This window comes from Streptomonospora mangrovi, assembly GCF_027604915.1.
GTDB classification, from domain to species: domain Bacteria; phylum Actinomycetota; class Actinomycetes; order Streptosporangiales; family Streptosporangiaceae; genus Streptomonospora; species Streptomonospora mangrovi.
The window spans coordinates 1-56,227 of record NZ_JAJAQC010000048.1 but is presented as its reverse complement, the minus strand read 5'-3'; the positions used below and the strand labels follow the sequence as shown (position 1 = coordinate 56,227).

General features: G+C 75.0%; 52 protein-coding genes (1 of these 52 cut by a window edge). 15 read left to right on the top strand and 37 right to left on the bottom strand.

Going from position 1 to position 56,227, the window contains the following annotated elements; all coding sequences use genetic code 11:
* The 8 genes from LG943_RS22470 to hisD form a co-directional block, all read right to left on the bottom strand.
* On the bottom strand, positions 1–1,749 hold the 5' portion of the coding sequence (locus LG943_RS22470; RefSeq protein ID WP_270074333.1) for an ABC transporter ATP-binding protein. Its footprint begins 276 nt before the window's first position; the window shows 1,749 of its 2,025 coding nt (coding positions 1–1,749); its start codon is at positions 1,747–1,749; its stop codon lies off the left edge, out of view.
* Positions 1,750–2,051: 302 nt separating this feature from the next.
* Positions 2,052–2,819, bottom strand: a complete 768-nt coding sequence (hisF, locus tag LG943_RS22465) for an imidazole glycerol phosphate synthase subunit HisF (protein WP_270074332.1) — start codon at positions 2,817–2,819, stop codon at positions 2,052–2,054.
* On the bottom strand, positions 2,816–3,547 hold the full coding sequence (gene priA, locus LG943_RS22460) for a bifunctional 1-(5-phosphoribosyl)-5-((5-phosphoribosylamino)methylideneamino)imidazole-4-carboxamide isomerase/phosphoribosylanthranilate isomerase PriA (RefSeq protein ID WP_270074331.1): 732 nt from the start codon (positions 3,545–3,547) through the stop codon (positions 2,816–2,818). The genes hisF and priA overlap by 4 nt, the downstream gene beginning before the upstream one ends.
* Positions 3,548–3,655: 108 nt before the next feature.
* Positions 3,656–4,303, bottom strand: a complete 648-nt coding sequence (gene hisH / locus LG943_RS22455; protein WP_270074330.1) for an imidazole glycerol phosphate synthase subunit HisH — start codon at positions 4,301–4,303, stop codon at positions 3,656–3,658.
* A 100-nt stretch (positions 4,304–4,403) separates the two neighbouring features.
* A complete protein-coding gene (locus LG943_RS22450) occupies positions 4,404–4,565 on the bottom strand; it encodes a hypothetical protein (protein WP_270074329.1) in 162 nt (53 codons plus the stop codon).
* Positions 4,565–5,158 (bottom strand): imidazoleglycerol-phosphate dehydratase HisB, encoded by a 594-nt coding sequence (hisB, locus tag LG943_RS22445; RefSeq protein WP_270074328.1) that lies wholly within the window; start codon positions 5,156–5,158, stop codon positions 4,565–4,567. Before hisB ends, LG943_RS22450 begins: the two co-directional genes overlap by 1 nt.
* Before the next feature lie 49 nt (positions 5,159–5,207).
* Entirely contained in the window at positions 5,208–6,314 is a 1,107-nt protein-coding gene (locus LG943_RS22440) for a histidinol-phosphate transaminase (RefSeq protein WP_270074327.1), read from the bottom strand.
* Positions 6,315–6,364: 50 nt separating this feature from the next.
* Positions 6,365–7,687: a histidinol dehydrogenase gene (gene hisD / locus LG943_RS22435; RefSeq protein WP_270074326.1), complete on the bottom strand. Its 1,323-nt coding sequence runs from the start codon at positions 7,685–7,687 to the stop codon at positions 6,365–6,367.
* Between the two features lie 267 nt (positions 7,688–7,954).
* Between hisD and LG943_RS22430 the strand changes: the two genes are divergently transcribed.
* From LG943_RS22430 to LG943_RS22415, 4 genes are all read left to right on the top strand, one after another.
* Positions 7,955–8,527, top strand: a complete 573-nt coding sequence (locus LG943_RS22430) for a ferritin (RefSeq protein WP_270074325.1) — start codon at positions 7,955–7,957, stop codon at positions 8,525–8,527.
* Positions 8,528–8,619: 92 nt separating this feature from the next.
* Positions 8,620–9,297, top strand: a complete 678-nt coding sequence (locus LG943_RS22425; RefSeq protein ID WP_270074324.1) for an LON peptidase substrate-binding domain-containing protein — start codon at positions 8,620–8,622, stop codon at positions 9,295–9,297.
* A 65-nt stretch (positions 9,298–9,362) separates the two neighbouring features.
* Positions 9,363–9,848: a Cys-tRNA(Pro) deacylase gene (ybaK, locus tag LG943_RS22420; protein ID WP_270074323.1), complete on the top strand. Its 486-nt coding sequence runs from the start codon at positions 9,363–9,365 to the stop codon at positions 9,846–9,848.
* Between the two features lie 117 nt (positions 9,849–9,965).
* Positions 9,966–11,081 (top strand): TIGR04222 domain-containing membrane protein, encoded by a 1,116-nt coding sequence (locus tag LG943_RS22415; protein WP_270074322.1) that lies wholly within the window; start codon positions 9,966–9,968, stop codon positions 11,079–11,081.
* Positions 11,082–11,106: 25 nt separating this feature from the next.
* Here LG943_RS22415 and LG943_RS22410 read toward each other — a convergent pair whose 3' ends face one another.
* On the bottom strand, positions 11,107–11,868 hold the full coding sequence (locus LG943_RS22410) for a hypothetical protein (RefSeq protein ID WP_270074321.1): 762 nt from the start codon (positions 11,866–11,868) through the stop codon (positions 11,107–11,109).
* A gap of 134 nt (positions 11,869–12,002) precedes the next feature.
* Here LG943_RS22410 and LG943_RS22405 point away from each other — a divergent pair, with 134 nt between their 5' ends.
* Complete coding sequence (locus LG943_RS22405) at positions 12,003–12,548, top strand: DinB family protein (protein WP_270074320.1); 546 nt, start codon at positions 12,003–12,005, stop codon at positions 12,546–12,548.
* Positions 12,549–12,711: 163 nt separating this feature from the next.
* Here LG943_RS22405 and LG943_RS22400 read toward each other — a convergent pair whose 3' ends face one another.
* Complete coding sequence (locus LG943_RS22400) at positions 12,712–13,653, bottom strand: PadR family transcriptional regulator (protein ID WP_270074319.1); 942 nt, start codon at positions 13,651–13,653, stop codon at positions 12,712–12,714.
* A 261-nt stretch (positions 13,654–13,914) separates the two neighbouring features.
* Between LG943_RS22400 and LG943_RS22395 the strand changes: the two genes are divergently transcribed.
* The 3 genes from LG943_RS22395 to ligD all read left to right on the top strand — a co-directional run bounded on the left by LG943_RS22395 (position 13,915) and on the right by ligD (position 17,000).
* Positions 13,915–15,144 carry an endonuclease/exonuclease/phosphatase family protein gene (locus LG943_RS22395; protein WP_270074318.1) on the top strand — a complete coding sequence of 410 codons (1,230 nt, stop codon included), beginning with the start codon at positions 13,915–13,917 and terminating at the stop codon, positions 15,142–15,144.
* Positions 15,145–15,381: 237 nt separating this feature from the next.
* Positions 15,382–16,050, top strand: coding sequence for a DNA polymerase ligase N-terminal domain-containing protein (locus tag LG943_RS22390; protein ID WP_270074317.1), 669 nt, complete (start codon positions 15,382–15,384; stop codon positions 16,048–16,050).
* The gene (ligD, locus tag LG943_RS22385) at positions 16,047–17,000 is read left to right on the top strand and encodes a non-homologous end-joining DNA ligase (RefSeq protein ID WP_270074316.1); all 954 of its coding nucleotides are present in this window, start codon (positions 16,047–16,049) and stop codon (positions 16,998–17,000) included. The genes LG943_RS22390 and ligD overlap by 4 nt, the downstream gene beginning before the upstream one ends.
* Positions 17,001–17,067: 67 nt before the next feature.
* Here the strand turns inward: ligD and LG943_RS22380 are convergent, their stop codons facing one another.
* The 7 genes from LG943_RS22380 to LG943_RS22350 all read right to left on the bottom strand — a co-directional run bounded on the left by LG943_RS22380 (position 17,068) and on the right by LG943_RS22350 (position 24,275).
* Complete coding sequence (locus LG943_RS22380) at positions 17,068–17,424, bottom strand: chorismate mutase (RefSeq protein WP_270074315.1); 357 nt, start codon at positions 17,422–17,424, stop codon at positions 17,068–17,070.
* Between the two features lie 240 nt (positions 17,425–17,664).
* Positions 17,665–19,461 carry an AMP-dependent synthetase/ligase gene (locus LG943_RS22375; RefSeq protein ID WP_270074314.1) on the bottom strand — a complete coding sequence of 599 codons (1,797 nt, stop codon included), beginning with the start codon at positions 19,459–19,461 and terminating at the stop codon, positions 17,665–17,667.
* Between the two features lie 137 nt (positions 19,462–19,598).
* Complete coding sequence (locus LG943_RS22370) at positions 19,599–20,378, bottom strand: SDR family NAD(P)-dependent oxidoreductase (RefSeq protein ID WP_270074313.1); 780 nt, start codon at positions 20,376–20,378, stop codon at positions 19,599–19,601.
* A gap of 706 nt (positions 20,379–21,084) precedes the next feature.
* A complete protein-coding gene (locus LG943_RS22365; RefSeq protein ID WP_270074312.1) occupies positions 21,085–21,825 on the bottom strand; it encodes a carbonic anhydrase family protein in 741 nt (246 codons plus the stop codon).
* 136 nt (positions 21,826–21,961) lie between these two features.
* Complete coding sequence (locus tag LG943_RS22360) at positions 21,962–22,888, bottom strand: hypothetical protein (RefSeq protein ID WP_270074311.1); 927 nt, start codon at positions 22,886–22,888, stop codon at positions 21,962–21,964.
* Between the two features lie 95 nt (positions 22,889–22,983).
* On the bottom strand, positions 22,984–23,658 hold the full coding sequence (locus tag LG943_RS22355) for a PaaI family thioesterase (RefSeq protein WP_270074310.1): 675 nt from the start codon (positions 23,656–23,658) through the stop codon (positions 22,984–22,986).
* A gap of 191 nt (positions 23,659–23,849) precedes the next feature.
* Positions 23,850–24,275 carry a GNAT family N-acetyltransferase gene (locus LG943_RS22350; RefSeq protein WP_270074309.1) on the bottom strand — a complete coding sequence of 142 codons (426 nt, stop codon included), beginning with the start codon at positions 24,273–24,275 and terminating at the stop codon, positions 23,850–23,852.
* 270 nt (positions 24,276–24,545) lie between these two features.
* Here LG943_RS22350 and LG943_RS22345 point away from each other — a divergent pair, with 270 nt between their 5' ends.
* From LG943_RS22345 to LG943_RS22330, 4 genes are all read left to right on the top strand, one after another.
* Positions 24,546–25,385 (top strand): AraC family transcriptional regulator, encoded by an 840-nt coding sequence (locus LG943_RS22345; RefSeq protein ID WP_270074308.1) that lies wholly within the window; start codon positions 24,546–24,548, stop codon positions 25,383–25,385.
* A 150-nt stretch (positions 25,386–25,535) separates the two neighbouring features.
* A complete protein-coding gene (locus LG943_RS22340; protein ID WP_270074340.1) occupies positions 25,536–26,219 on the top strand; it encodes an AzlC family ABC transporter permease in 684 nt (227 codons plus the stop codon).
* On the top strand, positions 26,216–26,530 hold the full coding sequence (locus LG943_RS22335) for an AzlD domain-containing protein (RefSeq protein WP_270074307.1): 315 nt from the start codon (positions 26,216–26,218) through the stop codon (positions 26,528–26,530). The genes LG943_RS22340 and LG943_RS22335 overlap by 4 nt, the downstream gene beginning before the upstream one ends.
* Before the next feature lie 91 nt (positions 26,531–26,621).
* Entirely contained in the window at positions 26,622–28,355 is a 1,734-nt protein-coding gene (locus tag LG943_RS22330) for a thiamine pyrophosphate-dependent enzyme (protein WP_270074306.1), read from the top strand.
* A gap of 36 nt (positions 28,356–28,391) precedes the next feature.
* On the opposite strand, the gene LG943_RS22325 is transcribed toward LG943_RS22330, so the two are convergent.
* The 4 genes from LG943_RS22325 to LG943_RS22310 form a co-directional block, all read right to left on the bottom strand.
* Positions 28,392–29,300 carry an RluA family pseudouridine synthase gene (locus LG943_RS22325; protein ID WP_270074339.1) on the bottom strand — a complete coding sequence of 303 codons (909 nt, stop codon included), beginning with the start codon at positions 29,298–29,300 and terminating at the stop codon, positions 28,392–28,394.
* 32 nt (positions 29,301–29,332) lie between these two features.
* Complete coding sequence (lspA, locus tag LG943_RS22320; RefSeq protein ID WP_270074305.1) at positions 29,333–30,052, bottom strand: signal peptidase II; 720 nt, start codon at positions 30,050–30,052, stop codon at positions 29,333–29,335.
* On the bottom strand, positions 30,025–30,411 hold the full coding sequence (locus tag LG943_RS22315) for a TraR/DksA family transcriptional regulator (RefSeq protein WP_408648633.1): 387 nt from the start codon (positions 30,409–30,411) through the stop codon (positions 30,025–30,027). The genes lspA and LG943_RS22315 overlap by 28 nt, the downstream gene beginning before the upstream one ends.
* Before the next feature lie 376 nt (positions 30,412–30,787).
* The gene (locus tag LG943_RS22310) at positions 30,788–31,075 is read right to left on the bottom strand and encodes a hypothetical protein (RefSeq protein WP_270074303.1); all 288 of its coding nucleotides are present in this window, start codon (positions 31,073–31,075) and stop codon (positions 30,788–30,790) included.
* Positions 31,076–31,498: 423 nt separating this feature from the next.
* On the opposite strand from LG943_RS22310, the gene ileS reads away from it, so the two are divergent.
* The 3 genes from ileS (at position 31,499) to LG943_RS22295 (ending at position 36,237) form a co-directional block, all read left to right on the top strand.
* A complete protein-coding gene (gene ileS / locus LG943_RS22305) occupies positions 31,499–34,690 on the top strand; it encodes an isoleucine--tRNA ligase (RefSeq protein ID WP_270074302.1) in 3,192 nt (1,063 codons plus the stop codon).
* Positions 34,691–35,048: 358 nt separating this feature from the next.
* A complete protein-coding gene (locus LG943_RS22300; protein WP_270074301.1) occupies positions 35,049–35,894 on the top strand; it encodes a hypothetical protein in 846 nt (281 codons plus the stop codon).
* A gap of 151 nt (positions 35,895–36,045) precedes the next feature.
* Positions 36,046–36,237, top strand: a complete 192-nt coding sequence (locus LG943_RS22295; RefSeq protein ID WP_270074300.1) for a hypothetical protein — start codon at positions 36,046–36,048, stop codon at positions 36,235–36,237.
* A 16-nt stretch (positions 36,238–36,253) separates the two neighbouring features.
* Here LG943_RS22295 and LG943_RS22290 read toward each other — a convergent pair whose 3' ends face one another.
* The 16 genes from LG943_RS22290 to LG943_RS22215 all read right to left on the bottom strand — a co-directional run.
* The gene (locus tag LG943_RS22290; protein WP_270074299.1) at positions 36,254–37,804 is read right to left on the bottom strand and encodes a hypothetical protein; all 1,551 of its coding nucleotides are present in this window, start codon (positions 37,802–37,804) and stop codon (positions 36,254–36,256) included.
* 149 nt (positions 37,805–37,953) lie between these two features.
* A complete protein-coding gene (locus LG943_RS22285; protein ID WP_270074298.1) occupies positions 37,954–38,829 on the bottom strand; it encodes a DivIVA domain-containing protein in 876 nt (291 codons plus the stop codon).
* A 129-nt stretch (positions 38,830–38,958) separates the two neighbouring features.
* Positions 38,959–39,252 carry a YggT family protein gene (locus tag LG943_RS22280; protein ID WP_270074297.1) on the bottom strand — a complete coding sequence of 98 codons (294 nt, stop codon included), beginning with the start codon at positions 39,250–39,252 and terminating at the stop codon, positions 38,959–38,961.
* A 39-nt stretch (positions 39,253–39,291) separates the two neighbouring features.
* Complete coding sequence (locus LG943_RS22275) at positions 39,292–39,816, bottom strand: cell division protein SepF (protein WP_179766469.1); 525 nt, start codon at positions 39,814–39,816, stop codon at positions 39,292–39,294.
* Positions 39,817–39,941: 125 nt separating this feature from the next.
* Complete coding sequence (locus tag LG943_RS22270) at positions 39,942–40,709, bottom strand: YggS family pyridoxal phosphate-dependent enzyme (protein WP_270074338.1); 768 nt, start codon at positions 40,707–40,709, stop codon at positions 39,942–39,944.
* Positions 40,696–41,433: a peptidoglycan editing factor PgeF gene (pgeF, locus tag LG943_RS22265; RefSeq protein WP_270074337.1), complete on the bottom strand. Its 738-nt coding sequence runs from the start codon at positions 41,431–41,433 to the stop codon at positions 40,696–40,698. Before pgeF ends, LG943_RS22270 begins: the two co-directional genes overlap by 14 nt.
* Before the next feature lie 126 nt (positions 41,434–41,559).
* On the bottom strand, positions 41,560–42,945 hold the full coding sequence (gene ftsZ, locus LG943_RS22260; RefSeq protein WP_270074296.1) for a cell division protein FtsZ: 1,386 nt from the start codon (positions 42,943–42,945) through the stop codon (positions 41,560–41,562).
* A gap of 453 nt (positions 42,946–43,398) precedes the next feature.
* Entirely contained in the window at positions 43,399–44,148 is a 750-nt protein-coding gene (locus LG943_RS22255; protein WP_270074295.1) for a cell division protein FtsQ/DivIB, read from the bottom strand.
* Positions 44,149–44,254: 106 nt separating this feature from the next.
* A complete protein-coding gene (gene murC, locus LG943_RS22250) occupies positions 44,255–45,697 on the bottom strand; it encodes a UDP-N-acetylmuramate--L-alanine ligase (RefSeq protein ID WP_270074294.1) in 1,443 nt (480 codons plus the stop codon).
* Positions 45,694–46,854, bottom strand: a complete 1,161-nt coding sequence (gene murG / locus LG943_RS22245) for an undecaprenyldiphospho-muramoylpentapeptide beta-N-acetylglucosaminyltransferase (RefSeq protein ID WP_270074293.1) — start codon at positions 46,852–46,854, stop codon at positions 45,694–45,696. The genes murC and murG overlap by 4 nt, the downstream gene beginning before the upstream one ends.
* Entirely contained in the window at positions 46,851–48,224 is a 1,374-nt protein-coding gene (gene ftsW, locus LG943_RS22240; protein ID WP_270074292.1) for a putative lipid II flippase FtsW, read from the bottom strand. Before ftsW ends, murG begins: the two co-directional genes overlap by 4 nt.
* Before the next feature lie 198 nt (positions 48,225–48,422).
* Positions 48,423–49,829 (bottom strand): UDP-N-acetylmuramoyl-L-alanine--D-glutamate ligase, encoded by a 1,407-nt coding sequence (gene murD / locus LG943_RS22235; RefSeq protein ID WP_270074291.1) that lies wholly within the window; start codon positions 49,827–49,829, stop codon positions 48,423–48,425.
* Complete coding sequence (gene mraY, locus LG943_RS22230) at positions 49,826–50,881, bottom strand: phospho-N-acetylmuramoyl-pentapeptide-transferase (protein WP_270074290.1); 1,056 nt, start codon at positions 50,879–50,881, stop codon at positions 49,826–49,828. Before mraY ends, murD begins: the two co-directional genes overlap by 4 nt.
* Complete coding sequence (locus LG943_RS22225) at positions 50,878–52,293, bottom strand: UDP-N-acetylmuramoyl-tripeptide--D-alanyl-D-alanine ligase (RefSeq protein WP_270074289.1); 1,416 nt, start codon at positions 52,291–52,293, stop codon at positions 50,878–50,880. Before LG943_RS22225 ends, mraY begins: the two co-directional genes overlap by 4 nt.
* A 376-nt stretch (positions 52,294–52,669) precedes the next feature.
* Positions 52,670–54,265, bottom strand: coding sequence for a UDP-N-acetylmuramoyl-L-alanyl-D-glutamate--2,6-diaminopimelate ligase (locus tag LG943_RS22220; RefSeq protein WP_270074288.1), 1,596 nt, complete (start codon positions 54,263–54,265; stop codon positions 52,670–52,672).
* A 104-nt stretch (positions 54,266–54,369) separates the two neighbouring features.
* Positions 54,370–56,227, bottom strand: a 1,858-nt coding sequence (locus LG943_RS22215; protein ID WP_408648632.1) for a peptidoglycan D,D-transpeptidase FtsI family protein, incomplete at its 5' end; no start/stop codon positions are given.

Sequence of the window (56,227 nt, the reverse complement as noted above, 5' to 3'; positions counted from 1 at the left end):
TTCGAGGTAGACGACCTCGTCGGCGAGTTCGATGGTGGCGCGGCGGTAGGCCACCACGACCACGGTGGCGGCGAGGTCGGCGTCGCGCAGCCCGGCCAGGATCTGCGCCTCGACCTGGGGGTCCACCGCGGAGGTGGCGTCGTCCAGGATGAGCAGCCGGGGCCGGCGCACCACGGCGCGGGCCAGGGCCAGGCGCTGGCGCTGGCCGCCCGAGAGCGTGGTGCCGCGCTCGCCCAGGCGGGTGTCCAGGCCCTCGGGCAGGGCGGCGACGAAGGAGTCGGCGCGGGCCAGGCGCAGCGCCGCCCACACCTCGGCGTCGTCGATGTCGGCGCCCAAGGTGACGTTGCCGCGCACGGTGTCCTCGAAGATGAACGTCGCCTGCGGCACGAGGGCGGCGGTGGCGGCGATCTCGCCCCGGGCGAGGTCGCGGACGTCCACCCCGTCGAGTTCGACGGTGCCGGCGTCGGGGTCGACCAGGCGCATCAGCAGCGTGGTCAGGGTGGACTTGCCCGACCCGGTGGGGCCGACCAGGGCGACGGTGCGGCCGGGGGCGATCTCGAAGTCGACGCCGCGCAGGACGGTGCTGCGCCGCCCCGGCGCGGTGTCGGCGTCGGCGAGGTCGCGCGCGCCGGTGTCGTAGGAGTCCTCGTAGGAGAAGCCCACCCCGCGCGCGGCCAGCGACACCCCGCCGGTGCCCGGGGCCACCCGGCGGTCGCCGAAGGGCATCTCGCCCTGGGCGGTGAGCACCGCCTGGACGCGGTTCCAGCCCACCACCGAGCGCGGGAGGTCGCCCAGGATCCAGCCCAGGGAGCGGATGGGCAGGGCCAGGAGGGTGAACAGGTAGGCGGTCTGCACGAGGTCGCCGGGGCCGATGGCCCCGGTGGACAGCCGCCACATGCCGATGAGCAGGACCGCCAGGATGCCGAAGTTGGGCAGGTGCTCCATGACCGGGTCGAACACCGCGCGCATGCGGCCCACCTGGATCTGGGCGTCGCGCAGCCGGTGCGCGGCGGCGGTGAACCGCTCGGTCTCGTGGTCCTCGCGGCCCAGGCTCTTGACCACCAGCGCGCCGTCGAAGGACTCGTGGGCGACCTCGCTGACCTGGGCGCGCAGCGCCTGGGCGCGGGTGGCCACCGGCGCCACGCGGCGCTGGAAGACGACGTTGGCCACGGCCAGCACCGGGAAGACGACGAAGGCGACCAGGGCGAGCACGGGGTCGGTCACGACCATCGCGACGGCGGCGGTGACCAGCATGAACAGGCTGCCGATCACCATGGGCAGCGGCGCGAGGGGCTGCCAGGTGGCCTCGACGTCGGCGTTGGCGTTGGAGAGCAGTTGCCCGGTGGCGTGGCGGTGGTGCCAGGACAGCGGCAGCCGCAGGTAGGTGCGCGACACCGCGCGGCGGTAGCGCGCCTGCATGCGGAACTGCATCAGCCCGGCGTAGAGCCTGCGGGCGGCCAGGCCCAGCGCCTTGGCCACGCCCACGCCCAGCAGCGCGGCGGCGGCCAGCGCCAGGGCGGCGGTGGTGGTGCGGTCCTCGGCGAAAGCGGGCAGGATGACGCGGTCGGTGATGCCCCCCATGACCGAAGCCGAGCCCACGCTCACGGCGGCGTGCAGCCCGGCGCCGAGCACGGCGACGGCGAACACCACGGGTTCGGTGCGCATGGCCACCCACAGCACGTACATGCCGCGTCGGAAGACCGCCGACCGCCCCTCCTCCCGGCTGGTCGTGCTCTGGTCTCCGGGCATGCGTCCCCCTGCACTCGTACGCGGCGTGTCGCGGCCATGACGAGGGCGTCCCATGACAGGACGCCCGCTCACCAACCTACTCCGGCCCACCGGATCGGCGTAGCCGATTAGTTCAGCGGTGGGCGGGTGCGCCCTATTCCGCCCCTGGTGAGGTGAGGAATAGGGGGTTGGCGCGCGCGGGTGGGAGTGGTAGAGGGCGGGGCGGTGGAGGGGGCGGCGGGGGGGGGGGGGGGGGGGGGCGCCCCGGGCCCCCCCCCCGCCGCCCCCCCCGCCCCGGTCGCCGCCGACCGCGAGGCCCGGTGCTAGCGGACCGGGTGGCCGTGCGCCCGGAGTTCGGCCTTGACGTCGGCCACCGTGAACTCGCCGAAGTGGAACACGCTGGCGGCCAGCACCGCGTCGGCACCGGCGTCGATGGCCGGGGGGAAGTGCTCGACCTTCCCGGCGCCGCCGCTGGCGATCAGCGGGATGTCGACCACCGCGCGCACCGCGGAGATCAGCTCCAGGTCGAACCCGGCGCGGGTGCCGTCGGCGTCCATCGAGTTGAGCAGCAGCTCCCCCGCCCCCAGCTCCGCGGCGCGCGCGCACCACTCCACCGCGTCGATGCCGGTGCCGGTGCGCCCGCCGTGCGTGGTGACCTCGAACCCGCTGGGGGTGGCGCCCTCGGCGGTGCGGCGGACGTCGGCCGACAGCACCAGCACCTGGCTGCCGAAGCGGTGCGCGATGTCGCGGATCAGCTCGGGGCGGGCGATGGCGGCGGTGTTCACGCCGACCTTGTCGGCGCCCGCGCGCAGCAGCCGGTCGACGTCTTCGGGCGTGCGCACCCCGCCGCCAACCGTGAGCGGGATGAACACCTGCCCGGCGGTGCGGTGCACCACGTCGTAGGTGGTGGCGCGGTCGCCGCTGGAGGCGGTGACGTCGAGGAAGGTCAGCTCGTCGGCGCCCGCGGAGTCGTAGCGGGCGGCCAGCTCCACCGGGTCTCCGGCGTCGCGCAGGTTCTGGAAGTTGACGCCCTTGACGACCCGCCCGGCGTCCACGTCCAGGCAGGGGATGACGCGGATGGCCAGACTCATGCCGCGCGCACCGCCTTCAGGGCGTCCTCCAGGGTGAAGGCGCCCTCGTAGAGCGCGGTGCCCATGATGGCGCCCTCCACGCCCTCGCCGGTCAGCTCGGCGATGGCCTTGAGGTCGTCCAGGGAGGAGATCCCCCCGCTGGCCACCACGGGCTTGTCGGTGTAGCGGGCCACGGTGCGCAGCAGCTCCAGGTTGGGGCCCTGGAGGGTGCCGTCCTTGGTGACGTCGGTGACGACGTAGCGGGGGCAGCCGTCGGCCTCCAGCCGCTCCAGCGTGGTCATCAGGTCGCCGCCGTCGCGGGTCCAGCCGCGCGCGGCCAGTGTCTGGCCGCGCACGTCAAGGCCGATGGCGATCCGCTCGCCGTGCTCGGCGATGATGCGGGAGCACCACTTTGGGTTCTCCAGGGCGGCGGTGCCGATGTTGACCCGGGTGCAGCCGGTGGCCAGGGCCGCCGCCAGGGACTCGTCGTCGCGGATGCCGCCCGACAGCTCCACCCGGACGTCCAGCCGGCCGATGATCTCGGCGAGCAGGTCGCGGTTGTGGCCGCGCCCGAAGGCGGCGTCGAGGTCGACCAGGTGGATCCACTCGGCTCCGGCGCGCTGCCAGCCCAGGGCCGCCTGGAGGGGGTCGCCGTAGCGGCCGCCGGAGCCGGCCTTGCCCTGGACGAGCTGGACGGCCTGGCCGTCGGCGACGTCGACGGCCGGCAGGAGTTCAAGGGTGGAGGACATGGCAGCCTTCTGGTCGGATGCGGATCGGTTTGCGGTGAGGTGTGCGTGCGGTGCGGTTCCGCCGCGCCGAGACGCGCGTCCCGGCTCGCCTCGGCGCGGCGGGCGCCGCTACAGCCCGCCCACCCAGTTGGCCAGCAGGCGGGCGCCGGCGTCGCCGGACTTCTCGGGGTGGAACTGGACGGCGCTGAGCGGGCCGTTCTCCACGGCGGCGACGAACGGCTCGCCGTGGGTGCTCCAGGTGACCAGCGGCGGCGCGATGTGCTTGGCGGCCGGGGTCAGCGTCCAGTCGAGCACGCCGTAGGAGTGCACGAAGTAGAACCGGGCGTCGGCGGGGAGCCCGGCGAACAGCCGGCTGCCCTCGGGCGCCTCGACGGTGTTCCAGCCCATGTGCGGCACGATGTCGGCGCGCAGCCGCTCCACGGTGCCGGGCCACTCGCCGCAGCCCTCACTGGTGACCCCGTGCTCGACGCCGCGCTCGAACAGCACCTGCATGCCCACGCAGATGCCCAGCACCGGGCGGCCGCCGGCCAGCCGCTTGCCGATGACCCGGTCTCCGCCGGCGGCGCGCAGGCCCTCGGCGCAGGCCGCGAAGGCACCGACGCCCGGCACGATCAGGCCGTCGGCCTCCAGCGCGGCATGGGGGTCGGCGGAGACGGCGACCTCGGCGCCGGTGCGCTCGACGGCGCGCTGGGCCGAGCGGAGGTTGCCCGAGCCGTAGTCGAGGATGACCACGCGCGGTGGCGTGCGTTGCGGCATGTGCGGATCCCGCCTTTCGCTGGGACGGTGGGACGCGGGTCGGACGGTGAGGGGGTCGGTGGGGCGGCCGCCGGGACGCCCTGCGGGGCGGCCGGCGCCCTCAGCCGAAGTAGCCCAGGCGCAGCGCGCCGGCGACGACCGCCAGCAGCGCGCACGCCCCCAGGGCGGCGGCGAGCACCTTGTTGACGCGCCACAGCGCGGCGGTGCCGCCCGCGAGCAGCCCGCCCAGGGCCACGAGCAGGACGCCCCACAGCGCGCTCACTACAGCGCGCCCTTGGTGGAGGGCACGCCGGTGACGCGGGGGTCGCGCTCGCAGGCGAAGCGCAGCGCCCGGGCGAACGCCTTGAACTGGCACTCCACGATGTGGTGGGCGTTGCGCCCGTAGGGCACGTGGACGTGCAGGGCCACCCGCGCCTGGGCCACGAAGGACTCGAAGATGTGCCGGGTCATGGTGGTGTCGTAGTCGCGGCCGATGACCGGGGCCATGCCCTCGGGCTCGCTGTGCACGAGGTAGGGCCGGCCCGACACGTCCACGGTGACCTCGGCCAGGGCCTCGTCCAGCGGCACCTTGGCGTCGGCGAACCGGCGGATCCCGGCCTTGTCGCCCAGCGCCTCGCGGAAGGCCGCGCCCAGCGCCAGGGCGGTGTCCTCCATGGTGTGGTGGGAGTCGATGTGCAGGTCGCCCTCGGTGCGCACGGTGAGGTCGAACAGCCCGTGCTTGGCAAGCTGGTCGAGCATGTGGTCGAAGAAGCCGACTCCGGTGGAGATGTCGGCGACCCCGGTGCCGTCGAGGTCCAGCTCCACGACGACCTTGGTCTCCTTGGTGGCGCGTTCGACGCGGCCGGTGCGGCTCATGGGTTCAGGTTCTCCCGGGAGGATGGCGGGTGGGCGGGCGGGCGGCGGCTCAGCGGTGCTCGGCGCGCACCTGGAGCAACGCCGTGCGGAAGGCCGACATTTCCTCGGGCGTGCCGACGGTGACGCGCAGCTTGCCGGGGGGGCCGACCTCGCGGACGAGCACGCCGTGCTCCAGCAGGCCGCGCCAGGCGGCGGAGCGGTCGGCGAAGTCGCCGAAGAGGACGAAGTTGGCGTCGGAGTCGGCGACGGTGAAGCCCTCGCCGCGCAGCCAGGCCACCAGGGCGTCGCGCTCCTCGCGCAACTGCTTGACCTGGCCCAGCAGTTCGTCGCCGAACTCCAGCGCGGTGCCGGCCACCACCTGGGTCACCGAGGACAGGTGGTAGGGCAGCCGGACCAGGTGCAGGGCCTCCACGACGGCGGGGTGCGCGGCGAGGTAGCCCACGCGCGCGCCGGCCAGCGCGAACGCCTTGGACATGGTGCGGGTGACGACGAGTCGGGGGTGGTCGGCCAGCAGGCTGAGCGCGCTGGGGGTGTCTTCGCGGCGGAACTCGGCGTAGGCCTCGTCGACGACGACCATGCCGGGGGCGGCCTCGGCGACGGCGGCGATGACCTCCAGCGGCAGCGCGGTGCCGGTGGGGTTGTTCGGCGAGGTCAGGAACACGATGTCGGGGCGGTGGCGGGCCACGGCCGCGGCGGCGTCCTCGGGCGTGAGCGCGAAGTCGGGGCCGCGCCGGGCGGCGACCCACTCGGTGCTGGTCACCCGGCTGATCACCGGGTACATCGAGTAGGTGGGCTCGAACCCCAGGGCGCGGCGGCCGGGGCCGCCGAACGCCTGGAGGATCTGCTGGAGCACCTCGTTGGAGCCGTTGGCCGCCCACACCGACGCGGTGTCGAGTCCGTGGCCGAGGTAGCGGGCCAGGTCGGCGCGCAGCCGGGTTGCGTCGCGGTCGGGGTAGCGGTTGAGGCCGGCGGCCACGGCGGCGACGTTGCGGCCCAGGGCCTCGGCCAGCCGCGGCGAGGGCGGGTAGGGGTTCTCGTTGGTGTTGAGGGCGACCGCCACCGGGAGTTGCGGCGCTCCGTAGGGCTCGGTGCCGCGCAGGTCGTCGCGCAGCGGGAGGTCGGCCAGGGTGAGTGCGGCGGGGCCGGGCTGGTCCATGGGAGCGGGTGCGTCTCCGGGGTCGGTGGGGCGGGACGAGCGGGGAGGGGTCACCGGTCGCCTCCGGCGGTGCCGGCCGGGCCGGCGCCCAGGCGCGCGGTGACCGCCTCGCCGTGGGCGGGGAGGTCCTCGGCCTGGGACAGCGCGACCACGTGGGGGGCGACCTCGGCCAGCGCGGCGCGGTCGTAGGAGACCACGTGCACCCCGCGCAGGAAGGTCTGCACGCTGAGCCCGGCGGTGTGCGCGGCGCTGCCGCCGGTGGGCAGCACGTGGTTGGAGCCGGCGCAGTAGTCGCCCAGGGAGACCGGGGAGTAGTCGCCGACGAAGACCGCGCCGGCGTTGCGCACGCGCGCGGCGTGGGCGTGGGCGTCGGCGGTCATGATCTCCAGGTGCTCGGCGGCGTAGGCGTCGACCACCGCGAGGCCGTGGTCGATGTCGTCGACCAGCACGATGCCCGACTGGCGGCCGGCCAGCGCCTCGGCCACCCGGTCGCGGTGGCGGGTGGCGGGCACGCGGGCGGCGAGTTCGGCCTCGACCTTGCCGGCGAGTTCGACGGAGGGGGTGACCAGCACGGAGGCGGCCACGACGTCGTGCTCGGCCTGGCTGATGAGGTCGGCGGCGACGAAGCCGGGGTCGGCGGTGTCGTCGGCGAGGATGGCGATCTCGGTGGGGCCGGCCTCGGCGTCGATGCCGATGACGCCCTTGAGCAGGCGCTTGGCCGCGGCCACCCAGATGTTGCCGGGGCCGGTGACCATGTCGGCGCGGGCGCAGGGGCCGGCGCCGTAGGCGAACATGGCGACGGCCTGGGCGCCGCCCACGGCGTAGACCTCGTCGACTCCCAGCAGCGCGCAGGCGGCCAGGACGGTGGGGTGGGGCAGGCCGCCGAACTCCGCCTGGGGCGGGGAGGCCACGGCCAGCGAGGCGACCCCGGCCTCCTGGGCGGGCACGACGTTCATGACGACGCTGGAGGGGTAGACGGCGCGGCCGCCGGGGACGTAGAGCCCCACGCGGGCCACGGGCACCCACCGCTCGGTGACGGTGCCGCCGGGCACCACGCTGGTGGTGGTGTCGGTGCGCCGCTGGTCGGCGTGGACCAGGCGGGCGCGGCGGATGGACTCCTCCAGGGCGGCCCGGACCCCGGGGTCGAGGGAGTCGAGGGCGGCGGCGATCGCCTCGGCCGGGACGCGGATGTCGGTGAGCGCGACGCCGTCGAACCGCTCGGTCAGCTCGATCAGCGCCTCGGTGCCGCGGTGGCGGACGTCGTCGCAGATGGGGCGGACGCGTTCGAGCGCGGTCTCGATGTCCAGCTCGGCGCGAGGCAGCAGGTCGCGCGGGTCGCCGACGGCGCCCCGGAGGTCGATACGGGAGATCACGCGTTCATTCTAGGGGCCGCGGGCGGCCCTGGTCGGCAGGCGGGCGCGCTGGTGGGGGGCCTGCGGGCGGGCGGCCCGCCGGCGGGCCGCCGACGCACCGGAAAGAACGAAGGAAAGCCTAACCGAAATAGCCGTGAATGCGACTGAATTAGACGTGCCTAAGTTTGGGTCACCTATCCTAAATCGACATAGCCAAGGTTTTCCTGCGTGTCGCGCATTACTCGGACATTAATCGACACCGCATTTCGGCCGCGTTATTATTCAGGCATGAACGCGCTGAGAAGAACCGCCGACCACGGCCCCGCCGGGCTCACCAAGTTCCACCGCCTCCTGCTGGAGCAGGTGGGCCACGAATTCACCGCCTCGCACCAGTACTTCGCGATCGCCGCGTGGTTCGACGACCGCGACCTGCCGGCCCTGGCCCGGGTGTTCTACCGCCAGTCGCTGGAGGAGCGCGACCACGCCACCATGATGGTGCGCTACCTGCTCGACAATCACGTCGCGCCCGACATTCCCGGCATCGGGGAAATCCAGACCTCCTTCACCGAGCCGCGCGAACTCGTCGCGCTGGCGCTGCGCCAGGAGCAGCAGGTGACCGAGCAGATCAAGGCGCTGGCCAAGGCCGCCCGCGACGAGCAGGACTACACCGGCGAGCAGTTCCTCAACTGGTTCCTCCAGGAGCAGGTCGAGGAGGTCGCCACCATGTCGACCCTGCTCAACATCGTGGAGCGCGGCACCGGCAACATGTTCGACGTCGAGACCTGGGTCAACCGCGAACTCTCCGCCCCGGCCGAGGGCGACTCCAACGCGCCCCAGACCGCCGGACCCGCCGTAAGCTGATCCGCCCGCGGGCTTCGGCCCCGCCCGCCGCCTCCGCGGCGGGCGGGGCGCGGTCGCGCCCCCGCCACCGGCCGGTTGGGCATACTTGAGCAATGCCACACCGGTTGCCGCTCTTCCCCCTCGGCACGGTCCTGTTCCCCGGGGCCGCACTGCCGCTCCACGTGTTCGAGGAGCGCTACCGCCGCCTGGTCGAGGACGTGCTCCAGGCCCCTGAGGGCGAGCCCCGCGTCTTCGGCGTGGTGGGCATCGAACTCGGCCACGAGGTCGGCCCCGACTCCGCCCACCGGGTCTTCGACGTCGGCTGCACCGCCGAGGTCCGCACCGCGCGCCGCCGCGCCGACGGCCGCTACGACCTGGTGGTCGAGGGCGGCACCCGCTTCCGCGTGGACCGCCGCGACGACCCCGACGCCGACACCCCCTTCGTCCGCGCCGACACCACTCCCCTGCCCGACGAGGTGGGGCCCGGCGCCGAGGACTACGCTGAGCGCGTCAGGCGCCGCTTCGGCGTCTACCGCGAACGGCTGCGCCGCGTCGGAGTGCCCGCCGAGCCGCCCGAAGACCTTCCGGCCGACCCCCTGCCGCTGTCCTACGCCGTGTCGGCCGCCATGGTCGTCGACCAGGCCGACCAGCAGGAGCTGCTGGAGGCCGACCACGCCGCGGCGCGGCTGGAGCTGGCCGCCGGCCTGCTGCGCCGCGAGAACCGCGTGCTGGCGTCGCTGCCCGTGCTGCCGGCCGGGCGGTTCCTGCGGCACGAGGTCAACCTGAATTGAGCGGCGGCGCCCGCGCACCGTGCGCGGGGGCGGACCCCGAAACCGGACGGGAAGCGAGGACGACAGTGGGCGGCAAGGGCACCCCGGCGACCGTGGCGGCGGCGCGGGCGGGCATCGAGTTCACCCTGCACCCCTACGAGGCGGCGGGCGGCGGCGGGTCCTACGGCGAGGAGGCCGCCGACGCCCTGGGCGTGGCGCGCGACCGGGTGTTCAAGACCCTGGTGGCCGAGGTCGACGGTGCCCTGACGGTGGGCGTGGTGCCGGTGAGCGCCACCCTGGACCTCAAGGCACTGGCCGCCGCGGCCGGCGGCAAGAAGGCCGCCATGGCCGACCCTGCGGCGGCCGAGCGCGCCACCGGCTACGTGCGCGGCGGGATCAGCCCGCTGGGCCAGCGCCGGCGGCTGCGCACGGTCGTGGACTCCTCGGCCGCCGGCCACGCCACCGTGTTCGTCTCGGCGGGGCGGCGCGGGCTGCAAATGGAGCTGGCGCCGGCCGACCTGGTGCGCCTCACCGGCGCGGCCACGGGCGCCATCGCCGCCGCGGGCGGCTGACCCGCGCGTTCGCGGCCCCGGCGTGGCGAAGGTCACGGCGCCCCTTTCCTCCGTGCCTCTTCGGATTTACCGTTGTGTCACCAAGGTGCATAGCGCGTAGCCCGTGGAGGAGGCGCGATGGTCACGGCAATCGTGCTCGCGACAACGCTGGGCTACCTGGCCATCGCCGCGTGCTACCTCGCCACCCGGTGGCGCTATGCCCGCATCCGCCGCGCCGGGCCGCGCCGCCCCGTGGTCGGCCCCGAAGACCTGTCCCCCTTCGAGCTGGGCATGCTGGCCGGGGGCCGCCAGCGCGTGGGCGAGGTCGCGCTGGCGGAGCTGTACCTGAGCGGACGCGCGGTGGCGCGCGGCCACGGCATGGTGGCCCGCCCGCCGCAGGGCGGCTCGCCGCCCGCGCCGCTCTCGCCGGAGCCCTTCGCGCGGATGCTCGACGCCCGCCTCACCGCCAACCGCCCCGTCCCGGCCGAGCAACTCGTGCGGGTGGCCGCCAAGGGCGACCCCGCCGTGGCCGCCCTGTGGCGGCTGCGCCGGCTGGGCCTGTTCTTCGCGCCCGAGCGGCTGCGCCGGATGGGCGGACTGCGGGGCGCCGCCTGGGGCCTGCACATGCTGATCGGGGTGGCCGGGGTCGCCTCGGGCGGCGCGGCGGTGCTGTGGGCGATGATCCCCAAGGGCGAGCGCATCGGCGCCGTGCCGCTGGTGTTCGCGGTGGTGCTGATCACCTACCCGTTCCTGCTCTACCTGTCGGACCGGCTGATCGGCGGCATGCAGGGCGCGGTGGTGGCGGCGGCGCTGGTGACCGGCGCGGCGATCCCGGTGGTGCCGGCGCCGCGCGGGCTGGCGGCCGGGCTGGTGCTGCTGGCCGGGTGGTCGGTGATCAACGGCGTCTACCGGTGGACCGGCGGCACGCTGGGGCCGCGCACGGTGGCCGGCGACGCCCTGCTGGCCGAGGCGCGCGCCGACCTGCCCGGCCCCGACCCGGTCGACACCGCGTTGCGCGCCACGGCGCTGCTGGGGTTCCAGGCGCTGCGCCGGCGGCGTCGGGGGCGCGGCCCGGCGATACCCGACTGCGCGGAGTTCGCGGCGGTGCGGTCGTTCGCGGCGGCCTGCGGCAGCGGGGTGGGCCGGCCCAACACCGGCCTGGGCGGCAACTTCGCCGGCGACGGCGGCAGCGGCGAGTGGGGCGGCGACGGCGCCGCTCCCCCGGCGGCCCGGCGGCGCCCCCAGCCCGACTGAGGCGCAGGCGGGCGCGGCCCGCCACTCAGGGGCGGGCGCCGCCGCCGGCGTCGGGGGTGCCCGGGGCGTCGGGGGTCTCTGATGGGTTCCGGGTCTCCGGCGCGGTCGGCGGGCCCGACGCGTTCGGGGTGTCCGGCGCGGCGGCGCCGCCGTCGCCGCCATGGGCGGTCTCGGGACCGGCGGGCGGATCGGCGTGCCCGGCCTCCCCCACGGTGTGGCCCTCCGGGACCGGCCAGGCGGGGCCGGCCGGGTGGTGGCCGTCGCCGGGGTCCTCGGGCGGGCGCTGGCCGGGCAGGTCGCCCCGCCAGAGGCTGACGGCGTCGAACAGGGCGTACTGGAGGACCGCCACGAAGGGCCAGGCCACCAGCGCGCTCAGCGCCTGGAGGCGCAGTCCCGACTCCACGACGTCGCCGGGCCGAGCCGCCGCGACGGCGTCGGCGAAGGCGGCCGCGTCCAGCAGGGTGCCGGTCTGCCAGGCCGCCGCCGATCCCGCCGCCGATCCCGCGGCCAGGCCCAGCAGGCAGGCCAGGCGCAGGTCGGCGCGGTCGCGCGCGGCCCACCGGTACTGCGTCATGTAGGCGGCGTAGCCGCAGACCAGCCCGGCCGCCATCGCCATCAGCGCGAAGTAGCCGTCGACGGCGAACGTCGTCTCGGTCACCGGGTAGGGCAGCACCTCGCCGCCGGTGCCCACCGTGACGTCGGGGCGCGGCGCGATCAGCCACCACAGCCCGCCCAGCGGCGGGCCCAGCACCGCGGCCGCGCCGGCGACCGCCGCCGCGGCTCTCACCTGCCGGGTGCGCGCCGCCGCTGCGGGCGCCCCGTCCTCCTTGCCGATCTCCGCGCTCCTCTCGCCTGCCCGGGCGCGGGCGCGCCGGGGGAAAACCAGTGGTCCGGGCGCGGGGCCGGACCGACAATGACCGGATGGAACACACGATCGAGTCCGTGGGAACCTCCGGCCCGGCCCGGGCCCGGCGCGTGGAGCCGCCGCACTCGGCCGACGAGCGCACGATGCTCACCGCGTGGCTGGACTGGCACCGATCAACCGTACGGGAGAAATGCGCCGGTCTGGACTCCGGGTCGGCCCGGCGGGCGCCGCTGCCGACCTCGCCGCTGATGTCGATCGAGGGGATCGTCTCGCACCTGCGGTGGGTGGAGCACGCCTGGTTCGAGAGCGTGCTGCTGGGGCTGCCCGATCAGGGACCCTATACCAGCGAGGACCCCGACGCCGAGTGGCGGCTGGGGGCGCGGGTTCCGCTGCCCGACCTGCTGGACGCCTACGACGCCCAGTGCGCCCGCTCGCGCGAGATCACCGCGAAGCTGGAGTTGGGCAGCACCTCGCGCGGGCGGGCCTCCGATGGAACGCGGACGCTGCGCTGGGTGCTGGTGCACATGATCGAGGAGACCGCGCGGCACAACGGGCACCTGGACCTGCTGCGCGAGTGCGCCGACGGCGCCACCGGGCGGTAGCGGCCCGCCTCCTGCCGCCCGCGCGCTGCGGGCGGGCGGCAGGAGGGGGCGGCGGCAGGGGCCGCACCGCGCCCGGTGGGGGTGCGTCCGCCGGAGCGGGCGCGGGGGCCGGCGGGCCGCGTCGCCGGTGCCCGAGGGCCGACCGGCCGTGCCGCCGGCGCCCTCAGCCTTCGGTGTCCGCAGCGTCCTCGGCGTCGTCGCCGCTGCCCTCGGCGCGCGGCGCCCCGGCGGCCGCGTCCTCCTCGGCGAGGATGCGGTAGAGCCCGCGCCGGGTCTCGGCCAGCAGCCGCTTGGCGCGCTCGACCTGCTCGTCGGTGCCGGCCTGGGCCACCTGGGCGGCGGCGGCCGACAGTTGCGCGGCCAGCGAGCTGATCTCGTGGTAGCGCGACAGCGCGTCCTCATACTCCTCGGGCACGGCGTCCCAGGGCGGGGTCAGCTCGGCCGCGTGCCGCTCGACGTAGGCGTGGCCCTCGTCGGTCAACTCGAAGGGCCGCCGGCGCCCGCCCTCGGCGTTGGCGGCCGGGCGCACCAGGCCCTCGTCCTCCAACTGCTGGAGCATGGGGTAGACCGACCCCGGGCTGGGCCGCCACGCACCGCCGCTGCGCTCGCGCCCCTCGCGGATGATCTCGTAGCCGCTGCGCGGCTCCTCGGCGAGCAGCAGCAGGATCCCGGTGCGCACGTCGCCGCGCCGCGCCCGGGGGCCGCCGCGCCGGCGCCGCCCGCCGCCGAACATCTCGAAGGGGCTGGGGCCGAAGGGCCCGCCGCCCCAGGGGCCGTGCGGCCCGCCCGGAGGCACGGGCGGGGCGGGGGGTACGGGCGGGGTGTGCGGCGGGAAGCCGCGGTGGTGGTGCCCGCCGTGCCCCCCGGGACCGCCGCGTCCGCCGGCGGCCAGCAGCGCGGCGCGCGGGCCGTGCCACCCGCCCCGCCGGCCCGGGCGCCCCCGCGGCCCGGGCTCGGTGGCGGCGAAGTCGGCGGGCTCGCCGCCGTAGGGCGCGGCGTGGGCCGCGAAGGACGCGCGCGCGGCGCGCAGCGCCCCGGCCGCGAAGCGGCCGGGTCCGCCCCGGTCCTGCTCGCCCCACGCCCACGGCATCGGAATCGCTGTCATGGCGACCTCCCCTGGATCGTCCGGTCGCAAGCGACCAGGTCGCGACATACTTTTGATTGTCGAGACTATTACACGATATATCGGCAACTGATCGGGGTCAACGGCTCGGGGGAACGGGCGGCCGCGCACGGCGCCGTGTTCACCCGCCGATCGTCGCGGGGACGCCTGGAGGTGGCACCCTGGGACGCCGCCCGCTGCGCGCCACCCGCGCCCGCACCGCACCCGCACACCCGAACCCGAACCCGCATGGAAGGACCGCGCATGACCGGCCCCCGCACCCTGCTCGCCCTCACGGCCGCCACCGCGCTGCTGTGGTCGGCGGCGGCCGTGCCCGCCTCGGCGGACCACGGCGGCCACCGCCCCGGCGGAGCGGAGGTCCGCTTCGCCACCTTCAACGCCTCGCTGAACCGTCCGCAGGAGGGCGAACTGGCGGCCGACCTGGCCACCCCCGACGACGAGCAGGCAAAGGACGCGGCCGAGGTCATCCAGCGCACCCGGCCCGACGTGCTGCTGGTCAACGAGTTCGACCACGACGCCGAAGGGCGCGCGGCCCGCCTGTTCCAGCGCAACTACCTCTCGCGCGGCCAGAACGGCGCCGAGCCGATCCGCTACCCCTACCGCTACACCGCGCCGAGCAACACCGGCGTGGCCACCGGCCTGGACCTCAACAACGACGGGCGCGCGGTGACCGAGCCCGGGCAGCCCGGCTACGGCGACGACGCCTACGGGTTCGGCGCCTTCCCCGGCCAGTACGGGATGGTGGTGTACTCCCGCTACCCCATCGACACCGACGCGGTGCGCACCTTCCAGACCTTCCGCTGGGCCGACATGCCCGGCGCGCTGCTGCCCACCGACCCCGAGACCGGGGAGCCGTTCTACTCCGCCGAGGAGCGCCGGGAGCTGCGGCTGTCCTCCAAGAGCCATTGGGACATCCCCGTGCGCACCGGCCGCGGCACCGTCCACCTGCTGGCCTCCCACCCCACCCCGCCGTCCTTCGACGGCCCCGAGCGCCGCAACGTCGCCCGCAACCACGACGAGAACCGCTTCTTCGCCGACTACGTCTCACCCGGCCGCGGCGGCTACATCTACGACGACGAGGGCCGGCGCGGCGGCCTGAAGCCGGGCGCGCGGTTCGTGATCGCCGGCGACCTCAACGCCGACCCCAACGACGGCGACGGCCACCCCCGGGCCGTCCGGCAACTGCTGGAGCACCGCCGCGTCAACGGCGGCCTGCTGCCCGCCAGTGAGGGCGGGCCCCTGGCCGCCCAGGCGCAGGGCGGCGCCAACACCGGGCACACCGGCGACCCCGCCCACGACACCGCCGACTTCGGCGACGTCCCCGGCCCCGGCAACCTGCGGGTGGACTACGTGCTGCCCTCGCGCGGCCTGCCCGTGCGCGGCACCGGGGTGTTCTGGCCCGCCCCCGGCGAGCCCGGCGCCGAGGCCGCCGGCGCCTCCGACCACCACCTGGTCTGGCTGGACGTGCGCTGAGCCGGCGCGCGGGCGGGGGCGCGGGAGCCCACCCCCCCCCCGCCCCCCCCCGGGCGCGGGGCTGCGCGGGCGCGCCCCGGGCGGGGGGGGGGGGCGGACCCCCCCCCCCCCCCCCCCCCCCGCCCGCTCCCCCTCCGGGTGTAACCGCCACGCGCCCGGGTAACGCGCACCTACAGGAGGCCCCGCCCGCCGGCGTCCGCCGGCTCGGGGCGCGGCCGCGAACGGCGGGGGGCGAGCATGGAACGGGGCGGCCGGCCGGCCGACGGAGCCGGCCTCGCGGAGTACCGGCGCAAGCGCGACTTCGACCGCACCCGCGAACCCGAGGGCGCGCCGCGCCGCAAGCGGCGCCGCGGCCGCGGCGAACCCGTGTTCGTCGTCCAGCACCACATCGCCCGGCGCGAGCACTACGACTTCCGGCTGGAGGTCGACGGCGTGCTGAAGTCCTGGGCGGTGCCCAAGGGCCCCTCCACCGACCCCAGCGAGAGACGGCTGGCCGTGCCCACCGAGGACCACCCGCTGGACTACGCCGAGTTCGAGGGCACCATCCCCGCCGGCGAGTACGGCGGCGGCACCGTGCTGCTGTGGGACACCGGCACCTACACCAACACCACCGCCAAGAAGGGCCGGGAGCTCACCATGGCCGAGGGCCTGGCGCACGGCCACGTGTCCTTCCTGCTGCACGGCGAGAAGCTCAGCGGCGGCTACGCGCTCAACCGGTTCCGCGGCGGCGACGGCGAGGAGGCGTGGCTGCTGGTCAAGGAGAAGGACGCCGCCGCCGACCCCCGCACCGACCCCGTCGCCTCCCGCCCGGAGTCGGTGCGCACCGGCCGGGTCCTCACCGAGATCGCCGACGACGACGGCCGCACCCTCCACGGCCGGCCGCGCGGCTCGGGCGGTGGCCGATGAGCGCGGCACCGGCCCGGCTGCGCGCCGGCGGGCGCACGGTCCCGGTGGGCCGCCCCGGCAAGGAGCTGTTCGGCGCCGAGGGCGTGACCAAGCGGGAGCTGGCCGAGCACTACCGCGCCGTCGCCCCCGTGATGCTGCCCCACCTGCGCGGGCGCCCGCTGGCCCTGCACCGCTTCCCCGACGGTGTCACCCCCGGCACCGGCACCGAGGGCTTCTTCCAGAAGCAACTGCCCGCCCACGCCCCCGACTGGGTGAAGGGCGTGGAGGTGCGCCGCGAAACCGGCGGCAGCATCACCATGGTGGTCTGCGACGACACCGCCACCCTGGTGTGGCTGGCCGACCAGGCGGTGATCACCCCGCACCCGTGGCTGAGCCGCGCCGGGCACCTGGAGTGCCCCGACCGCGTCATCGTGGACCTCGACCCCTCCGGGTCGGACTTCGCGCTGGTTCGCGAGGCCGCCCGCGACGTCCGCACCGCCCTGGAGGAGATCGGCCTGGTCCCCTTCACCATGACCACCGGGTCGCGGGGGCTGCACGTGGTCGCCCCGATCCGGCCCGAACTGGACTTCGCCCGCATCCGGGAGTTCACCCACGGCCTGGCCGAACTGGTGGCGCGGCGCCGGCCCGACGCCTACACCACCGAGTTCCGCAAGGCCAAGCGGGCGGGGCGGCTGTTCCTGGACGTGCTGCGCAACGCCTACGCCCAGCACGCCGTGGCGCCCTACGCGGTGCGCGCGCTGCCCGACGCCCCGGTGGCGGTGCCGCTGGACTGGGCCGAACTCGACGGCGTGGAGTCGGCGGGCGCCTGGACGGTGCGCACCGTGGGCGAGCGCCTGGCCGCCCACCGCGAGGCCGGCGGCGACCCCTGGCACGGCATGGCGCGCCGGGCGCGCTCCCCGCGCCGGGCCGCCGAACGGCTGGAGCGGCTGCTGCGCGCGGCGCGCGCCTGAGCCGACGACCGAGCCGGGGCGAGCCCCAAGGGGCCGGGAGGCGGACGCGTCCCCCAGGCGGTGCCCCTCAGCGGGCGGCGGCGCCGCGCTCCTCCTCGGCGGCCTCCAGGCCGGCCTCGATCACCCCGGCCATGATGCGGGCCAGCCGCGCCGCGCCCAGCCGGGGCGCGCGCTCGGCCATCGCCGCCACCAGCGCCCGCTCGCGCTCGGGATCCCGCCCGGCGAACCCGCCCACCGGCTTGAGCCGCTGCACGTCGGCCGCGAGCAGCGCGCGGCGCTCCAGGAGTTCGGCCAACTGGGCGTCGATGCGGTCGATGCGCCGGCGCAGCTCGCCGACCTCGGCGGCGGGCGCGCCGCCGAGGGGCGCGGCGGTGTCGAGGGGTGAAGCGGCGGGGGTCTGCGGGATCTGCGATGTCTCAGCCATGGTTCCTCCGTGTGGTGTGGCCTGCGGCCACTCCACTCCGGTCATCGGTCGCGGAGCCGCCGCTGGACGCAAAAAGGAGCGCAAGGCGGGTGCCTTGACGCTCCTGAGCCGGCGTGCGGACCGCGACCGCTGGGTCAACCAGCGGGCGACCGGCGCGCAGCCGGCTGCCTAAAGTCGCGATAGCCGAAGATCATGCCGCCGAGTGTAGCGCGCTCCTCACCTTCTGGGGGCCGCACCGGGCTAGCGCTTGGTGTACATCTCCTCGATCGCGGCCGAGTAGCGGTCGGCGATCCGGGAGCGGCGCAGCTTGAGGGTGGGGGTCATGGTCTCGGTCTCGACGCTGAAGGGCTCGGGCAGGATGCGGAACGCCCGGATGGACTCCGCACGCGAGACCGCCCGGTTGGCGGCGTCGACCGCCTTCTGCACCTCGGCGCGCACGGCCGGGTCGGAGTCGGGGTCCCCGGCGGCCGGGTGGCCCTCGCGTTCGCGCCAGGCGGCGAGTTCGTCGGCGTCCAGGGTGATCAGCGCGGCGACGAAGGAGCGGCCGTCGCCGACCAGCATGCACTGGTCGATCAGCGGGTGGGCGCAGACGCGCTCCTCGGTCGGCACCGGCGAGACGTTCTTGCCCCCGGCGGTGACCAGGATCTCCTTCTTGCGGCCGACGACGCTGATGTAGCCGTCCTCGTCCACCGCGCCGAGGTCGCCGGTGGCGAACCAGCCGTCGACGAACGCCGCCTCGGTGTCCTCGGGGCGGTTCCAGTAGCGGGTGAACACCGGCCCGCCCCGGACCAGGAGCTCGCCGTCCTCGGCCAGGCGGACCTCCACGCCGGGCAGCGGGCCGCCGATGGTGCCCGGCCGCACCCGGCCCGGGGTGTTGGCCAGGACGGCGGCGGTGGTCTCGGTCAGGCCGTAACCCTCGTAGACCTCCAGGCCGATCCCCCGGTAGAAGTGCAGCAGGCGCGGCTCCAGCGCGCCGCCGCCGGAGATCACGCGGCGGCAGCGCCCGCCGAGCGCGCCCATCAGCCTGCGGTAGACCAGCGCGTCGAAGAGGCGGCGGCGCAGCCGCAGCAGCGGGCCGGGGCCGCCGCGGTCCAGGGCCGTGCTGTAGGCCACGGCGGTGTCGGTGGCGGCGTCGAACACCCGCCGGCTCAGCCCGCTGGTGCGCTTGCGCGCGGTGGCGTGGATCTTCTCGAAGACGTAGGGCACGGCCAGCAGGAACGTGGGCCGGAAGGTGCCCAGGTCGTCGATGAGGGAGCGGACGCTGGCGGTGTGGCCCAGGCAGGCGCCGGCGTGGATGACCCCGACCTGCACCATGCGGCCGAACACGTGGGCCAGCGGCAGGAACAGCAGCGTGGAGGGCGGGGTGCCGTCGGGCTCGGGCTCGAAGACCACGGCCAGTTCCTGGACCACCGCCGCGATCTCGGCGCGGAAGTTGGCGTGGGTGAGGACGCACCCCTTGGGCGAGCCGGTGGTGCCGGAGGTGTAGACGATGGTGGCGGCGTCCTCTACGGCCACCCCGGCGCGGCGCTCCGCCACGGCGGAGTCCGGCACCCCGGCGCCCGCCTCGCGCAGTTCCTCCAGCGCGCCGGAGTCGATGGTCCACACGTGGGCGAGGCCGGGCAGCCCCTCGCGCGCGCCCTCGACCAGCGCGGTGTGCTCGGCGTCGTCCACCGCGCAGGCCACCGCGCCGGAGTCGGACAGGATCATCGCGACCTGCTCGGCCGAGGACGACGGGTAGATCGGCACGGAGACCGCGCCGGCCGTCCAGATCGCGTAGTCCAGCAGGGTCCACTCGTGGCGGTTGGCCGACAGCAGGCCCACCCGGTCGCCGGGGGCCACGCCGGCGGCCACCAGACCCTTGGCGAGGGCCACGACGTCGTCGCGCACCTGGGCGGCGGTGCGGGTGCGCCACCCGTCCGCGCCGCGCACGCTGATCATGGGCGCGTCGGGGTGGCGCCGGGCGCGGTCGAACAGGGTCTCTGCCAGGCCGCCGTCGACGCCCAGCGGCCGCGGGGGCGGGGAGGAAAAGCTGGTCACTCCTCCGGTGTATCGGACCGCCGCACCCGTTCCGACCGGCCGGGACATGATCTATTTCACTGCGGGCGGGGGGAACGCGCGCCGCGGCGGGCGGCCGCGGCGCCCCGCCGCCCTCCACACCCCCGCACCCGCCGCCCTCACAGCGCGTGCCCGCCCGCGACCTGCACGACCTGGCCCGTGATCCAGCGCGCCTGGCGGGAGGCCAGGAACACCACCGCGTCGGCGATGTCCTCGGGGGTGCCCTCGCGGCCCAGCGGCACCGCCGCGCGCACCCGGGCGACCAGGTCGTCGTCCATCCACCCGGTCTGCACGGGCCCGGGCGCCACGGCGTTCACGCGCACGCCCGCGCGGCCGAGGTCCAGGGCGGCGGCGCGGGTCAGCGCCTCCAGGGCCGCCTTGGAGGTTCCGTAGCCGATCTGGCCGGGGAACGCCCGGGCGGCGTCGGTGGAGACGTTGACGACGCAGGCCCCCTCCCCCGGCGGGGTGCGGCGGGCGAGTTCGGCGATGAGCAGGGCGGGCGCGGCGGCGTTGACCCGGTAGTGGCGGGCCAGCCCGTCGGCGGTGAGGGAGTCGAAGGAGTCGGGGTGCTCGCAGTGGGCGGCGTTGTTGACCAGCACCTCCACCCGGCCCAGGCGGCGCTCGACCGCGTCCAGCAGGCGGGGGGCGGCGTCGGGCGCGGCGAGGTCGGCGCCCACGGCCACGGCGCCGGGCAGGTCGGCCGCCAGCCGTTCGGCGTCCTGCGCGGCGGGGGCGGTGTGCTGCCAGGCCACGCCCTCGGGCGGCGGCGGGGCGGTGTCGAGGTGGTGCACGGCCACCCGGGCGCCCTGGTCGGCGAAGGCCCGCGCGACGGCGGCGCCGATACCGCCGGCGGCTCCGGTCACGAGCACGGTGCGTCCGCTCAGTCCGGTGTCGATCATGGGGGCAGTGTGCCGGTTGCCCCCGACGCGGTCCACCCGATTTCGCGCGCTGTGGGGCCGTGCCTCCCGCAGCGGCCGGGAACGGCCGCCCCCGCACCGACCTGCGCCTTCACCGGCGGGCGGGGCGGCGCGGCGGCCGGAGGCGGGCGGTGCTGGCGGGTGGCGCGGCGCGTCCCGCGAAATATCGCGGCCCGCGCGGGGTAGTACCGGAGTCAGCAGGGTCCCGGTGATCGCCGGCCCTGAGTGTGACAGCCGAAGAACGCGCCCGAAGCAAGGAGCCATCCCCCGAGGAGGCAATCTCATGGGGACCCGTAGAACCTGGATCGAACGCAAGGCCCGCCAGTTCCTCAGCGGCCGGGGAGGTGCGCCCACCGCACGCTCCCCGCGGCCCCACCGGACGGGCGGAGTGGCGCCGACCCGCGGGTTCGGCGGTATGTCCCGTCGTCGGCGGCCGACCTACGGTGCGGGACCGCGTCCCACCCGCGGGGTCGGGGGCCGCCCGGGCGGCGGTATGCCGCCGGAGGTGTCCCGCGGCATCCGCCAGATCGAGTCGCGGCTGCGCCGCGTACTGCGCCGCCGCTGACCGGCCACGACGAGCGGCCGCCCGGGGTGTCACCGACGCCCCGGGCGGCCGCCGTGTTTGCGGCCCGTGTGTGGGGCCGGCGCCCGGCTCCCCCGCCCGCGCCCGCCGCGCCGCCCGCGCGGGTCAGTGCGGCGACAGCGTGATCCGGCGGCCGTGCAGCCGCTGGACCCGGCGGGCGTTGCCGGCGGGGAACAGCTCCTCGAACTCGGCGAGGGTGTCGGGCGCGGCGGTCATCGGGGTGCTCAGCAGCACCCAGCGCACGCCCTCGGTGTAGGCGCCGGTGGTCAGCGAGCCGGCGTAGCCGTAGGACTCGGTGGCCTCGGGCACCAGGCGGTCGAGCCGCACACCGGCCAGGCGGGTGACGGCGGTGCCGTCGCGCCCGCGCGGCAGGGCCGCGACGACGCGGCCGAGGTCGGGGTTGGCCGGACCCGCCGCCCAGAACACCGCCACCACCAGCGCCGCGCCGTGGCCGTCGGCGGCGTGGTGCTTGAGGTGCTGCTCCAACCAGTAGGACCGGCCGTCGACCAGGTGCTCGGAGGGCGTGTGCCAGTGGATCTCGGTGAGGACGTACTCGCGGCCCTGGCAGCGCAGCCGGCTGCGCTCGCCGGCGACCGTGCCGGCCACGTTCTCCTCCAGCGGGCGGTACTCCAGGCCGGGCGGCCGGTCGGTGGGGTAGCGCTCGTAGCGGAACTCCACCTCCTCGGCGCGGTAGTCGAACCGCAGGTCGAGCGGTTCAGCGGGCACGAGCCGGTCGGTGCGCACGTTGACCGGGCTCTGCTCCAGCCCCCAGGGGCGGTGCGGGGCGGGCGCGGAGGCGCGCCGGTCTGCCGGGGCGGCCGCCCCGGGCGCGGTGGGCTCGGACACGGTGCCTCCTGTTGCGGGTGGCGGGGTCGGCCGGTACGGGACGCACCTGCCGACCCGGCGCCGCTGCGCGGCACGGGCGGGGCCGGATGGTCCCACCGCGTTATGCCCCGATATGACGCGGCGCACACGGCCGATTTCACCCCGTGTGTGCCGATTCGCGGGCGGGCAGCCGGCCGTGGGCGGCCAGCAGCGCCACCGCGCGCACAGTGGCGTGCCCCCGCCACTCCAGGGCGCCCGCCGGCGAGCGCGCCGCCCAGTCGACCCGCCAGCCGCCGTCGGCGTCCTGGCCCGCCGCCAGGCGGTCGAGGTCGGCGGCCACGACCTCGGGGTCGATGAAGGCGCGCAGCGGGCGGCCGGGGCGCGGTGCCACGTCCAGCGGGCGCATGGCCTCCCCCGGCGCGCCGTCCGCCACGGCCATGGAGCCGTCGCCGCCGCGCGGCAGGAACGCCGCCATCCGCTCCAGTTCCGCCGGCGCCCAGGGGTGGGTTTCATGCAGGGTGTCCAGCAGGTCGAGCACGAACCGGAACTCGATGGCCGGCGGCGCGCTCTCCAGTTCGGCGATCCGCCGGCGGCAGTACTCGGTGGCGCGGGCCACCCACGGGTGGTCGCGCACCCCGGGGTCGTGCCGGGCGACCCGGTGGGCGGCGCCGGCGAGTTCGGCGGTCATGTGCAGGGATGAGGCGGTCGGGTCGGCCTCGGCCCAGAACCAGGCGGTCCCGGTGGCGGGGCCGCCCAGGGGCAGCGCGAAGGGCAGGCCGCCGTCGGGCAGGGTGGCCTCCTCCAGCCAGTCGCACAACTCGCGGGCCCGCGCGGCGGGCACGGCGCACTCCTCGAAGACCTCGAACGCGTGCAGGGCGGCCACCGGCTGGCTGCGCTCGGACCGCAGGTCGGGTTCGAGCGCCCAGCCGTAGCCGCCGTCGGGGTTGCGGTAGGCCTCAAGGGCGGCGAGGACGCCGGCGGCGTCCCCGCGGCCCAGCAGCAGGGCGAGGCGGCGGCGGTCCAGCACGCGCGCGTGCGCGGCCATGAAGGCGGTGGCCGCCGCGATGTCGATCGTGGTGCTCATGGGGCCAGAGTGGCGCGCGGCGGCGCGGCCGTCTTGATCGAATCGGACACCGCGCGCCTCCGCAGCGGGAGCGGGCGGGCGCGCGGGCGGCGCGCTCAGGAGCCGCTGTCGCCGGGCAGGCCGATGCGGACCATGATGGCGGTGCCCTCGGCGGTGACCTCGCCGTTGTGGCGGATCTCGGCGGCGACGAACACCTTGCGCCGCTCGGTGCCGGTGACGCGGGCGCGGACCTCCACCGGGGTGTTGAGCGGGGTCGGCCGGCGGTAGTTCACGTCGAGGTTGGCGGTCAGGCCCGGCATGCCGGCGGCATTGGCGGCCGATCCCAGCGCCTGATCGAGGACGGCGGCCAGCCAGCCGCCGTGCACCAGCCCGGGGGGACCCTGGTAGACGCCGTTGAGCACGGTGGTGCCGGCCAGGTCGCCGTCTTCGGCGCGCTCCAGGCGCAGCGGCATGGCCAGCGGGTTGGTGGGGCCGGCGACGGCGTTGGTGAGAGTGCCCCACTCCACGCGCCCGTCGGGGAAGGAGTGGCGGACCATGGTGCCGATGTCGTGGCGGGGGCCGTCGAGGCGGGCGCGGGCCTCGGCGACGGCCGCGCGGGCGGCGGCCAGGTCCTCCGCGCCGGCGCGGGTGTGGGCGACGGTGTCGACCAGCGCGCGGACCTCCTGGACCAGGGCGAGCGCCTCGTCGGAGAGGTCCTCCTCGGCGACCACGGCGAGGCCGAAGTCGCGGGGGTCGGGGATCGCGGTGTCCGGCTGGGCGTCGACCGTCATGGCGTCCTTCGCTGTGCTGCGCGTCGGGGAGAGCGGGAACGGCGGGCGCGCGGGTGCAGGCCGCGCGGCGCCGCCGAAGCCGATATTACCGGCTGGTAGCTTTGGGAATCGACCGCGGACCCGCCCCCGGCGGCGCGACAACCATCACAAACGCCCCCGAGGCGGGCGCGGCGACCCCCGCCGCGCCGCCGCTACAGGTCCTTGCTCATGTGCAGGTGCGGGATTCCGGCGTCGAGGAACTCCTCGCCGTGGGCGGTGTAGCCCAGGCGCTCGTAGAAGCCCAGCGCGTGGGTCTGGGCGTGCAGTTCGATCTCGGCCACACCGCGCTTGCGCGCCTGCTCCTCGACCGCGCGCACCAGGGCCGCGCCGGCGCCCGAGCCGCGCGCGCCCGGCAGCACCGCCAGGCGGCCCAGCACCCCGCGCCGCCCGGCCGCCACCAGCCGCACGGTTCCGGCCGGCACGCCGTCGATCCGGGCGAGGAGGTGGTCGGCGTCGAGGTCGTGGGAGTCCCACTCCTCCTCGATCGGCACCCGCTGCTCGGCGATGAAGACGGCGCCCCGGATGGCGAACACGGCCGCCCGGTCCTGGGCGCTCACCGCGAGGTCGATACTCAGCACCCGCGCAGTCTAGAGCAGCGACGACACCGGCGGCGCGCGGCCGGGCCGGGGGGTCGGCGCGCCTCTCGGCGGCGGCCACGGGAGGTTGGCGGCGCTTCAGGGGCTGGAGACCCGCAGCCGCCGCCTTTACGTCATAGATTTACAAAAGGGACACTTCCGGCGCACCCCGGTCCGCGGCGCACCCCGAACCGGTCGCCGCTCCCCCGCCAACCCCCGGGTGAGGGGGCGGGCAATCGCCGTGAATGCGGACCAACCGCCTAAGCTGGCGGAATGACCGACGAGTCCGGCGAACGCGCGCGGTTCTGGCGCCATCCCGGCCTGCCGGGGGTGGAACTCCTCAAGGCCCGCTACGTGCGGCACACCTTCAACCGGCACACGCACGACACCTACACCTTCGCCCTGATCGAGTCGGGGGTCGAGGTGTTCAGCTACCGGGGCGCGCTGCGCACCGCGCCCGCCGGGAGCCTGGCGGTCGTGGAGCCGCACGAGGTCCACACCGGCCACGCCGGGGTCCCCGAGGGCTGGCGCTACCGGGTGCTCTACCCCGAGATCGACGTGGTCGCGGCGGCGGCCCGCGACCTGGGCATGGCCGGGGTGCCGCGCTTCGGCGACGACGTGATCGACGACCCCGCCTCGGCCGCCCTGGTGCGCGCCGCGCACCGCGCCACCGAGCGGGGCGACCGCCTCAGCGCCTCCACGCTCACCCGCCAGGCGCTGCACCGCCTGCTGGCCCGGCACACCCGCGCCCGCCCGGCCGCGCCCGGTCCGCCCGGCCCCCAGCGCGCCGTCGCCGAGGCCGGCGAACTGCTGCGCGCCCGGCTGGCCGACCCCCCGAGCCTGGAGGAGCTGGCCGCCGCCGTGGGCTCCTCGCCGTTCGCGCTGCTGCGGGCCTTCCGCGCGGCCCACGGCCTGCCGCCGCACGCCTACGTCAACAACGTCCGCGTCCAGCGCGCCCGGCGCCTGCTGGCGCGGGGCGTGTCGCCCGGCGAGGTCGCCGCCGTGCTGGGCTTCGCCGACCAGTCGCACCTGACCCGCCACTTCAAGCGCAGCACGGGCGTGCCGCCCGGCGCGTTCCAGCGGGGCGTGCTCGACCGGCCGCGCCCCGACTGAGCGGCCCCCGCCGCCGGGCGCCCCCAGGAGCGGCGGGCGCGGCGGGGGCGCAAAAACGTTCAAGACGCGGTGCCCGCGACGCCGTTAGCGTCGCCGGACGTGAACACCTCGACCACTCTCCTCTCACCACCGGTCCGCGACGGGCTGGGAATGGGCATCGCGGTGGGGCTGTCCGGGCTGGCCTTCGGCGCGGCGGCCGTCACCGCCGGCCTGTCGGTGGCCCAGGCGTGCGTCCTGAGCCTGCTCGCCTTCACCGGCGCGTCGCAGTTCGCGCTGGTCGGCGTGATCGCCGGCGGCGGCAGCCTGGCGGCCGGCGCGGCGGGCGCGCTGCTGCTGGGCGCCCGCAACACCCTCTACGGCCTGCGCCTGGCCGACCTGCTGCCCTGGCGCGGCCCGCGCCGGCTGCTCGCCGCCCACGGCGTGATCGACGAGACCTTCGCCGGGGCGATCGCCCAGCGCACCCCCGCGGACGCGCGGGCGTCGTTCGTGACCGTGTTCGCCGCGATCTACCTCACCTGGAACCTCACCACGCTGATCGGCGCGCTGGCCACCGAGAGCATCGGCGACACCGACGCCTTCGGCCTGGACGCCATGGGCGCGGCGGTCTTCCTCGCGCTGCTGGCCCCGCGCCTGCGGGAGGGCCGCCGCGAGGTGGGCGTGGCGCTGCTGGCCGCCGTGATCGCGCTGGCCGCGGTGCCGTTCCTGCCGGCGGGCGTGCCGATCCTGCTGGCCGCGGCGGCCGCCCTGGTCGTCCCCGGCGGACCCGCCCCCGCCCCGCCCGCCTCACCCGCCGCCGGTGACGGCGGCCCGTCCGGACAGGAGGCCCGGCCGTGATCCTGTGGTCGGTCATCATCGGCACCTGCGTGGGCTGCTACCTGCTCAAGCTCGCCGGGCTCTCGGCGCCGCGGCGGCTGCTGGACCACCCCGCCGTGCGGCGCTTCGCCATGGCGGTCCCGGTGGCGCTGCTGGCGGCGCTCATCGCCGTCCAGACGGCCACCGACGGCGGCCAGGAGCTGACGCTGGACCCCGCGCGGCTGGGCGGCATGGGCGCCGCGGCCGTCGCCCTGCTGCTGCGCGCCCCGTTCCTGGTGGTGCTGCTGGCGGCGGCCGGCGCGGCCGCCGGGCTGCGGCTGCTCGGACTGTAAGCCGGGCGAAAGCCGGATGAGGTGACGATCCCGCCGCGGGCGGGCAGAAGGTCAGGGTGACCCCCGCCGGCCGAGCACGGAAGGCAGCCCCATGACCCACACCGGACCCCACGCTCCCCCGGCCGCCTCCCCCGCCGCCGCGCCGCGGCCGCGGTCGGCGGCCGGGGAATGGCGCACCGCCGCCGAGGAGGCGGTGGCCGTGCTCGCCGCCGCCGGTGTCCGCCGCTGCTACACCGTGCCCGGCGAGAGCTTCCTGGAGTTCGCCGACGCCGTGGAGCGCCACCCCGACATCCGGCTCGTCTCCACCCGGCACGAGGGCGGCGCCGGGTTCATGGCCGAGGCCGAGGCCAAGCTCACCGGCGTGCCGGCGGTGGCCGCCGCCACGCGCGGCCCCGGCGCGGGCAACCTCGCCGTGGGCGTGCACACCGCCCGCCAGGACTCCACCCCCATGGTGGTGTTCCTGGGCCAGGTCACCACCGACCACCTCGGCCGCGAGGCGTTCCAGGAGGTCGACCTCGCCGCCTTCTACACCCCCATCACCAAGTGGACCACCACCGTCACCCGCGCCGACCGCCTGGCCGAGACCACCGCGCAGGCCCTGCGCACCGCCGCCACCGGGCGCCCCGGCCCGGTGGCGGTGGTGGTGCCCGGCGACCTCTTCGGCGAACGCGTGCCGCCGCCGGGCGCCCTGCCCGGCGCGGCGCCGCCCGCACCGCCCCTGGGCGAGGACGAACGCGACCGCCTGGCCGCCTGGCTGGTCGACTCCGAACGCCCGGTCATCATCGCGGGCGGCGGCGCCCGCGCGGCCCGCGACGAACTCGTCGCGGTCGCCGAACGCTTCAACACCGGCGTCTACACCTCCTGGCGCCGCCAGGACGTGTTCCCCAACCACCATCCGCTCTACCTGGGCCACCTCGGGCTGGGCTGCCCGGCGCCGGTGCTGGCCGCGCTGGAGTCCGCCGACGCCGTGCTGGTGGTGGGCTCGCGCCTGAGCGAGATCACCAGCCAGTCCTACCGGCTGCCGACGCCCGGACCCGGCGCCGCCTCCACCGTCGCCCAGATCGACATCGACCCCGACCAGATCGGCGCGGCCACCGGGGTGTGGCTGGGCGCGGTGGCCGACGCCCGCCGGGCGCTGGCGGCCCTGGTCGAGGTCCCCGCCGTGCCGTCCGACCGCGACTACTCCGCCGCCCACGACTCCTGGGTGCGCGCCTCCACCCCGCCGCCCGGGGCCGCCGCGCACCCCGGCCCGGGCCTGCACCCCTGGGCGGTGGTCGAGGCCATGCGCGCCGCCCTGCCCGAGGACACGGTGGTCACCAACGACGCCGGCAACTTCGCGGCGTTCCTGCACCGGGGCTGGTGGTACCGCCACCCGCGCACCCAACTGGCGCCCACCAGCGGCGCCATGGGCTACGCGGTGCCCGCGGCGGTGGCGGCCAAGCTGGCGGCGCCGCACCGCACGGTGGTGGCGGTGGCCGGCGACGGCGGCGTGCTGATGACCGGCCAGGAACTGGAGACCGCCGCGCGGCTGGGCCTGGCGCTGACCGTCGTGGTGTTCCAGAACGGCCTCTACGGCACCATCGCCATGCACCAGGCGCGCGAACTCGGCCGCACCGCCGCCGTCGACATCGGCGGGCCGCTGGACCTCGCCTCCTACGCGCGGGGGCTGGGCGCCGCCGGGCTGACCGCCGCCACCCCCGGCGAACTCGCCGACGCCCTCGCCGAGGCGGTGGCCGCCGAGGTCCCCACCCTCATCGACGTCCGCACCGACCCCGACCTCATCAGTCCCGAGGCGTCGCTGACCGACCTGCTCGGCAGACCGTGAGCCCGCCGGCGGCGCCGCGCGGGCGGCGCGGCGGCCTCACTCGGCGCGCAGCCGCTCCAGCGCGCCGGCGAGGTCGTCGGGGTAGGTGCTCTCGAACTCCACGTAGCGGCCCTCGGTGGGGTGCTCGAACCCCAGCCGCACCGCGTGCAGCCACTGGCGGCGCACCCCCAGCCGCGTGGCCAGCGTGGGGTCGGCGCCGTAGAGGTGGTCGCCCACGCAGGGATGCCGCAGCGCGGCCATGTGCACCCGGATCTGGTGGGTGCGGCCGGTCTCCAGCTTGATCTCCAGCAGGCTGGCCGACCGGAACGCCTCCACGGTGTCGTAGTGGGTCACCGAGGGGCGCCCGCCCGCCACCACCGCGAACCGGCCGTCGCCGGCGGGGTGCCGGTCGATCGGCGCGTCCACGGTTCCGCGCAGCGGGTCGGGGTGGCCCTGCACGAGCGCGTGGTAGACCTTGTCGACCGTGCGCTCCTTGAACGCCCGCTTGAGCACGCTGTAGGCGGTCTCGCTCTTGGCCAGCACCATCAGCCCGGTGGTGTTGGCGTCGAGGCGGTGCACGATCCCCTGCCGCTCGGCGGCGCCGCTGGTGCTCAGCGACACCCCCGAGGCCAGCAGCCCTTGGAGCACGGTCGGGCCGGTCCAGCCCACCGTGGGGTGGGCCACCACGCCCACGGGCTTGTCGACCACCACGATGTCGGCGTCCTCGTAGACCACCGACATGCCGGGCACGGGCTCGGGCCGCGCGACGGGCAGGCCCGGCGGCGGGGGCAGGGTGACGTCCAGCCACGACCCCGCCTCCAGCCGGTCGGACTTGGCGGCCTCGGCGCCGTCGACCAGCACGTTGCCCTCGGCGATGAGTTCGGCGGCGCGGGTGCGCGACAGCCCGAACATCCGGGCGATGGCGGCGTCCAGGCGGTCGCCGTCGAGGCCGTCGGGCACCGGCATGGCGCGGTGGTCGCCGGCGGCGGTGGAGCCGGTCACGGGCGCTCGCCCCCGTCCTCGCGCCGCGCGGCGGCGCCGGGCTCGGCGGAGCCGCGCTCCTGGCCGGGGTCCTCGGCCGCGGCCGCCCCGGGCTCAGCGGCGGGCGCCTCGGCGGCGCCGTCCGCGCCGTCCTTGGCGGGCGCCTGGTCGGACTCCCGGGTGCCGTCGATGTTGATCCCGCGGAACGCCAGCAGCACCGCCAGGGCGCCGCCCACGCAGATACAGGAGTCGCCGAGGTTGAACACCGGGAAGTTGGGCACCGCGATCCAGTCCACGACCGCGCCGTGGAAGGGCGCCGGCGGGCGCATGACGCGGTCGACCAGGTTGCCCGTGGCCCCGCCCAGGATCAGCCCGAGCGCCACGGTCCACCCCAGGCTGCCCAGCTTGCGGGCCATGAACAGGATGTAGACCACCACGCACGAGGCGATCAGGAAGAACAGCCACGGCACGTCCGAGCCGATGGAGAACGCGGCCCCGGTGTTGAAGATCAGCGTGAACCGCAGGAGGTCGCCGACCACCGGCATGGACTCGCCCGGCGCGAAGCTCGCCAGCGCGATCTCCTTGGTGGCGAAGTCGGCCGCCAGGGCGACCGCCGCCACGACCAGGAGAAGGGGGACGAACCGCCGCGGCCGGGGCGCGGCGGGTTCGTGCTCGGTCTGCTTCGGATGCCCGGAGGGCTCTACGTTGCTCAGCGACGCTCCTCGCGCTGTTTGCACTGCACACACAGTGTGGCGCGGGGGTACGCCTGGAGCCGGGCCTTGCCGATGGCACTGCCGCAGCGCTCGCAGACCCCGTAGGTCCCCGCGTCCATCCGCTGGATCGCCCGCTCGCTCTGCGCGAGCAGGTCACGTGTATTGTAGGCCAGCGCCAGCTCGTGCTCGCGCTGGTAGGTCTTGGCCCCGGTGTCGGTGGGGTCGTCGCCGGCGCCCGCCACGGAGTCCGACAGCCGCTCGGCCAGCTCGGTCTGGGCCTCGGCGATGTCGCGGCGCAGCCGCTCCACCTCGGCCTCCAGCCCCTCGCGGACCCGCGCCAACTCCTGCTCGCTCCACGGGTCCTCGCCGGTGCGCACCACCAGGCCGGCCGCGCCCGCCGCCCCGTCCGCGCTTCCCGCGCCCTCTCCCGTCGCCCGGTCCGCCGCCGTGCGGGCCTGCTCCCGGGCCTTGCCAGTGGTCGTGGACACCATGCGGTACTCCCCCCTCGGCCGCACGGGCACTGCGGCCGTCGCCCCCGTTCCGACGTGCGGGGACACCGCTTTCCCCCCGGTCCCGCACGCGATTTGGGGTAGCTTAAGCGGCCGTGGACGGCGAATCAACCACCCACGGCGCAGCCCGGAACACACCGCGCGTTGCGCGCCAATCCCGCCGTGACCGGCATTTGACCGGCCTCTGACCGGCATTGACCGGGGCATGCCGCACGGGCCGGACGCTCGCCGGGCACGCGGGCACCGGCGCTCAGGGCCGGTGGGGCGCCGCGAACCCGCCGTAGTCCTCGGCCAGCAGGTGCAGGTGCGGCTCGTCCAGCGCGGCCGGACCGCCGTGGGGGCCGGTGCGCACCTCGATCACCCAGTCGACGTCCTCGGCGTCGTCCTCCCCCGCCAGCATGTCGCGGTGCACCGTGCACGGCTCATACCCCTGGTCGAGCAACTGCTCGGCGAGTTCCTCGGCGTCCTCGCGGTCGGCCAGGGTCACCAGCACCGCGCCCGCCAACTCCCCGGCCCCGCCGCCCGTCGCGCTCTCCACGGCGTGTCCTCCCGTCCCGCGCCCGCGCGGCGCCGGCCCCTCAGGCCGGCGCGCGCCCTACGGCAGGCCAGTATGCCCGCGCCCCGGCGCGGCGCGGAAAACGGCGGGAGGGCGGACCGCCGCGTGGGCTATCCTCGAAGGCACAGCACGGCGCTGATGGGGACGAGTAACGGCGGCCCCAGCCCCAAGCGACCCGGGGACGGTGCGAGCCCGGGGGCATGCCCGCCGCGAAGATCACCCCGGAGCCGCCGGAAGAACGGCAGCAGGCGCACCCGCGCCCGCCCAGTAGACCCGGCCGCTGGAGCAACGAAGTGGGGCGCGTGCGGCGCGTTCGCCGCCACGCCCAAGGAGGGTGGTACCGCGGGGCGCCCGGCCTCGTCCCTCCATCAGGACACCTCCGCCCTGATGGAAAGGCGACCCCGCATGGCCGACGATCCCACCGCCTCCCGCGCGCTGCCCGTGCTGCCCGCGCAGATCGACCTGCCGGCCACCGAGCACCAGGTCCTGCGCCGCTGGAGCGAGCAGAAGGTCTTCGAACGCTCCCTGGAGCAGTCCCGCGCCAACCCCAACTGGGTGTTCTACGAGGGGCCGCCCACCGCCAACGGCCAGCCCGGCGTGCACCACGTCGAGGCGCGCGTGTTCAAGGACCTCTTCCCCCGCTTCAAGACGATGCGCGGCTACCACGTCGACCGCAAGGCCGGCTGGGACTGCCACGGCCTGCCGGTCGAGGTCGCCGTCGAGAAGGAGTTGGGCCTCAGCGGCAAGAAGGACATCGAGGAGTTCGGCGTCGCCGAGTTCAACGCCCGCTGCCGCGAGGCCGTGCTGCGCAACGTCGACGCCTTCACCGCCATGACCCAGCGCATGGGCTACTGGGTGAACATGGACGAGGCGTACCGCACCATGGACCCCGAGTACGTGGAGTCGGTGTGGTGGGCGCTCAAGACCATCTGGGACAAGGGCCTGCTGGTGCGCGACTTCCGCATCAGCCCCTACTGCCCGCGCTGCGGCACCACGCTGTCCGACCACGAACTGGCCCAGGGGTATGAGACCGTGGTCGACCCCTCGGTCTACGTGCGCTTCCCGGTGACCTCCGGCCCGCTGGCCGACCCCGAGCGGCCCACCTCCCTGCTGGTGTGGACCACCACGCCCTGGACCCTGGTGTCCAACACGGCGGTGGCGGTGCACCCCGACGTCACCTACGTGGTGGCCACCGACGGCACCGAGCGCGTGCTGGTGGCCGAGCCGTTGGTGGGCAAGGCGCTGGGCGAGGGCTGGGAGCCCACCGGCGAGCGGTTCGAGGGCGGCGAGATGGAGCGCTGGACCTACCAGCGGCCCTTCGAGCTGGTCGAGTTCGACGCGCCGGCCCACTTCGTGGTGCTGGCCGACTACGTCACGGTCGAGGACGGCACCGGGCTGGTGCACCAGGCGCCGGCGTTCGGCGCCGACGACATGGCCGTCTGCCGCGCCTACGGCCTGCCGCTGGTCAACCCGGTGCGCGGCGACGGCACGTTCGAGCCGGGCCTGGACCTGGTCGGCGGCCAGTTCTTCAAGACCGCCGACGCCGCCCTGGTGGCCGACCTCGACGGCCGCGGCCTGCTGATGCGCAACCAGCCCTACGAGCACAGCTACCCGCACTGCTGGCGCTGCCACACGCCGCTGCTCTACTACGCGGTGCCGTCCTGGTACATCAAGACCACCGCGATCAAGGACGAACTCCTGGCGCAGAACGCCCGCACCAACTGGTTCCCGGGCAACGTCAAGGAGGGCCGCTACGGCGAGTGGCTGCGCAACAACATCGACTGGGCGCTCTCGCGCAGCCGCTACTGGGGCACCCCGCTGCCGGTGTGGACGTGCGCCGAGGAGCACCACACCGTGGTGGGCTCGCTGGCCGAGCTTGGCGGGCTGGCCGGCCGCGACCTCAGCGCGCTGGACCCTCACCGGCCCTACGTGGACGACGTCGCGTTCCCCTGCCCCCAGTGCGGGGCCGAGGCGCGGCGGGTGCCCGAGGTCATCGACGTCTGGTTCGACTCCGGCGCCATGCCGTTCGCCCAGTGGGGCGCGCCGCACCGCAACAAGGAGGCGTTCGAGGCCAACTTCCCCGGCCAGTACATCTGCGAGGCGATCGACCAGACCCGCGGCTGGTTCTACTCGATGATGGCCGTGAGCACGCTCGTCTTCGGCCACTCCTCCTACGAGAACGTGGTCTGCCTGGGCCACATCCTCGCCGAGGACGGCCGCAAGATGAGCAAGCACCTGGGCAACATCCTGGAGCCCATGGAGGTCATGGAGCGCCACGGGGCCGACGCCCTGCGCTGGTTCATGGCGGCCAGCGGGTCGCCGTGGACCCCGCGCCGGGTCGGGCACGAGGCGCTGGAGGAGATCGTCCGCAAGGTCCTGCTGACCTACTACAACACCGTCTCGTTCTTCACCCTCTACGCCGGCACGAACGGCACCTGGGACCACTCCCGGCTGGCCGATGCGCCCGCGCCCGAGGACCGGCCGCTGCTGGACCGCTGGCTGCTGTCGGAGCTGAACCGGGTGGTCAAGGGCGTGGGCGAGGCGCTGGACCGGTTCGACACCGCCGGTGCGGGCCGCCTGCTCACCGCGTTCGTGGACGACCTGTCCAACTGGTACGTGCGGCGCTCCCGGCGGCGGTTCTGGGCGGGCGCCCAGACGCCCGAGGGCGCGTCGGCGTTCGCGACGCTGTTCGAGGCGCTGGAGTCCCTCACGCTGGTGATGGCGCCGCTGGTGCCGTTCATCACCGACCACGTGTGGGCGGCGCTGCGCCGCCCCGACGCCCCGGAGTCGGTGCACCTCGCCTCGTGGCCGCGGGTGCGCGAGGACCTGATCGACACCGACCTGTCGGAGCAGATGGCGCTGACCCGCCGCCTGGTCGACCTGGGCCGCGCCGCGCGCGTGGACTCCGGAGTGCGCACCCGCCAGCCGCTGTCGCGCGTGCTGGTGGGGGCCGCCGGGTTCGACCGGCTGCCCGAGCAGTTGCGGGCCCAGATCGCCGAGGAGCTGAACGTGCAGCAGCTCGACCCGCTGTCGGCGGTCGGCGGCGACCTGGTGGACTACACGGTCAAGCCGAACTTCCGCGCGCTGGGCAAGCGGTTCGCCAAGCGCACCCCGCTGGTGGCCCAGGCGATCGGCGCGGCGCCGGCGCAGGCGCTGGTGGAGCAGGTGCGCTCCACCGGCTGGGCGCACGTGGAGGTGGAGGGCGAGCAGGTCGAGGTGAGCGCGGAGGAGCTGCTGGTCACCGAGCAGCCGCGCGAGGGCTGGACTGTCGCCGCCGAGGCCGGGGAGACCGTGGCCCTGGACCTGGAGATCACCCCGGAGCTTCAGCGCGCCGGCCTGGCCCGCGAGCTGATCCGGCTGGTCCAGGACGCCCGCAAGTCCAGCGGGCTGGAGATCTCCGACCGCATCGACCTGTGGTGGTCGGCCGAGGACCCGGTGACGGCCCAGGCCCTCACCGAGCACGCGGCGACCATCGCCGGCGAGGTCCTGGCCCGCACCTTCACCGAGGGCGCCCCCGAGGGCGAGGCCCACACGGTGCGCTCGGCGGAGTTCGGGGTCGCCATCCGGCTGCGCAAGAGCGCCGAGCAGGAGGGCTGACCCTCCCCCCGGCCCCTGGCACCCGGCCCGGTTCCGTCGTTGGACGGAACCGGGCCGTTCGCCTTCCTGGAAGACATTTCCTTTCCCAAGCAGCTGTTTTCCCGCTCGTTTCGGCCGGGATATAGCCCCGGCGATTCCCTTTTCCTCGTCCGCCGCGATTTCCCCCAACCGCGAACGCCGCCACCGCAGCCCCGCACCGTTCCGCCATCTCACAGTAAGCAAGCAAACGGTCACCAAAAGTTCCGAAACCACGGTCCGCGACATTCGGACACCCACGGCGATCCCCCGCAGGCACCGCGCCTGACGACTTTCCCGGAATCGGCTCCGAAGCCCTGACCGGCCCGGATAGCGTCCCGCCATGCCAACTAACGAGCACGAGGCGCCGATCGAGTTCGTGCGCAACCGCCCCGAGCTAGCGGTGCGGCTGTTGCAGGACGTACTCGGCGTCTCCGTCCCCGAACACGACGCCACGGAACTGGCGTCGGAGAACTGCACCGACCTCCAGCCCAAGGAGTACCGCGCCGACGTGGTGGTCTCCCTCAAGCGGAACGAGACCCCGGTCCTGGCGATCGTGGTGGAAGTCCAATTGAGGAGGGACGCCACCAAGCACTTCTCCTGGCCGGTCTACCTGACCACCGTCCGCGCCCGCCTCCGCTGCCCCACGGTGCTGCTGGTGCTGTGCCCCACCGACGCGACCACGGCCTCCTGGGCGGCCCGCCCGGTCGACCTCGGCCACCCGGGGCTCACCCTCACACCCATCGTGCTGCGCCCCGACCAGACCCCGGTCATCGTGGACAAGGACGCGGCGATCGCCGCCCCCGAACTGGCCGTCCTCTCGGCCGCCGCACACGGAGGCGAGAACGAGAAAACCCTCCTGGCGTGCGCACACGCGCTCCGGGAACTCACCGACGAGGGCCTGTTCGCTCTCTACTATGGGTTTGTGGTCAACGCTCTGACCGGATCCGCCAGCCACGCCTGGGAGGCACTTGTGAACAGCCCGTCCTACACGTTCAAGAGCGAGTTCGCCAACAAGTTCCTCGCCCAAGGAAAGGCCGAGAGCCTGTTCTCCGTCCTGGACGCGCGCGGGCTGGAGGTCAGCGACACCGTCCGCGAACGCATCACCACCTGCCATGACCCCGACCAACTGGACGTCTGGGTCCGCAGGGCGGCCACCGTCGACTCCGCGGAAGACCTCTTCACATGAGCCTCCCTGCCGAAGGCAGCAAAGGTCCTTCACCGTCCGCGTCAACGCCGCGACCGGATACGCGAACCGCGCACCTCGCTTGAAAGGAACTCGTGAACAGCCCGCCCTACACGTACAAGAGCGAGTTCGCCAACAGATATCTCGCCCAAGGATGGGCCAAGGGCATGGCCAAGGGCAGGGCCGAAGGCATGCCGAGAGCCTGCTCATCTTCCTGGACGCGCGCGGGCTCGAAGTCAGCGACACCGTCCGCGAACGCATCACCACCTGCCACGACCCCGACCAACTGATCACCTGGGTCCGCAGGGCGGCCACCGTCGACTCCGCCGAAGACCTCTTCGCGTGAGGGCCGTGGCCGAAGGCTAGGGGCGGTCCTCGTCGTCCGTCTCGCGGCGGATGGCGGCCGTCTGGTCCGGGTCGGAGTCCTCGACGGTGGTGGACTCGGTCCCGTCAGCGGCGGTCGCGTCCTGCGCCGGTTCGGTGGGCTCGGTGGGCTCCCGGTCGGCCTCGGGTGTGTCGGTCGGCGACGCCGACGCGGTCAGCTCGGGGTCGGCCGGGTCCTCCGGCTCGAAGTACGGGGTGGCGGGCTCGTCCGGGGAGTCCGCCCGGGTGGCGCGGAGTCCGGTGTCCCGCGACGCCGCTTCGGCCGTGGCTTCGGCGTCCGTGTCGTGGGCGTCCGGGGCCTCGGACTCGGTGTCTTCACCGGCCTGCCGAGCCTCGGCGTCGGCCGCGCCGGTCGGCGGCGCGGGCTCGCCACCGGTCTCCTCCGGGAACTCCCCACCGGTCTCCGCGACCTGAGGCGGCTCGGGAGCGGCGCTCGCCGTGCCCTGCGGCTCCGGCCGCGCCGCCTCGGGGGCCTCGTCCTCCTCGTCGTCCGGGCGCAGGCCCTGCACGAAGGCGCTGAAGGAGAGGTCGCGGTCGGACTCGTCGACCGCCTCGGGGCCGTCGGCCGGTTCGCGGGCGCCCTGGGGCTCCGCGGCCGAAGCGGCCTCGGGTGTGGTTTCGGGGGCCGGGCCCTCGGCGGGCTCGGCCGGTGATTCGGAGGTCTGGGCCGACGAATCAACGGCGCCAGGGGCGGAGGCCACCACGGCGGACTCCGCCAGGTCGGGCACTCCGGATTCCTCGTCGGCGGCCGACTCGGTGTCCGGCCGCGGCTCCCCGGTGTCAGGGGCGGTGTCCGCACGCAGCGCCGCGGGCTCCTTGCCGCCGCCGTGCACGCGCGTGGGCTCGCGGTCCCGCGGGTGGTCCGGGCCGGTGTCCGCGGTCTCCGCGTGGGCGGCCGTCTCGGTCTCCGGCCGTGTACCGGCCGCCGGGGAGGCGCCCGTCTCGGGAGCCGCCTCGTCCCGGTGGTCGCCGTCCGCCGCGCCGGAGGGCTCCGGGTGGTCGTCGCGGCCCGGGCCGCCGACGGGGGCGTGCGGAGCCGGGGTGGCGGGGCCCTGTCCGGTCGGTGCCGGGTACCGGTAGGGACCGTGGCCGCCGGAGGCGGTGGCGGCCGTGGGGTAGCCCGGCGCCCCGCTGGGGGGCGGGGGGTACGCCGCGGCCCGCACCGACCCTCCCGTCGGCGCGGGCGCGAACAACCCGTCTCCCCTGGTGCTTCCGGTCCGCGCGGGCGCGGGGGGCGCACCCGGCGCGGCCGCCGGGGCGGGGACGGACGACTTCCCCAAACCGTCCGTCCGTGCCCGACCGGCCGCGTACGACCCGCCTCCTGCCGCGCCGGCCGTTGCCGCCGGCTGCTCAGCCCTGCCCGGGAGTCCCAGGTACGCGCGCGATCTGACCACCTCGACCGCCAGCAGGACGGCACCGAGGCCGCCCAGGCCGAGGGCGATGTAGACCAACGTGGTCTCGGCGAGCACCACCCCGAAGGCGATGACCGCCAGAGCCGCCACCAGGGTGACGAGGCTGAGGATGAACACGGAACAGGAGAGCCTTCACTCAAGGGTTGTGTTGTGCGGTACTGCGCGGCGGAGCGGCCGGATGCCGCCCGCCATGCCGCGCGCCTGCTACCGCTGGTACGCCGGAGGCCGCGCTCGCGCGGCGACCGGAGTGGCGGCAGCGGTGGGGCTCAGCGGCGGTCGTGCGGTCCGTCGCCCGGGTGGTAGCCGCCGTGCTGGGCGGGCTCGGGCTGGGCGAACGGGTTGCCGGGCACGCCGCCGCCGGGACCGGTGTGCTGCATGCCGGGCTGGCCGCCGGTGGGGGCCATGGTCTGGAAGCCGCCGGTGGTGTTGGGGTTGGGGGCGACGTCGTTGTGGTCGTTGGCCCCCTCGGCCAGCTCGCGGAGCTGCCGCTCGAAGTAGTCCTTCAACCGGCTGCGGTACTCGCGCTCGAAGTCCTTGAGCCCGGCGACCTTGTGCTCCAGCTCCTCGCGCTGCTGCACGAGGGAGCCCATGACCTGGCGGTGGCGCTCCTGCGCGTCGCGGTCGAGGTTCTCGGAGCGGGCGCGGGCCTCGTTGACGATCTGCTCGGCCTGGCGGCGGGCCTTGCCGAGGATGTCGTCGGCCTCGTGGCGGGCGCGGCCCAGGGTTTCGTCGGCCTCGCGGCGGGCGTCGGAGATCGCCTGGTCGGCGGTCTGCTGCGCGAGCGCGAGCACGCGCGCCGCGGTGTCCATGTTCTCCTCGGAACCGGGCAGTCCCATGCCGGCCATGGCGGGGATCTGCTGCTCCACCGGCTGCGGGGGCTCGGGCCGGATGGGCTCGGGCTGGGGCGGCTCGGGCGGAAGCTGGTCCTGGGGCTGCTGGAAGTCCTGCATGCCCGCGTTGGGCACCTTGCCGCGCAGGCACTCGGCGAGCTTGCCGCGCAGCTCCTCGTTCTCCTGGATCAGGCGGTCCAGCTCGGACTCGACCTCGTCGAGGAACGCGTCGACCTCTTCCTCGTCATACCCCGGCCGGAGCCGGGTCGTACTGAACTGCTTATTCCGCACATCCGCGGGTGTAAGCGGCATGTTCGTCTCCTTGGCGCGCTTGGACTGTGTCCGTAGGGACGCTACCTGATCGTGACCTTACGGCAATCCAGATCATGACCAAGGCCACATATCGAAACCAGGGCTTACCTTTCCGACATCTGTGACCTTCTAGATGAACGAGATCGAACTTACGATCTGGATAAGGATCACCACGAAGAGGAAGAGGACGGTGAAGCTCAGGTCAAGCGCCACACTCCCCAAACGTACGGGTCGAATAAACCGACGCAGGAACCTCAGGGGCGGGTCGGTGATGGTGTATGTGGTCTCCGCGAGTACCAGTACGAACCCGCTCGGTCGCCACGAGCGTGCGAACGACTGTACGAGTTCGAAGACGAGCCGCGCGATCAGCACCAGCATGAACAGGTTCAGCAGGATGATGACGACGGACTGCACGATACTCACGGTCGTTCCCCGACCCAATCTCTGGACATCTGTGATGATCTAACTCTGGTTGAAGAACCCTCGCTCGGCGATGCGTGCTTTGTCTTCAGCGGTCACCTCAACATTAGCCGGGGACAACAAGAACACCTTGTTGGTCACGCGCTCGATACTGCCATGCAGACCGAAGATCAGCCCCGCCGCGAAGTCGACCAGACGCTTGGCGTCGCTGTCGACCATCTCGGTGAGGTTCATGATCACCGGTATACCTTCCCGGAAATGCTCTCCGATAGTACGCGCTTCGTTGTACGTCCGGGGATGCAGCGTAGTGATACGCGCGAGGTCCGCGGTAGCGGGGGTGGTGTGAGTCGGGATGCGCCGCTCTGAAGGGGACATGGTGTAGTCATCCGCATCCGTCATGGAGTCGACACGGGGGTCGCCGCCGTGATCGATGTCGCGGTCGCGGCGGCCCTCGACGCCTTCCTCGAAGTCGTCGAAGTCATCGTATTCGTCCGCATAGCGGTGATCGTAGCGGTCGTCCTCCACGAGGCCGAGGTAGACCGCCATCTTGCGCATCGCGCCGGCCATCTCTTGTCCTCCGTCGTCCCTGTGGTGCTGCACCGCAGATGACTGTGTCCGTGTCGGCCCAGGTCCGCCCGGGTCCGCCGGCCGGGCGAACTCGACACTTGGGCGCCAAGGTCCATGTGGGGACATTACCCCACGTTCGGGTTGCGATCATCGAGCAACGCCGTACCGACCCGCAGATGTGTCGCACCTTGACGGACGGCCGCCTCCAGGTCACCGCTCATCCCGGCCGAGATCGTCCTGGCCTGAGCGTAGCGATCCCTGACCCGCTCGGCGACCGCATACAGCCGGGCGAACGCCGCATCGGGGTCGCCTTCGCGCGGAGCGACCGCCATGACCCCCTCCAGCAGCAGCCCCTCCTCCTCGGCGACGGCGTCGGCCACCGCCAGGACGTCGGCGGGATCGGCCCCGCCGCGCGGCCCCAGCACCCCCGCCGCGGAGTCCAAATCCAGGTTGACCTGCACCAGGCAGCCCACCCGGCGCCCCTCGGCGCGCGCCCGCGCGCCCAGGGCGCGCACCAGGCGCTCGCGGTCGACGGAGTGCACCAGGTCGGCGTAGCGGGCCACCGACCTGGCCTTGTTGGTCTGCAACTGCCCCACGAAGTGCCAGCGCAGCGGCAGGTCGGCGCACGCGGCGGCCTTGGCGGCGGCCTCCTGGTCGCGGTTCTCGCCGACGTCGGTGACGCCCAGGCCGGCCAGTGCCCGCACGTCGGAGGCCGGGAACGTCTTGGTCACCGCGATGAGGTGCACGTCCTCGGGCGACCGGCCCGCAGCCGCGCACGCCGCCGCCACCCGCTCGCGCAGGGCCGCCAGGTTGGCCCGGAGGCGTTCGCGTCGCGCGAACACCGCCTCCTGCGCGCCGGCGCCGCCCGCGCCCGTGATGTCATCCCTGGTCATCGCCATGCCACCAGACATACCCGGCGAAGCGGCCCGTGGGCGCGCCGCGCCGGTGGGAGAAGATGTCGGGGGTCTCCAGGGTGCAGCGCCCGTCCACCTCGACGTGGCCGACATCGGCCGCGCGCAGTTGCGCGGCGGCCGCGGCCCGCATGTCGATGCCGGGGGTGCCGGCGCGGGTGGTGGCGGCCGCCTCGGGCACGGCCCGGGCGACCTCGTCGCGCATCCAGGCCGGGACCTCGTAGCACTCCCCGCAGATCGAGGGGCCCAGCACCGCGCGCACGCGCTCGGGGCGCGCCCCCAGCCGCACCATGGCGGCCACCAGCTCCGTCGCGATCCCGGCGGCGGTGCCCAGGCGGCCGGAGTGGGCCGCGCCGATCACGCCCGCCTCGGGGTCGGCGGCCAGGATGGGCAGGCAGTCGGCCGCCAGCGCCGCCAGGACCAGGTCGCGCCGCGCGGTCACCACACCGTCCACCCGGCCCACCACGCCCGGCTCCTCGGCCACGGCCACCTCGGCGCTGTGCACCTGGTCCATCCACACCACGCGCCCGGGGTCGAAGCCCAGGCCGGCGGCCGCCCGGCGCCGGTTCTCCAGCACGGCGGCGCGGTCGTCGCCCACGCCCAGGCCGAGGTTGAGGGAGTCGTAGGGGGCGGCGCTGACCCCGCCGTCGTGGCGCCGGGTGAACCCGGCGCGCACGCCGGGGGCCAGCTCGATCGCGGCATCCATCGCCTGGTCCATTGCCTGGGCCGCACCTTTCGTCACCGGTTCGCGGACGCGAAAAAGCGTACCGGCGGCGGGGTGCGCCGCCGGTACGCCGGGGTCGGGAGCCGCGCGGGGGCGGCGCCCGGGTGCCTACTTCAGGAAGTCGGGGACGTCGAGGTCGTCGGGGTCGTCGAAGATCACCCGGCGGCGCGGCGTGGGGACCTCGCCCGAACGCGGGAACGAGCCGTCGGTGCCGGTGCCGCGCACCTGGCTGTAGCCGGTGTCGTTGACGGCGCGGATGCCGCGGGAGCGGTGGTCGTCCTCGGGCTCGGGGTCGTCGTGGGCCTCGGGCTCCTCGTGCTCGGGCTCCGGTGCGGGCTCGGGCTCGGGTTCGGCGGCGGCCTCGGGGCGGCGCGGCTCCTCGCGCACCGGCTCGGGCTCGGGTTCGGGCTCCGGGGCGGGCTCGGGGCGGCGGGGCTCGGCGGCCACCGGCCGCACTTCGGCGCGCGGGGGCGCCGGCGGCGCGGCGGCCTCGCGCGGGCGCTCGGGCACCGGCGCGGCGTCGCGCTGGGGGCCCAGGGCCTCGTTGCGGGGCTCGTCGAAGCCCGCCGCGATGACGGTGACGCGGACCTCGTCGCCCAGGGCGTCGTCGATGACGGCGCCGAAGATGATGTTGGCCTCGGGCGCGGCGGAGTTGGCCACGAGTTGGGCGGCCTCGTTGATCTCGAAGAGCCCGAGGTCGGAGCCGCCCTGGATGGACAGCAGCACCCCGTGGGCGCCGTCGATGCTGGCCTCCAGCAGCGGCGAGGAGATCGCCATCTCGGCGGCGGCCACGGCGCGGTCGTCGCCGCGGGCCGAGCCGATGCCCATCAGGGCCGACCCGGCGCCCTGCATGACCGACTTCACGTCGGCGAAGTCCAGGTTGATCAGGCCGGGGGTGGTGATGAGGTCGGTGATGCCCTGCACACCCGACAGCAGCACCTGGTCGGCGGCCTTGAACGCGTCGAGCACGCTGACCTGGCGGTCGGAGATCGACAGCAGCCGGTCGTTGGGGATCACGATGAGGGTGTCGACCTCGTCGCGCAGCATCGCGATCCCGGCCTCGGCCTGGGTGGCGCGGCGCTTGCCCTCGAAGCCGAAGGGGCGGGTGACGACGCCGATGGTCAGCGCCCCCAGGGAGCGGGCGATGTCGGCGACCACGGGCGCGCCGCCGGTGCCGGTGCCGCCGCCCTCGCCGGCCGTGACGAAGACCATGTCGGCGCCCTTGAGGACCTCCTCGATCTCCTCGCGGTGGTCCTCGGCGGCCTTGCGGCCGACCTCGGGGTTGGCCCCCGCGCCCAGTCCGCGGGTGAGTTCGCGGCCCACGTCGAGCTTGACGTCGGCATCACTCATGAGCAGCGCCTGAGCGTCGGTGTTGATGGCGATGAACTCGACGCCCTTGAGTCCCTCTTCGATCATCCGGTTGACGGCGTTGACGCCGCCGCCGCCGATGCCGACGACCTTGATGACCGCGAGGTAATTCTGCGGTGCTGCCACGACGAGGGGCCTTTCCGCTCGCATCGGCCAACCGCCGTCCCACCGCAGCGGGACCCTGTGTCCCCCGGTGGCGGCCCGGACGGTTGGCTGTCCGGTTCTACAGTCTTCCTCTTGCGGGTGCCCGTGCTGCCGGCGAGTGCCGGCCGGGTTCCCGGTGCGGGCGCCGGGCGGCGCCCGCACCGGGCGCCCGCCGCAATCGCCCTAAAGTCTCAGATCCATACTTATGTCAACCAACGGTAGTGCTTCCCGACAGTAGGCCGCGGCCTGCCAAGGGGCAACTAACCACGGAGTTCAGCCTAACGGCGTGTCGCACGGTGAGGCGATGTCCGATCCCGGCGCGTCGCGTCGGGAATGTCGGCCTCTCGCGTCCGGCGCCCGTCCGGGCCACCCGGTCCGCTCCGCGCCGCCGGGTCCTGCCGAGGGCGGCGCGGTGCGCCGTGCCGGGCCGGGCGATTACTTCACCACGGCCATGTCGGGGGCGCTCACGTCGTAGCTGCGCTCGGGGCCGGAGGGGTGCTCGTGCAGCAGGACGGTGAGGATCTCGCTCTTCTGGGCGGTGCGCTCGGTGCCGCCCCACTGGACCACGGCGCCGTCGTCCAGGGTGAGCGTGATCGCGGCCCGCTCCCGGGCGTCGATGGAGTCCACTCTCCCGGCCACGGCCGCCGGCATTTGCTCCACCACCTCGGCGGCCGCCGCGACGGCCGGGTGCCCCTGGGGGTCGCCGTCGACGCTGATCAGCGGGTAGTCCTCGGGCCGGGTGTCGGTGTCGGCCACGCACACGCCCTCGCCGTCGACCAGGCGGAAGCCGTCGCCGGCGCGCATGGCCAGGCGCGGGGTGCGCTCCACCACCTCCACCCGCAGGGTGGCCGGCCAGCCCCGCGAGACCTCCACCGACTCCACCAGGCGCAGCTCGCGGGCGCGCCGCTCTGCGGCGGCGGTGTCCACGCGGGCCAGCGGCGTGCCGGTGGCGACGTCGACGGCCGCGGCGACCTGCGCGGCATCCAGCCGGTCGGTGCCGGTGACCTCGACCTCGCGCACCACCAGCAGCCGCGAGCCCAGCAGCACCCAGGTGACCACGGTCAGCGCCGTGACGATGAGCAGCACCACGAAGGCGACCTTCCAGGGGTCGGACCGGCGGCGCCCGGTGGGACCGCCGCCGCCCTCGGCGCCGCGCGCGGCGGCCTCCTCGGTGGTCGCGCTCACCGTGCCCTCACCGTCCTTCGCCCGCTCGCCCGCGCACTCCCCCGGCACCGCGGCCGGTCCCGGCGGCGGCCCGCGCCTTTGGCGCGCCCGCCGCCCGGGCCGGCGGTCAGTCCTCGGCCCCCGGCAGCGCCGCGACGATGCGCGGACCCAGCTCGGTGACGTCGCCCGCGCCCATGGTCAGCACGATGTCGCCGGGCCGCGCCAGCGCGGCGGCGCGCGCCACCGCCTCGTCGCGGTCGGCGATGAGGTGGACGCGCGCGGCGTCGCCGGGAACGCGGTCGGTGATCAGCTCGGGGCCGACCCCGGGTTCGGGGTCCTCGCGCGCGGCGTAGACGGGCAGGACCACTGCCTCGTCGGCCAGGGCCAGCGCCTCGGCGAACTCCGCGGCGAAGATCCGGGTGCGACTGTACAGATGGGGCTGGAACACCGCCACGACCCGGCCCGGCGCGGCGCCCTCGGCGGACTCGCGGGTGTCAAGGGCCGCGCGCGCGGCGCGCAGGTCGGCCGCGATCTCGGTGGGGTGGTGGGCGTAGCTGTCGTAGACCGACACCCCGCCGGAGGTGCCCTTCAGCTCGAAGCGGCGGCCCACGCCCGTGTAGGCGGCGAGGCCGGCCAGCGCGACCTGGGGGTCGTGGCCCAGCACGTCGGCGGCGGCGACGGCGGCCGCGGCGTTGAGGACGTTGTGCCGCCCGGGCACCGCCAGTTCCCCGCGCAGCGGCTCGCCGCCGGGCGGGGTGAGGGTGAAGGCGGTGCGGAAGCCCTCGGCGGCGATGTCGGACACCCGGTAGTCGGCGTCGGCGGACTCGCCGAAGGTGAGGACCCGCTTGCCCAGGCCGGCGGCGGTCTCGGCGACGCGGCGCGCGCCGGGGTCGTCGGCGCCGGCGACCAGGGTGGTGCCCACGCGCTCGGCGAACGCGGCGAAGTTGGCGTGGATCTGCTCCAGGCCGCCGCTGTAGTTGTCCAGGTGGTCGGCCTCGACGTTGGTGACGACCGCGACCTCGGGCGAGAGCATCAGGAAGGAGCCGTCGCTCTCGTCGGCCTCGGCCACGACGATCTCGCCGGCGCCGGCGTCGGCGCCCAGTCCGGTGGTGACCAGCGCGCCGCCGATGACGTAGCCGGGCTCGGCGCCGGCCTGCTGGAGGACCACGGTGAGCATGGAGGTGGTGGTGGTCTTGCCGTGGGTCCCGGCCACGGCCACGCCGCGGCGCTCCAGCAGCAGCGCGCCCAGCGCGGCGGCGCGGGGCAGCACCCGCAGGCCGCGCCGGCGGGCCTCGACCAGTTCGGGGTTGTCGGGGCGCACCGCCGAGGACACCACGACGGTGTCGGCGGTGCCGACGTGGGCGGCGTCGTGGCCGACGTGGGTGTCGGCGCCGAGTTCGGCGAGGTCGCGCAGCAGCCGCCCGTCCTTGGCGTCGCTGCCGCTGACCTCCACGCCCAACTGGAGCAGCACCCGGGCGATGCCGGACATGCCGACCCCGCCCATGCCGACGAAGTGCACCCGGCCCAGCTTGGCGACCGGCACCGGCTCGGTGGGCTGGACCAGGCTCACCGCAGGTCCTTCCCGTCGTCGACGTAGCCGTCGTCGTCGTGGTCGTCGTAGATCGGCGGCTCGGGGGCGGGCCGCTCGCCCCGCGCGATCGCGATGACCTCGCGCGCCAGCTCCATGTCGGCGTCGCGGCGGCCCATGCGGGCGGCGGCCTCCGACATGGCGACCACGCGGTCGGTGTCGGTGAGCAGCGGGATGAGGTACTGGGCGATCCACTGCGGGGTGAGGTCGGCGTTGTTGACCAGCAGGCCGCCGCCGGCCTCGACGATCGGCTCGGCGTTGAGGCGCTGCTCGCCGTTGCCGATGGGCAGCGGCACGAACGCGCCGGGCAGGCCGACGGCGGTCAGCTCGGCGCAGGTCATGGCGCCCGAGCGGCACATGGCGACGTCGGCGGCGGCGTAGGCGAGGTCCATGCGGTCCACGTAGGGCACCACCACGTAGGGCACGCCGTCGCGGGTGCGGTCCTCGGGCTCGGTGGCGTTGTTGGGGCCGACCACGTGCAGCACCTGCACCCCGGCCAGCCGGAAGTGGTCGGCGGAGTCGTAGGCGGCCTGGTTGAGCGCCTGGGCGCCCTGGGAGCCGCCGAAGATCAGCAGGGTGGGGAGTTCGGGGCGCAGCCCGAAGTGCGCCCGCGCCTTGTCACCGGTGGCCAGGCGGTCGAGCTGGGAGATCTGCTCGCGCAGCGGGATGCCGATGAAGCGGCCGTGGCGGATGTCGCAGTGGGGGTGGCCGGTGAAGACGTGGGGGGTCAGCCGCGCGCCGAGCCGGTTGGCCAGGCCGGGCAGCGGGTTGGCCTCGTGGATGACCAGGGGGATGCGGCGGCGGCGCGCCGCGAGGTAGCCGGGGGTGGCGACGTAGCCGCCGAACCCGACCAGGATGTCGGCGCCCAGGCGGTCCAGGTGGGCGCCCGCCGCGCTGATGGCGCTGGCGAGCTTGCCGGGCACCTGGAGCAACTGGGGGGTGAGCCGGCGGGGCAGGGGCACCGCCGGGATGGTCCCCAGTTCGTAGCCCCGCATGGGAACGAGGCGGGTCTCCAGTCCTCGTTCGGTGCCCAGACACAGGATCTGGGTCTGCGGGTCGATGCGCCGAAGCGCATCGGCCAGGGAGAGCGCGGGCTCGATATGCCCGGCCGTGCCGCCTCCGGCGAGGGCTACCCTCATCGTCGCCGATTCCTCCTCGCTTGAACCTGCGTCGCGCGCGATCCGTTGTGGGCCTGCGCCGCGGCTCCGGTCCGCCTGGTCGGGGCGCCGGATGCCGAGTACTCCAGGCCCAGCCAGCTTAGAGCCCTTTGCACCCGGCTCGGACCGCGGGCGGCCAGGGCCGCGCGGGCGGCGGGCTCGGACTTGGCCAGGGCCATCAGGATGCCCAGGCCGGCCATGGTCGGGATCAGCGAGGAGCCGCCGGCCGAGACCAGCGGCAGCGGAATGCCCGTGATGGGCATGACGCCGATGACCGTGCCGATGTTGACCATCGCCTGGATGACGATCCAGCAGGTGATGGCCGCGGCGGCGAGCCGGCCGAAGGGGTCGCTGACCCGCGAGGCCACGCGCAGCCCAGCGTAGCCCAGGACGCCGAAGAGGCCGACGACGACCAGGGTGCCGACGAGGCCGAACTCCTCGCCGATGATGGCGAAGATGAAGTCGCTCTCGGGGTGGGGCAGAAAGCCCCACTTCTCGCGGCTGCCGCCGATGCCCACGCCGAGCACGCCGCCGGTGCCCAGCGCGTAGAGGCCGTGCAGCGCCTGGAAGCCGGAGTCGGTGGGGTCGGCCTGGGGGTTGAGGAAGGAGGTCACGCGGGCCAGGCGGAAGGGCTCGACCGCGATCATGATGCCGGCCAGCGAGATCACCAGGCCGATCATCGCCAGGAACAGCCGGCCGGGGGCGCCCACCACCCACAGCAGCGCCAGGAAGATCGCCAGCAGCACGAACGTGGTGCCCAGGTCGGTGCCGATGAGCACCAGCACCACCAGCACGCCGCAGCCCGGCAGCAGCGGGATCAGCAGTTGGCGCCACTCCACGAGCTGGCGCAGCTCCTCGCGGCGCGCCAGCACGTTGGCGCCCCACAGGGCGAAGGACAGCTTGGCCGGCTCCGACGCCTGGACGGTGACGCCGGCGATCTCGATCCAGCGCACGGCGCCGCTGTTGTAGGCGTCGCCGTGGAAGACGGTGAGGACCAGCAGCACCACCGAGGCGAGCATGGCGGGGTAGCCCAGGATCCGGAACACCCGGATGGGCAGGTGCGAGGCGACCACCAGCAGCGGCAGGCCCACCGCCGCGGCGAACACCTGCTTCTCGAACAGCGAGAACGCCGAGCCGGTCTCGGTGTAGGAGTCCACCATGGAGGAGGACAGCACCATGGTCAGGCCCAGCGTGGTCAGCAGCGCGGTGCCGCCGGCCAGGAGGTAGTAGGAGGTGAGCGGCCGGTTGAGGATCCCGGGCAGCTCGCGCAGCGGCGAGCGCGCCCGCTCCTCGGCCTTCCGGGCCGCCGTACCCGCCCGCTCGGCCGTGGGGATGGTTGTCGGCACCGCCATTGGCCACCTCCGCCCGTGCCGTCGTTGTCCAGCGACGAACAAGTCTGGCGGGTGGGGACCCCGAAGCCCCGGACATATTCCGCGTGTTGGGCTTCTTTCTGCGGGCGCGGCCGAATCCGGCCGCGCGCGGCGCCGCAGGTGGACCGGCCGCCGCCGGCCGCGCGCAGGGCGCGGCGGCGGCCGGGCCGCCTCAGCGCCTCACAGCGCGCGCACGGCTTCGGCGAACCGGTCGCCGCGCGCGTTGTAGTCGCGGAACATGTCCATCGACGCGGCGGCGGGGGCCAGCAGCACGGTGTCGCCGGGGCGGGCCAGCCGCGCGGCGGCGGCGACGACCCTGGTCATGGCGTCCTCGCCGGTGTCGGCGACCTCGACCACGGGGACCCCGGGCGCGTGCTCGGCCAGTGCCCGGGCCAGCCGGTCGCGGTCGCGGCCCAGCAGCACGGCCGCGCGCAGCCGGGGCGCGGCACCGCGCACCAGGTCCACCACGTCGGCGCCCTTGAGCAGCCCTCCGGCCACCCACACCACCGAGGGGTAGGCGGCCAGGGACGCGGCTGCGGCGTGGGGGTTGGTGGCCTTGGAGTCGTCGACGTAGTCGACCTCGCCGACGCGGGCGACGTGGGAGATGCGGTGCGGTTCGGGGGCGAAGGCGCGCAGCCCGGCGCGCACCGACTCCGGCGCGGCGCCCACCGACCGGGCCAGGGCCGCCGCCGCCAGCGCGTTGGCCACGTTGTGCGGGGCGGCCGGCACCACGTCGCCCAGCGCGGCCAACTCCTCGGCGCCGGTGCGGGGGTCGGCGGTGAACGCGCGGTCCACCAGCAGGTCCTCGACCACGCCGAGCTGGCCCGGGCGCGGCACGCCCAGGGTGAACCCGTACAGGGGCGTGTGCGGGTCGCCGGCCTCGGCCAGCCGGCGCGACCAGTCGTCGTCGGCGTTGGCCACGCGCACGGTGCCCGGGGCGTAGACGCGGCCCTTGGCCTGGGCGTAGGGCTCCAGTCCGCCGTGCCAGTCGAGGTGGTCGGCGGCCAGGTTGAGGACCACACCCGCGTGCGGGGCGAGGGTGGCCGACCAGTGCAGTTGGAAGCTGGACAGCTCCACCGCGAGCAGGTCGGGGGCCGCGCCGTCGGCGTCGGGCAGGGCCGCCTGGAGCAGCGGGGTGCCGACGTTGCCCGCGGCGGCGACGCGGCGGCCGTCGGCGCGCAGCATCGCCTCCAGCATCCGCACCGTGGTGGTCTTGCCGTTGGTGCCGGTGATCGCGAGCCAGCGCTGCCCGGCCGGGCGCAGCCGCCAGGCGAGTTCGACGTCGCCGATGACCTCGACCCCGGCGGCGGCGGCCGCGCACGCCAGCGGGGAGTCGGGGCGCCAGCCGGGCGAGATGACGACCAGGTCGGTGCCCTCGGGCAGGGCGGAGTCGCCCAGCACGGCGCGGGCGCCCTCGGCGCGCAGCGCCTCGGCCGCGGCGCGGGCGGTGCCGTCGTCGCGGTTGTCGACCACGGTGACGCGGGCGCCCAGGTGCAGCAGCGCGCGCACGGTGGGCGGGCCGGTGACGCCCAGGCCCGCGACGCACACCGCGCGGTCCTTGAGGCCGGAGGCGAAGTCGGGGGTCACCGCGGCATCCACTCCAGGTAGAACAGGCCCACGCCCACGCCCACCATCAGGCCCTGGATGATCCAGAACCGGATGACGATGGTGGTCTCGGCCCAGCCCTTCAGCTCGAAGTGGTGCTGGAGGGGCGCCATGCGGAAGACGCGTTTGCCGGTGAGGCGGAAGGAGCTGATCTGGATCATCACCGACAGGGTGATGAGGACGAACAGGCCGCCGATGATGAGCAGCAGCAACTGGGTGCGGGTGGTGATGGCCAGGCCCACGATGAGGCCGCCCAGGGCCAGCGAGCCGGTGTCGCCCATGAAGATCTTGGCGGGGGGCGCGTTGTACCAGAGGAACCCGATGCAGCCGCCCAGGCAGGCCGCCGCCACCACCGCGAGGTCCAGCGGGTCGCGCACCGGGTAGCAACTGGGCGAGAGGTAGGCCACGCAGCTCTGCCGGAGCTGCCAGTTGCCGATGATGACGTAGGCGACCAGGGAGAGGATCATCGCGCCGGTGGCCAGGCCGTCGAGGCCGTCGGTGAGGTTGACCGCGTTGGAGAACCCGACGATGAGGAACAGCGCCCACAGCACGAACACGCCGATCATCAGCGGGGGGCCGAAGTCGCGCAGGAAGGAGAGCTGCGGCGAGGCGGGGGTGTAGCCGTAGCCGTTGGGGAACTGGGTGACCCCGACCGCGAACCCGGCGCCGACGATGGTCTGGCCCAGCATCTTGGCGCCGCTGCGCAGGCCCAGGCTGCGCCGCTTGTAGATCTTGATGAAGTCGTCGAGGAAGCCGACGGCGCCCATGCCCACGAACAGGAAGACCACGAGCAGGCCCGAGACCGTGGGCCGGGTCATCAGCACCAGGTGGGAGCCGAAGTAGCCGATGATGGCGCCCAGGATGATGACGATGCCGCCCATGGTGGGCGTGCCCTGCTTGGTCTTGTGGCCCTCGGGGCCGTCGTCGCGGACCTCCTGGCCGAACTTGAACCGGTACAGGATCCGGATCACCAGCGGCATGGACAGCAGCGAGACCAGCAGGGACAGGCCCGCCGCGACGAGAATGCCGGTCACTTGGCGTCCTCCCCGGACATCAGCAGCTCGGCGACTTTCTCCAGCCCGGCCACGCGCGATCCCTTCACCATGACGACGTCTCCTGCCCGCAGCCGCGCGCGCAGCGCGGCCGCGGCTTGGGCGGCGTCGGGGACACGCACGACCTCCCCGCGCCATTCGGGCACCTCGCGTGCCCCTTCGGCGATGGGCGCGGCGTCGTCGCCGACCACCACCAGCGCGGCGGCGCCCGCCTGGGCGGCCAGCCGGCCGGCCGCGCGGTGCTCTGCGTCGTGGGCCGCGCCCAGTTCGGCCATGACGCCCAGGACGGCCAGCGGCCGGCGCCCGCCCGCGGCGATCGACTCCAGGGTGCGCAGGGCCGCCGCCACCGACTCGGGGTTGGCGTTGTAGGCGTCGTTGACCAGGGTCACGCCGCCGTCCAGCTCGGTGACCTCCATGCGCCAGCGGCTGACCGGTCCGGCCTTGCCCAGCGCCTCGGCGACCGCCTCGGCGCCCATGCCGAACTCGGCGGCCACGGCCGCCACGGCGAGCGCGTTGTGCACCTGGTGGGCGCCCACCAGGGCCAGGCGCACCGGCGCGGAGCCGCCGCCCAGCCGCAGGGTGAAGGCGGCGCGCCCGGCGGCGTCCAGCTCGACGTCCTCGGCGCGCACGTCGGCGTCCGGCGCGAGCCCGTAGGAGACGACGCGGGCCGAGGTGCGCGCGGCCATGGCGATGACGGCGTCGTCGTCGGCGTTGAGCACCGCCACCCCGCCCTCGGCCGCGGCGGGCAGCGCCTCCACCAGTTCGCCCTTGGCCTGGGCGATGGCGGCGCGGCTGCCGAACTCGCCGACGTGGGCGCTGCCGACGTTGAGCACCACGCCGATGCGCGGCGGGGCGATGGTGCACAGGTGGGCGATGTGGCCGCGCCCGCGGGCGGCGACCTCCAGGACGATGAACCGGGTGGTCTCGTCGGCGCGCAGCACGGTGAGCGGGTGGCCGATCTCGTTGTTGAGCGAGCCGGCGGGGGCGACGGTGCTGCCCAGACCGCTGAGGACCTGGGCGAGCAGGTCCTTGGTCGTGGTCTTGCCCGAGGAGCCGGTGACGCCGACGATGTCGGCGCCGGTCAGCTCGCCGGCCACGGCCCGGGCCAGGCGGCCCAGCGCGGCCACCACTCCTTCGTCGCCTCCTTCGGCGAGCAACTGCGGCGCCGCGACCGGCCGGGATCCCAGAACCGCCGCGGCGCCCGCGGCGACAGCGGTTTCGGCGAAGTCGTGCCCGTCGACCCGTTCGCCGCTCAGGGCGACGAAGAGCGACCCGGGCTCGGCCAGTCGTGAGTCGATGACGACCGGACCCGACACGACATCCGTTGGACGCGCCGACCCGCTTAGTCGGGATTGGGTGATCTCAGCGATCCGATCGAGCGTCAGCGCGATCAAATCCACTCCTCATGTCTGGCCCGGCCCATTGCGCGAGAATGCGCCTCAACCAAGGTGACGGCGCGGTTGTCAGGGGATGGCGCGTTCCGTCGACCCTGAGGCGGTGTCGAACACACCGGGGCCGGGCTGCGATTGCCGGACCTACCTTAGAACATTTGGTCACCCGCGTTGCGCCGAGACCGGAGTCCCCCGCGCGCGGTGCGGGCCGCCTGAGCGGCCGCCGCGGGCGGCACGGCGCGGGCGGCGCGGGGCGCGCGGCACTGCCGCGGCGGTGCGCCGCCGGGCGCGGGACGCGCGGTGTGCGCGGTCTCCCCCGCCCTGACCTGGGTGTGCGCGCGTGCGCTGTGTCGTCGGTGCGTGGTTGACGGCCCCCTGTTCAGTCGGCGAGGCGGCGGCGCAGCGCGGCGCGCAGGACGTCGCGGTCGTCGAACGGCAGGACCGAACCGGCGACATATTGGCCGGTTTCGTGACCTTTCCCGGCCACCACGACGACGTCGCCGGTGCCGGCGCGCGCCACGGCCAGTTCGATTGCGGCGGCGCGGTCGGGCTCGACGGTGATGCGGGCGCGCTGGTCCTGGGGGACCTTGGCCACGCCGTCGAGCATCGCGGTGACGATGGTGACGGGGTCCTCGCCGCGCGGGTTGTCGTCGGTGAGGATCACGGCGTCGGCCAGCCGGGCGGCGGCCTCGCCCATCAGCGGCCGCTTGGCGCGGTCGCGGTCGCCGCCGCAGCCCACGACGATGGTGAGCCGGCCCTGGGTGATGCCGCGCAGGGCGGTCAGCACCGCCTCGACGGCGCCGGGCTTGTGGGAGTAGTCCACGACCGCGGTGAAGTCCTGGCCGGCGTGCACGCGCTCCATGCGGCCGGGTACGCCCGGGGCCGCCGCCACGCCCTCGATGGCGGTGTGCAGCGGGATCCCGGCCTCCACGAGGCCCACGACGGCGGCCATGGCGTTGGACACGTTGAAGGCGCCGGGCAGCCCGACCGAGGCGTCGGCCTCCATGCCGCCGGGGCCCACGATGCGGAAGGTGCTGCCCTGGGCGCCCAGGCGGACGTCTGCGGCGCGCCAGTCGGCGTCGGGGTCGCCCTCGGCGGAGAAGGTGGTGACGGGCACGTCGCCGCGCGCCCGCACCTGGTCGATGAGGACCCGGCCGAAGCGGTCGTCGCTGTTGACCACGGCGATCTCGCAGAACTCCGGGGTGAACAGGCGCGCCTTGGTGTCGAAGTAGTCGCGCAGGTCGCTGTGGAAGTCCAGGTGGTCCTGGGAGAGGTTGGTGAAGACGGCGGCGTTGTAGCGGGCGCCGCCCACGCGGCCCAGGGCCAGGGCGTGGCTGGAGACCTCCATGGCGGCGGCGGTGGCGCCCTGCTCGCGCATCTGCGCGAACAGGCCGTGCAGGTCGGTGGCCTCAGGCGTGGTGAGCGAGGCGGCCACGCGGTCCTCGCCCACGCGGATCTCGACGGTGCCGATCAGGCCGGTGCGCAGTCCGGCGGCGCGCAGGCCCGACTCCACCAGGTAGGTGACGGTGGTCTTGCCGCTGGTGCCGGTGGTGCCGATCAGCAGCAGGTCGTCGGCGGGGGCGCCGTAGACCCACGCGGCGACCTCGCCCAGGCGGGCGCGGGGGTCGGCGATGGTGACCACCGGCAGCCGGGTGGCGGCGGCGCGGTCGTAGCCGCCGGGGTCGGTGAGGACCGCCACGGCGCCGGCGGCGGCGGCCTGGGCGGCGAAGTCGGCGCCGTGGGCGCGGCTGCCCGGCAGCGCGGCGTAGAGGTCGCCGGGCCGCACCGCGCGGGAGTCGTGGGTGATGCCGCTGATGCGGACGGCGGCGGGGTCGGCCGGCTCCGCGCCCTCCGGCGCCGGGCCGCCGGGTTCCAGCCCGGTGCCGGCGTCCTCGACGCACGTGATGAACGCGTCCGGGCCCAGCAGGCGGGCAAGCTCGGACAGCGGGCGGGGCTGGGTGTGTTCAGGTCGCATTACCGGTGGCACGTCGTGAGGTTATCGGCTGCGGCGGCGCGGGCCGAAATCCGCGCCGCCGCCGGTGGGGCGCGGTGGGCGCGGGCGCGCCGGGCGCGGCGGGGTCACTCATCGCCGAACAGCCGGATGTTGGGCGGTTCGGTGCCGGTGGGCTGCACCTTCTCGGTCTTGAGCGCGAAGGACATGATGTCGGTGAAGACCGGGGCCGCGGCCTCGCCGCCGTAGTAGGCGCCCTGGGGGTTGTGCAGCACCACCTGGACGATCAGCTCGGGGTCGTCGGCGGGGGCGAACCCCACGAACGTGGAGGTGTAGCCGCCGCCGCTGTAGGAGCCGGTCTCGGGGTCGACCCGGTTGGCGGTGCCGGTCTTGCCGGCCACCCGGTAGCCGGGGATCTGCGCCGCCTGGGCGGTGCCCTCCTCGCCGGTCACGGCCTCCAGCATCAGCGCCAGCTCCTCGGCGGTCTCCTCGCTGATGACGCGCTCGCTGGGCGGGTCCTCGGCGGGGGTGAACGCGCCGTCGCCGTCGACGGTGCCGGCCACCAGGGTGGGCTCGACCCGCACCCCGCCGTTGGCGACGGTGGCGTAGACGCTGGCCATCTGCATGGCGTTGACCGACAGCCCCTGGCCGAAGGAGACCGAGGGCAACTGGGTGCCCCACCAGTCCTCGGGCTGGGTCAGGATGCCGGGGTTCTCGCCGGGCAGGTCCAGGCCGGTGGGCCCGCCGAAGCCGAACTCGCGCAGGTAGCCGTAGAGCCGGTCGGCGCCCAACTGCTGGCCGACCTTGATGGTGCCCACGTTGCTGGACTGGGCCATGATCCCGTTGAGGGTGAGCCGCTGGGTGGGGTGGAAGTGGTCGTCCTTGAAGGTGCGGTCGTGGACGCGCATGGAGTAGGGCACCGTGTAGACGGTCTCGGGCGTGGTGAGGCCCTCCTCCAGGGCGCCGGCCAGCGTGATGACCTTGTTGGTGCTGCCGGGCTCGAACGCCTCGGCCACGGCGCCGTTGGCGCGGTCCTCGGCGGAGTACTCGCCGTAGTCGGCGGGGTCGTAGGTGGGGAAGTCGGTCATGGCCAGGATCTCGCCGGTGGGGCGCATGACGATCGCGCTGCCGCCCTGGGCGCCCAGCTCCTCGGCGCGCTCGGCCAGCGCCTGCTGGGCGTGCCACTGGATGTCCTGGTCCAGGGTGAGGCGGACGTCGCGGCCGGGCACGGGCTCCTCGGCCAGGCCGTCGGCCATGGGGATCTGCACGCCGCCGGCGCCCATCTCGACCTGCTGCTTGCCGGGTTCGCCGGCCAGGGTGCCGTCCATGACGGCTTCGAGCCCCTCCAGGCCCTGGTCCTCGGCGCCGGTGAACCCGATGATGTCGGCGGCGCCGGTCTCCTCGGGGTAGACGCGCTTGTAGTCGACCAGCGCGCCCACGCCCTGGAGGCCGAGGTCGGCCATCTTGTCCCACTCGCGCGGCGCGACGTCCTGGGCGACGACCTCGTAGCGGCTGGGGCGGGCGTCGACGTGCTCGGCGACCTCGGCGGGGTCCAGGTCGAAGCGCTCGGACAGCTCGTCGATGACCTGCTGGCGGTCGTCCTCGCGGATCTCGACGGGGTCGACGAACACGGTGCGGGTCTCGACCGACATGGCCAGGGGGTTGCCGTTGACGTCGGTGATGTCGCCGCGGGTGGTGGGGATGTCGATGGTGGTCAGCCGGAGGTCCTCGGCGGCGGCGGCGTAGGTGGGGGCGTCGATGGCCTGGATCTGCACCAGGCGCCCGGCGAACACCATCAGCACCACGGCCATCAGGGTGACGGCGATGTTGAGGCGGCGCCGGGGGTTGCCGCGGCGGAAGGGGCGGCGCAGCAGGCCGGGCGGGCGCGGGCCGCCCGGGCCGGCGGGGCGGCGGGAGGGCTCGCCCGCACGGGGTCGGCGCGGCGGCGGGACCTCGCGCGGGGCGCGGCGCGGTGCGGCGCCGCCG

Excerpts from the sequence above, each read along its gene's own strand:
- hisF (WP_270074332.1), bottom strand. The coding sequence starts at position 2,819 with ATGAGTCTGGCCATCCGCGTCATCCCCTGCCTGGACGTGGACGCCGGG.
- priA (WP_270074331.1), bottom strand. The coding sequence starts at position 3,547 with ATGTCCTCCACCCTTGAACTCCTGCCGGCCGTCGACGTCGCCGACGGC.
- hisH (WP_270074330.1), bottom strand. The coding sequence starts at position 4,303 with ATGCCGCAACGCACGCCACCGCGCGTGGTCATCCTCGACTACGGCTCG.
- hisB (WP_270074328.1), bottom strand. The coding sequence starts at position 5,158 with ATGAGCCGCACCGGCCGCGTCGAACGCGCCACCAAGGAGACCAAGGTC.
- LG943_RS22440 (WP_270074327.1), bottom strand. The coding sequence starts at position 6,314 with ATGGACCAGCCCGGCCCCGCCGCACTCACCCTGGCCGACCTCCCGCTG.
- LG943_RS22430 (WP_270074325.1), top strand. The coding sequence starts at position 7,955 with ATGAACGCGCTGAGAAGAACCGCCGACCACGGCCCCGCCGGGCTCACC.
- LG943_RS22425 (WP_270074324.1), top strand. The coding sequence starts at position 8,620 with ATGCCACACCGGTTGCCGCTCTTCCCCCTCGGCACGGTCCTGTTCCCC.
- LG943_RS22415 (WP_270074322.1), top strand. The coding sequence starts at position 9,966 with ATGGTCACGGCAATCGTGCTCGCGACAACGCTGGGCTACCTGGCCATC.
- LG943_RS22405 (WP_270074320.1), top strand. The coding sequence starts at position 12,003 with ATGGAACACACGATCGAGTCCGTGGGAACCTCCGGCCCGGCCCGGGCC.
- LG943_RS22400 (WP_270074319.1), bottom strand. The coding sequence starts at position 13,653 with ATGACAGCGATTCCGATGCCGTGGGCGTGGGGCGAGCAGGACCGGGGC.
- LG943_RS22395 (WP_270074318.1), top strand. The coding sequence starts at position 13,915 with ATGACCGGCCCCCGCACCCTGCTCGCCCTCACGGCCGCCACCGCGCTG.
- LG943_RS22390 (WP_270074317.1), top strand. The coding sequence starts at position 15,382 with ATGGAACGGGGCGGCCGGCCGGCCGACGGAGCCGGCCTCGCGGAGTAC.
- ligD (WP_270074316.1), top strand. The coding sequence starts at position 16,047 with ATGAGCGCGGCACCGGCCCGGCTGCGCGCCGGCGGGCGCACGGTCCCG.
- LG943_RS22380 (WP_270074315.1), bottom strand. The coding sequence starts at position 17,424 with ATGGCTGAGACATCGCAGATCCCGCAGACCCCCGCCGCTTCACCCCTC.
- LG943_RS22370 (WP_270074313.1), bottom strand. The coding sequence starts at position 20,378 with ATGATCGACACCGGACTGAGCGGACGCACCGTGCTCGTGACCGGAGCC.
- LG943_RS22360 (WP_270074311.1), bottom strand. The coding sequence starts at position 22,888 with ATGAGCACCACGATCGACATCGCGGCGGCCACCGCCTTCATGGCCGCG.
- LG943_RS22355 (WP_270074310.1), bottom strand. The coding sequence starts at position 23,658 with ATGACGGTCGACGCCCAGCCGGACACCGCGATCCCCGACCCCCGCGAC.
- LG943_RS22345 (WP_270074308.1), top strand. The coding sequence starts at position 24,546 with ATGACCGACGAGTCCGGCGAACGCGCGCGGTTCTGGCGCCATCCCGGC.
- LG943_RS22340 (WP_270074340.1), top strand. The coding sequence starts at position 25,536 with ATGGGCATCGCGGTGGGGCTGTCCGGGCTGGCCTTCGGCGCGGCGGCC.
- LG943_RS22330 (WP_270074306.1), top strand. The coding sequence starts at position 26,622 with ATGACCCACACCGGACCCCACGCTCCCCCGGCCGCCTCCCCCGCCGCC.
- LG943_RS22325 (WP_270074339.1), bottom strand. The coding sequence starts at position 29,300 with ATGCCGGTGCCCGACGGCCTCGACGGCGACCGCCTGGACGCCGCCATC.
- ileS (WP_270074302.1), top strand. The coding sequence starts at position 31,499 with ATGGCCGACGATCCCACCGCCTCCCGCGCGCTGCCCGTGCTGCCCGCG.
- LG943_RS22300 (WP_270074301.1), top strand. The coding sequence starts at position 35,049 with ATGCCAACTAACGAGCACGAGGCGCCGATCGAGTTCGTGCGCAACCGC.
- LG943_RS22295 (WP_270074300.1), top strand. The coding sequence starts at position 36,046 with ATGGGCCAAGGGCATGGCCAAGGGCAGGGCCGAAGGCATGCCGAGAGC.
- LG943_RS22285 (WP_270074298.1), bottom strand. The coding sequence starts at position 38,829 with ATGCCGCTTACACCCGCGGATGTGCGGAATAAGCAGTTCAGTACGACC.
- LG943_RS22275 (WP_179766469.1), bottom strand. The coding sequence starts at position 39,816 with ATGGCCGGCGCGATGCGCAAGATGGCGGTCTACCTCGGCCTCGTGGAG.
- LG943_RS22270 (WP_270074338.1), bottom strand. The coding sequence starts at position 40,709 with ATGACCAGGGATGACATCACGGGCGCGGGCGGCGCCGGCGCGCAGGAG.
- pgeF (WP_270074337.1), bottom strand. The coding sequence starts at position 41,433 with ATGGATGCCGCGATCGAGCTGGCCCCCGGCGTGCGCGCCGGGTTCACC.
- murG (WP_270074293.1), bottom strand. The coding sequence starts at position 46,854 with ATGAGGGTAGCCCTCGCCGGAGGCGGCACGGCCGGGCATATCGAGCCC.
- ftsW (WP_270074292.1), bottom strand. The coding sequence starts at position 48,224 with ATGGCGGTGCCGACAACCATCCCCACGGCCGAGCGGGCGGGTACGGCG.
- LG943_RS22220 (WP_270074288.1), bottom strand. The coding sequence starts at position 54,265 with ATGCGACCTGAACACACCCAGCCCCGCCCGCTGTCCGAGCTTGCCCGC.